The organism is Kosakonia sp. S57 (assembly GCF_016516575.1).
GTDB lineage: Bacteria > Pseudomonadota > Gammaproteobacteria > Enterobacterales > Enterobacteriaceae > Kosakonia > Kosakonia cowanii.
The window spans coordinates 115,344-173,014 of sequence record NZ_JACVUL010000003.1; the positions used below are offsets into that span (position 1 = coordinate 115,344).

At 58.0% G+C, this 57,671-nt stretch carries 49 protein-coding genes and 1 pseudogene (2 of these 50 cut by a window edge); 15 read left to right on the forward strand and 35 right to left on the reverse strand.

What is annotated here, in order from left to right:
* The 5 genes from nirB to IAE48_RS03820 all read right to left on the reverse strand — a co-directional run.
* A protein-coding gene (gene nirB, locus IAE48_RS03800; protein ID WP_200133532.1) for a nitrite reductase large subunit NirB crosses the window boundary here: on the reverse strand, positions 1-2,811 show its 5' portion. The gene continues 1,347 nt to the left of window position 1, outside the view; 2,811 of the gene's 4,158 nt are visible here — the first part of the coding sequence; the start codon lies at positions 2,809-2,811; the stop codon falls past the left edge of the window.
* Positions 2,812-2,822: 11 nt separating this feature from the next.
* Positions 2,823-3,620, reverse strand: a complete 798-nt coding sequence (locus tag IAE48_RS03805; RefSeq protein ID WP_200133533.1) for an ABC transporter ATP-binding protein — start codon at positions 3,618-3,620, stop codon at positions 2,823-2,825.
* Positions 3,621-4,541: a nitrate ABC transporter permease gene (gene ntrB / locus IAE48_RS03810; protein WP_200133534.1), complete on the reverse strand. Its 921-nt coding sequence runs from the start codon at positions 4,539-4,541 to the stop codon at positions 3,621-3,623.
* A 12-nt stretch (positions 4,542-4,553) separates the two neighbouring features.
* Positions 4,554-5,816, reverse strand: a complete 1,263-nt coding sequence (locus IAE48_RS03815; protein WP_042714883.1) for a CmpA/NrtA family ABC transporter substrate-binding protein — start codon at positions 5,814-5,816, stop codon at positions 4,554-4,556.
* Between the two features lie 255 nt (positions 5,817-6,071).
* Positions 6,072-7,289, reverse strand: coding sequence for a nitrate regulatory protein (locus tag IAE48_RS03820; protein WP_200133535.1), 1,218 nt, complete (start codon positions 7,287-7,289; stop codon positions 6,072-6,074).
* Positions 7,290-7,407: 118 nt separating this feature from the next.
* Between IAE48_RS03820 and IAE48_RS03825 the strand changes: the two genes are divergently transcribed.
* Positions 7,408-7,866 (forward strand): DUF943 family protein, encoded by a 459-nt coding sequence (locus tag IAE48_RS03825; protein WP_200133536.1) that lies wholly within the window; start codon positions 7,408-7,410, stop codon positions 7,864-7,866.
* An 86-nt stretch (positions 7,867-7,952) separates the two neighbouring features.
* Complete coding sequence (locus tag IAE48_RS03830; protein ID WP_200133537.1) at positions 7,953-9,281, forward strand: glycoside hydrolase family 10 protein; 1,329 nt, start codon at positions 7,953-7,955, stop codon at positions 9,279-9,281.
* Here IAE48_RS03830 and IAE48_RS03835 read toward each other — a convergent pair whose 3' ends face one another.
* From IAE48_RS03835 to bla, 9 genes and pseudogenes are all read right to left on the reverse strand, one after another.
* Positions 9,282-9,587 (reverse strand): hypothetical protein, encoded by a 306-nt coding sequence (locus IAE48_RS03835; RefSeq protein WP_200133538.1) that lies wholly within the window; start codon positions 9,585-9,587, stop codon positions 9,282-9,284. It abuts the gene before it with no gap.
* Positions 9,588-9,614: 27 nt separating this feature from the next.
* Entirely contained in the window at positions 9,615-10,166 is a 552-nt protein-coding gene (locus tag IAE48_RS03840) for an RNA polymerase sigma factor (protein ID WP_233631409.1), read from the reverse strand.
* A complete protein-coding gene (locus tag IAE48_RS03845) occupies positions 10,156-10,587 on the reverse strand; it encodes a hypothetical protein (RefSeq protein WP_054803600.1) in 432 nt (143 codons plus the stop codon). Before IAE48_RS03845 ends, IAE48_RS03840 begins: the two co-directional genes overlap by 11 nt.
* 141 nt (positions 10,588-10,728) lie before the next feature.
* A complete protein-coding gene (glgX, locus tag IAE48_RS03850) occupies positions 10,729-12,804 on the reverse strand; it encodes a glycogen debranching protein GlgX (protein WP_200133540.1) in 2,076 nt (691 codons plus the stop codon).
* A 63-nt stretch (positions 12,805-12,867) separates the two neighbouring features.
* Positions 12,868-15,333, reverse strand: coding sequence for a malto-oligosyltrehalose synthase (gene treY, locus IAE48_RS03855; RefSeq protein WP_233631417.1), 2,466 nt, complete (start codon positions 15,331-15,333; stop codon positions 12,868-12,870).
* A 41-nt stretch (positions 15,334-15,374) separates the two neighbouring features.
* Positions 15,375-17,162 carry a malto-oligosyltrehalose trehalohydrolase gene (gene treZ / locus IAE48_RS03860; RefSeq protein WP_200133542.1) on the reverse strand — a complete coding sequence of 596 codons (1,788 nt, stop codon included), beginning with the start codon at positions 17,160-17,162 and terminating at the stop codon, positions 15,375-15,377.
* 117 nt (positions 17,163-17,279) lie between these two features.
* Positions 17,280-17,423: pseudogene (locus IAE48_RS03865) on the reverse strand (formate dehydrogenase cytochrome b556 subunit); the annotation flags it as partial.
* A gap of 48 nt (positions 17,424-17,471) precedes the next feature.
* Positions 17,472-17,636: a hypothetical protein gene (locus tag IAE48_RS03870; protein ID WP_200133543.1), complete on the reverse strand. Its 165-nt coding sequence runs from the start codon at positions 17,634-17,636 to the stop codon at positions 17,472-17,474.
* Between the two features lie 56 nt (positions 17,637-17,692).
* Positions 17,693-18,562 (reverse strand): class A beta-lactamase, encoded by an 870-nt coding sequence (gene bla / locus IAE48_RS03875; protein WP_200133544.1) that lies wholly within the window; start codon positions 18,560-18,562, stop codon positions 17,693-17,695.
* Between the two features lie 105 nt (positions 18,563-18,667).
* Between bla and IAE48_RS03880 the strand changes: the two genes are divergently transcribed.
* Complete coding sequence (locus tag IAE48_RS03880) at positions 18,668-19,414, forward strand: metallophosphoesterase (protein WP_200133545.1); 747 nt, start codon at positions 18,668-18,670, stop codon at positions 19,412-19,414.
* A gap of 39 nt (positions 19,415-19,453) precedes the next feature.
* Here the strand turns inward: IAE48_RS03880 and IAE48_RS03885 are convergent, their stop codons facing one another.
* The gene (locus tag IAE48_RS03885) at positions 19,454-20,515 is read right to left on the reverse strand and encodes a YncE family protein (RefSeq protein WP_200133546.1); all 1,062 of its coding nucleotides are present in this window, start codon (positions 20,513-20,515) and stop codon (positions 19,454-19,456) included.
* 265 nt (positions 20,516-20,780) lie between these two features.
* Here IAE48_RS03885 and pqqU point away from each other — a divergent pair, with 265 nt between their 5' ends.
* Positions 20,781-22,895: a TonB-dependent receptor PqqU gene (gene pqqU / locus IAE48_RS03890; protein WP_200133547.1), complete on the forward strand. Its 2,115-nt coding sequence runs from the start codon at positions 20,781-20,783 to the stop codon at positions 22,893-22,895.
* 64 nt (positions 22,896-22,959) lie between these two features.
* Here pqqU and IAE48_RS03895 read toward each other — a convergent pair whose 3' ends face one another.
* The 4 genes from IAE48_RS03895 to IAE48_RS03910 form a co-directional block, all read right to left on the reverse strand.
* Complete coding sequence (locus IAE48_RS03895; RefSeq protein ID WP_200133548.1) at positions 22,960-24,885, reverse strand: methyl-accepting chemotaxis protein; 1,926 nt, start codon at positions 24,883-24,885, stop codon at positions 22,960-22,962.
* Between the two features lie 191 nt (positions 24,886-25,076).
* On the reverse strand, positions 25,077-25,733 hold the full coding sequence (locus IAE48_RS03900; RefSeq protein ID WP_042716634.1) for a GntR family transcriptional regulator: 657 nt from the start codon (positions 25,731-25,733) through the stop codon (positions 25,077-25,079).
* 254 nt (positions 25,734-25,987) lie between these two features.
* Positions 25,988-27,025, reverse strand: coding sequence for an NADP-dependent oxidoreductase (locus tag IAE48_RS03905; protein ID WP_200133549.1), 1,038 nt, complete (start codon positions 27,023-27,025; stop codon positions 25,988-25,990).
* A 67-nt stretch (positions 27,026-27,092) separates the two neighbouring features.
* Complete coding sequence (locus tag IAE48_RS03910) at positions 27,093-27,668, reverse strand: XRE family transcriptional regulator (RefSeq protein WP_023478637.1); 576 nt, start codon at positions 27,666-27,668, stop codon at positions 27,093-27,095.
* A 37-nt stretch (positions 27,669-27,705) separates the two neighbouring features.
* Between IAE48_RS03910 and IAE48_RS03915 the strand changes: the two genes are divergently transcribed.
* Positions 27,706-28,224, forward strand: coding sequence for a GNAT family N-acetyltransferase (locus tag IAE48_RS03915; protein ID WP_200133550.1), 519 nt, complete (start codon positions 27,706-27,708; stop codon positions 28,222-28,224).
* Positions 28,221-28,670 carry a DMT family transporter gene (locus IAE48_RS03920; RefSeq protein WP_200133551.1) on the forward strand — a complete coding sequence of 150 codons (450 nt, stop codon included), beginning with the start codon at positions 28,221-28,223 and terminating at the stop codon, positions 28,668-28,670. The genes IAE48_RS03915 and IAE48_RS03920 overlap by 4 nt, the downstream gene beginning before the upstream one ends.
* Before the next feature lie 45 nt (positions 28,671-28,715).
* Here IAE48_RS03920 and IAE48_RS03925 read toward each other — a convergent pair whose 3' ends face one another.
* The gene (locus IAE48_RS03925; RefSeq protein ID WP_023478778.1) at positions 28,716-28,949 is read right to left on the reverse strand and encodes a YdcY family protein; all 234 of its coding nucleotides are present in this window, start codon (positions 28,947-28,949) and stop codon (positions 28,716-28,718) included.
* A gap of 9 nt (positions 28,950-28,958) precedes the next feature.
* Positions 28,959-30,557: an ABC transporter substrate-binding protein gene (locus tag IAE48_RS03930; protein WP_200133552.1), complete on the reverse strand. Its 1,599-nt coding sequence runs from the start codon at positions 30,555-30,557 to the stop codon at positions 28,959-28,961.
* A 280-nt stretch (positions 30,558-30,837) separates the two neighbouring features.
* Between IAE48_RS03930 and IAE48_RS03935 the strand changes: the two genes are divergently transcribed.
* Genes IAE48_RS03935 through IAE48_RS03945 form a run of 3 tightly spaced genes read left to right on the forward strand, consistent with a single transcriptional unit; the run spans position 30,838 to position 37,412 of the window.
* Positions 30,838-32,256 carry an SrfA family protein gene (locus tag IAE48_RS03935; protein WP_200133553.1) on the forward strand — a complete coding sequence of 473 codons (1,419 nt, stop codon included), beginning with the start codon at positions 30,838-30,840 and terminating at the stop codon, positions 32,254-32,256.
* 3 nt (positions 32,257-32,259) lie between these two features.
* On the forward strand, positions 32,260-35,241 hold the full coding sequence (locus IAE48_RS03940) for a virulence factor SrfB (RefSeq protein WP_076769863.1): 2,982 nt from the start codon (positions 32,260-32,262) through the stop codon (positions 35,239-35,241).
* Positions 35,238-37,412, forward strand: a complete 2,175-nt coding sequence (locus tag IAE48_RS03945) for a virulence factor SrfC family protein (RefSeq protein WP_200133554.1) — start codon at positions 35,238-35,240, stop codon at positions 37,410-37,412. The genes IAE48_RS03940 and IAE48_RS03945 overlap by 4 nt, the downstream gene beginning before the upstream one ends.
* Positions 37,413-37,442: 30 nt before the next feature.
* Here the strand turns inward: IAE48_RS03945 and IAE48_RS03950 are convergent, their stop codons facing one another.
* The 4 genes from IAE48_RS03950 to IAE48_RS03965 form a co-directional block, all read right to left on the reverse strand.
* Entirely contained in the window at positions 37,443-38,204 is a 762-nt protein-coding gene (locus IAE48_RS03950) for an alpha/beta fold hydrolase (protein WP_200133555.1), read from the reverse strand.
* 65 nt (positions 38,205-38,269) lie between these two features.
* The gene (locus tag IAE48_RS03955; protein ID WP_023478687.1) at positions 38,270-38,443 is read right to left on the reverse strand and encodes a GhoT/OrtT family toxin; all 174 of its coding nucleotides are present in this window, start codon (positions 38,441-38,443) and stop codon (positions 38,270-38,272) included.
* 104 nt (positions 38,444-38,547) lie between these two features.
* Positions 38,548-38,721, reverse strand: coding sequence for a GhoT/OrtT family toxin (locus tag IAE48_RS03960; protein WP_071789450.1), 174 nt, complete (start codon positions 38,719-38,721; stop codon positions 38,548-38,550).
* Between the two features lie 198 nt (positions 38,722-38,919).
* Positions 38,920-39,162: a hypothetical protein gene (locus IAE48_RS03965; protein ID WP_233631419.1), complete on the reverse strand. Its 243-nt coding sequence runs from the start codon at positions 39,160-39,162 to the stop codon at positions 38,920-38,922.
* 259 nt (positions 39,163-39,421) lie between these two features.
* On the opposite strand from IAE48_RS03965, the gene IAE48_RS03970 reads away from it, so the two are divergent.
* The gene (locus tag IAE48_RS03970; RefSeq protein ID WP_370568944.1) at positions 39,422-39,877 is read left to right on the forward strand and encodes a hypothetical protein; all 456 of its coding nucleotides are present in this window, start codon (positions 39,422-39,424) and stop codon (positions 39,875-39,877) included.
* A 44-nt stretch (positions 39,878-39,921) separates the two neighbouring features.
* Here the strand turns inward: IAE48_RS03970 and IAE48_RS03975 are convergent, their stop codons facing one another.
* The 4 genes from IAE48_RS03975 to IAE48_RS03990 form a co-directional block, all read right to left on the reverse strand.
* Entirely contained in the window at positions 39,922-40,119 is a 198-nt protein-coding gene (locus IAE48_RS03975; protein WP_054803609.1) for a hypothetical protein, read from the reverse strand.
* 193 nt (positions 40,120-40,312) lie between these two features.
* Positions 40,313-41,584: a phosphatase PAP2 family protein gene (locus IAE48_RS03980; protein WP_200133557.1), complete on the reverse strand. Its 1,272-nt coding sequence runs from the start codon at positions 41,582-41,584 to the stop codon at positions 40,313-40,315.
* 284 nt (positions 41,585-41,868) lie between these two features.
* Positions 41,869-43,293 carry an aminobutyraldehyde dehydrogenase gene (gene patD / locus IAE48_RS03985; RefSeq protein ID WP_200133558.1) on the reverse strand — a complete coding sequence of 475 codons (1,425 nt, stop codon included), beginning with the start codon at positions 43,291-43,293 and terminating at the stop codon, positions 41,869-41,871.
* Positions 43,294-43,456: 163 nt separating this feature from the next.
* Positions 43,457-44,863: a PLP-dependent aminotransferase family protein gene (locus tag IAE48_RS03990; protein WP_042718131.1), complete on the reverse strand. Its 1,407-nt coding sequence runs from the start codon at positions 44,861-44,863 to the stop codon at positions 43,457-43,459.
* A gap of 271 nt (positions 44,864-45,134) precedes the next feature.
* Between IAE48_RS03990 and IAE48_RS03995 the strand changes: the two genes are divergently transcribed.
* The 3 genes from IAE48_RS03995 to IAE48_RS04005 are packed head-to-tail and all read left to right on the forward strand — an operon-like array spanning position 45,135 to position 47,673.
* Positions 45,135-46,535, forward strand: a complete 1,401-nt coding sequence (locus IAE48_RS03995) for a cytochrome ubiquinol oxidase subunit I (RefSeq protein WP_200133559.1) — start codon at positions 45,135-45,137, stop codon at positions 46,533-46,535.
* Entirely contained in the window at positions 46,535-47,545 is a 1,011-nt protein-coding gene (cydB, locus tag IAE48_RS04000) for a cytochrome d ubiquinol oxidase subunit II (RefSeq protein WP_042718231.1), read from the forward strand. The genes IAE48_RS03995 and cydB overlap by 1 nt, the downstream gene beginning before the upstream one ends.
* Positions 47,545-47,673, forward strand: coding sequence for a DUF2474 domain-containing protein (locus tag IAE48_RS04005; protein WP_023478887.1), 129 nt, complete (start codon positions 47,545-47,547; stop codon positions 47,671-47,673). The genes cydB and IAE48_RS04005 overlap by 1 nt, the downstream gene beginning before the upstream one ends.
* A gap of 253 nt (positions 47,674-47,926) precedes the next feature.
* On the opposite strand, the gene IAE48_RS04010 is transcribed toward IAE48_RS04005, so the two are convergent.
* The gene (locus IAE48_RS04010; RefSeq protein ID WP_200133560.1) at positions 47,927-48,607 is read right to left on the reverse strand and encodes a nitroreductase; all 681 of its coding nucleotides are present in this window, start codon (positions 48,605-48,607) and stop codon (positions 47,927-47,929) included.
* A gap of 96 nt (positions 48,608-48,703) precedes the next feature.
* Between IAE48_RS04010 and IAE48_RS04015 the strand changes: the two genes are divergently transcribed.
* Positions 48,704-49,645, forward strand: a complete 942-nt coding sequence (locus IAE48_RS04015; RefSeq protein WP_042718221.1) for a LysR family transcriptional regulator — start codon at positions 48,704-48,706, stop codon at positions 49,643-49,645.
* Positions 49,646-49,678: 33 nt separating this feature from the next.
* Here IAE48_RS04015 and IAE48_RS04020 read toward each other — a convergent pair whose 3' ends face one another.
* The 5 genes from IAE48_RS04020 to IAE48_RS04040 form a co-directional block, all read right to left on the reverse strand.
* Positions 49,679-51,637 (reverse strand): U32 family peptidase, encoded by a 1,959-nt coding sequence (locus tag IAE48_RS04020; RefSeq protein ID WP_200133561.1) that lies wholly within the window; start codon positions 51,635-51,637, stop codon positions 49,679-49,681.
* A 192-nt stretch (positions 51,638-51,829) separates the two neighbouring features.
* Complete coding sequence (locus tag IAE48_RS04025) at positions 51,830-52,402, reverse strand: helix-turn-helix domain-containing protein (protein ID WP_200133562.1); 573 nt, start codon at positions 52,400-52,402, stop codon at positions 51,830-51,832.
* 63 nt (positions 52,403-52,465) lie between these two features.
* Entirely contained in the window at positions 52,466-53,362 is an 897-nt protein-coding gene (araC, locus tag IAE48_RS04030) for an arabinose operon transcriptional regulator AraC (RefSeq protein WP_225975724.1), read from the reverse strand.
* A 64-nt stretch (positions 53,363-53,426) separates the two neighbouring features.
* The gene (locus tag IAE48_RS04035) at positions 53,427-54,806 is read right to left on the reverse strand and encodes an MFS transporter (RefSeq protein WP_200133563.1); all 1,380 of its coding nucleotides are present in this window, start codon (positions 54,804-54,806) and stop codon (positions 53,427-53,429) included.
* Positions 54,803-56,842, reverse strand: a complete 2,040-nt coding sequence (locus IAE48_RS04040) for a beta-galactosidase (protein ID WP_200133564.1) — start codon at positions 56,840-56,842, stop codon at positions 54,803-54,805. Before IAE48_RS04040 ends, IAE48_RS04035 begins: the two co-directional genes overlap by 4 nt.
* Before the next feature lie 216 nt (positions 56,843-57,058).
* Between IAE48_RS04040 and IAE48_RS04045 the strand changes: the two genes are divergently transcribed.
* Positions 57,059-57,671, forward strand: the 5' portion of a protein-coding gene (locus tag IAE48_RS04045) for a benzoate/H(+) symporter BenE family transporter (RefSeq protein ID WP_200133565.1). Its footprint extends 572 nt past the window's final position; the window shows 613 of its 1,185 coding nt (coding positions 1-613); it begins with the start codon at positions 57,059-57,061; its stop codon lies off the right edge, out of view.

Below are 57,671 nucleotides of genomic sequence, written 5' to 3' on the forward strand. Positions count from 1 at the left end.
CAGCGGCTTGCAGATCTCGCACCCGTGCCCGCGCCCATGTTTCGCCAGCAGTTCGTCAAAGGTGCGGATATTACCCACCCGCACCAGGTGGTAGATCTGCTGGCGCGAGTACGGGAAGTGTTCGCAGAGATCCTTTTTCACCTCGACGCCCATCTCTTCAAGCGCAAACTCCATCACCTGTTTGGTGAGCGCTGCGCAGCCGCCGCAGCCGGTCGCCGCTTTGGTGCAGGATTTTATCGCCGCCATATCGCCACTGCCGCTATTCACTGCCGCGCAGATATCCGCTTTGCTGACGTTATGACAGGAGCAGATCTGCGCGCTGTCAGGTAACGCCGCAACGCCGAGCGTTGGCGCTGCCTCCCCGCTGCTGGCAGGCAGGATCAGCGTCTCGGGCCTCGCGGGCAGCGGCATCTCATTGAGCATCATCTGCAATAGCGCGCTGTAAGACTCGCTGTCGCCAATCAGCACCGCGCCGAGCAGCTTTTTGCCATCCTCTGAGACGACAATTTTTTTGTAGATCTCCGCCGGGCCATCAACCCAGCTGTAGCTCTCACTCCCCGGCGTGCGGCCGTGGGCATCGCCAATCGACGCCACTTCAACGCCGAGCAGCTTCAGCTTGGTGCTCATATCCGCGCCGGTAAATGCCGCTTCACCGTCTGCCAGTGTCTCCGCCAGCGTGCGCGCCATCTGATACCCTGGCGCGACGAGGCCGAAAATCTGCCCATTCCACAGCGCGCACTCGCCAATGGCGAAGATGTCAGGATCGGAGGTGCGGCACTGATCATCAATCACAATGCCGCCGCGCGGCCCAATCGCCAGCCCGCAGTCGCGCGCCAGGTTGTCGCGCGGGCGAATGCCTGCCGAGAAGAGCACCAGATCGGTTTCCAGAAAAGTGCCATCGGCAAAGTTCATGCGATAGCGGCTGGTCTCTCCGGCGACGATTTCGCGCGTCTCTTTGCCGGTATGCACCTGCACGCCAAGGGCTTCGATTTTGCGCCGCAGCATCGCTGCCCCGCCTTCATCCAGCTGCACGCCCATCAGCCGCGGCGCAAACTCCACCACATGGGTTTGCAGGCCGAGGTTTTGCAGCGCGTTCGCCGCTTCCAGCCCAAGCAGGCCGCCGCCGACCACCACGCCACGCTTGCCCTCGTCGGCACAGGCTTTGATCGCCGCCAGATCGTCGAGGGTGCGATAGACCAGGCACCCCGGCGCATCATTACCGGGGATCGGTGGAACAAAAGGCGATGAACCGGTAGCCAGCACCAGCCGATCCCAGGCCGTCTGGCGACCCCGTTTATCGACGACAAAACGGTGCTGAAGGTCGATCTGCGTAATCCCCTGATTCAGGCGCAGCTCAATGCCGGTGGTCTCGAAAAAGCCCTCTTCCACCATCGACAGCGATGCGGCGCTGCGCCCGGAAAACCAGGCGGAGAGATGCACGCGGTCATAGGCCGGAACCGACTCCTCGGCAAAGACAATCACCTGGTAACGCAGATGCAGTTCGCGCTCCACCAGTTGTTGCAGAAATTGGTGGCCGACCATGCCGTGTCCGGCAACAACTAAAACAGGTTTTGACATCACATCGCTCCTCGCTACCTCAGTGGATAACGGCTGGTTCAGAATGGGGGGAAGATCCTCTTCAGGGGTAAACAGGCTTGGCTGACCGGGGGTATTAAGCCGGGCGAAGTAACCCGGCCCGTCGCTGATATCGCCCCACAACAGCACGCCGCGCAGCTGGTTATTGCTTATCACCAGGCGGCGGTAATCGCCGGTAAACGGATCGGTTGCGGTGTAAAGCGCATCGCCGTCGCGCGCCCCGGCGCAGTAGAGATCGAGGCCGCTCACTTTCAGGCGCAGCGGCACCGCTTCAAGCGCGAACGGCGCGTCCGCTTCACCAACAAGCCTGGCGACAAGGGTCTCCGCCTGCCGCCAGCAGGGCGCCACCAGCCCGAAGGTGATCTCACCGAACTGGCAGCACTCGCCGATCGCTGAAATCGCCGCATCGTTGGTGCGCAAGTGACCATCCACCAGAATGCCGCGATCGCACGCCAGCCCGGCGGCCTGCGCGAGGGCGATATTCGGCCGCACGCCGGCACAGACCACCACTGCCTGCGCCGGGATCCGCCGTCCATCAAGCAACTCCACCGCGCTGATTCGCCCCTTGGCATCGGCGCAGCAGGCGCGCGTCTCTGCCACCAGCAGCGTGTCGATGCCGCGTGCGTTGAGGCTCTCTTCCAGCAGCGTTGCCGCGTGCGCATCGAGCTGTTGATCCATCAGGTGCGGGCCGCGATGCACAATCACGCTGTGAATACCGCGCTGCGCCAGCGCCGCCGCGGCTTCAATTCCCAGCACCCCGCCGCCCAGCACCACGGCTGTTTCTCCGGCGCTGAGCTGGCTCAGCATCGCCTCAACATCCGCCTGCTGGCGAAAGGCGTAGACGCCGGGCAGATCGATGCCGGGCAGCGGCGGCATAAAGGGGCGTGAACCCGTGGCGATCACCAACTGGTCGTAAGCGAGTGATTCCCCGCCAACGCACACGGTGCGGGCGGCGCGATCGATCGCCGTCACCGGCTGACCCGCAAGCCGCGTCACACCGTGGCGGGCATACCAGGCTTCGTCATGCGTCACAATCTCATCGAAGGTTTTCTCGCCCGCCAGCACCGGCGTCAGCAGAATGCGGTTATAGGCCGCTCTCGCCTCCTCATCGATCAGCACAATGTGAAAGCGGTCAGGCGCGCGTTCGCAGAGCTGTGCCACCAGTCGCGCACCCGCCATGCCGTTGCCAATCACTATCAGACGCGGTTTCTCCATCGGCGTACTCCTCAGGCCACGGCTTTATGTTTTTCATGCAGGAAGTGCAGCACCTGCTGGCGGTAGTGATGAAACTGCGCATCGTTAGCCAGCGCCAGCCGTGAGCGCGGACGCGGCAGCGTCACCTCCAGCACCTCGCCCACTTTCGCCGCCGGGCCGTTGGTCATCATCATTACCCGGTCCGAGAGCAGCACCGCTTCGTCGACGTCATGGGTGATCAGCACAATGGTGGTGTTGAGCTGGGTCTGGATCTCCATCACCGCATCCTGCAAATGGGCGCGCGTCAGGGCATCGAGTGCGCCGAAAGGCTCATCCATCAGCAGCACTTTCGGCTTCATCGCCAGCGCGCGGGCAATACCGACGCGCTGCTTCATGCCGCCGGAGATCTCGCCGGGGCGCTTATGCATCGCATGCCCCATATGCACCAGTTCGAGGTTGTGGGCGATCCACGCTTGCATCTCGCTTTTGTTCATCTCGCCTTTAAACACCTGTTGTACCGCCAGCGCGACATTCTCCGCCGCCGTCAGCCACGGCAGCAGGGAGTGATTTTGAAACACCACCCCGCGCTCGGGGCCGGGGCCGACGATCTCCTGGTTATCGCATAGCAAAACCCCCTGCGTCGGGCGGCTCAGCCCGGCAATCAGGTTCAAGAGCGTTGATTTCCCGCAGCCGGAGTGACCAATCAGGCTCACCGTCTCTCCCTGGGCGATGGTAAAGCTGACATCATCAAGGGCGACAAACGGCCCGCTGGCGGTGGCAAAGGTTTGGGTCACGTTTTCGACCCGGATAATGGCGTGCGTCTTTTTCATTTATGACTCCCGGCGAGTGTCGTAGCTAAAACGGCGGGCAATGGCCATCAGCCCCTGCTCCAGCGCCATCCCCACCACGCCAATCAGCAGAATGGCGATGATGATGTTTTGCACATTGAGGTTGTTCCACTCATTCCAGATCCAGAAACCGATGCCGACGCCGCCGGTCAGCATCTCGGCGGCGACAATCACCAGCCAGGCGATACCGATCGATAAGCGCACACCGGTGAGGATGTGCGGCAGCACGGCGGGAAAGAGGATTTTGCGCATCATGGTGAACTCACTGAGCTTCAAAACGCGCGCGACGTTGAGGTAATCCTGCGGAATACGCATTACCCCTTCGGCGGTGTTGAGGATCATCGGCCAGATGGAGCAGATAAAAATCGTCCATGTCGAGGCCGGTTCGGCGCGCTGAAACAGCAGCAGGCCAATCGGCAGCCAGGCCAGCGGGCTGACCGGGCGCAGCAGCGCGATCAGCGGGCCAAACATGCGGGCGATAAAGCGAAAGCGGCCAATCAGAAAGCCGACGGGAATGCCGACCAGCGCCGCCAGACCAAAGCCGAGCGCCACGCGCTCAAGGGAGGCGAGCACGTTCCAGCCGATGCCCATATCATTCGGCCCGTCGATATAAAACGGCTCGGCGAAGAGCGTTTTCGCCGCTTCCCAGGTTTGCAGCGGTGTCGGAAAGCCTTTGCTGTTGAGCGCCGCCACCTGCCAGATGGCGATCAGCACAACTGCGCCGAGCAGGCCGGGAATTGCGGCGGTAATAAAGCGTTGCAGCATACTGCGCAGGCGGTTTACCGGCGCGCGTTTTGCCACTAAAGGCGCAGCCTGTGGCGCGGCGGTTTTCAGCGGCACAATCGCCGCGCTCTGCGGCGTTGGCTCCAGCGGGATCACTTTCGGTTGGGTGTTCGCAGACATTCTTGGCCTCACTTAGCGGTGGATGGCAAAACTGTTGGCGTAGGCCGCAGGATCGCTGCCGTCCCACACTTTTCCGTCAATCAGGGTGCTGCTGCGCATCGAGCTTGTGGGCACGCTGATACCGCCCACCGCCGTTGCAGCCTGTTTGTAGAGTTCGCTGCGGTTGATCTGGCGCGCGACGGCGAGGTAGTCCGGATCGCTTTTCAGCAGGCCCCAGCGTTTTTGCTGGGTCAGAAACCAGATGCCGTCGGAGAGCCACGGGTAGCTCACCGCGCCATCGTTGAAGAAGCGCATCGCATGGGCGTCCTGCCACGTCTTCCCTAATCCATCTTCATAGTGGCCGAGCATCCGCCCTTCGATGGTCTCAACGGCGGTGTTGATATAGGCGCGGGCGGCGATGGTTTTTGCCGTTTCGCGGCGGTTTTCATCGGAGGCATCGATCCAGCGCGAGGCCTCCAGCACCGCGGCGGTCAGGGCGCGCGCCGCATTGCCGTTTGCCGAGACCCACGCCGAGGTGGTGCCGAGCACCTTTTCCGGGTGATCGGGCCAGATCTGCTGGCTGGTGGCGGCGGTAAAGCCGATGCCGTCAAGAATGGCGCGCTGGTTCCACGGCTCGCCGACACAGTAGCCGCTCATATTGCCAATCTTCATGTTCACCACCATCTGCGGCGGCGGCACCACCACATTGCGCACATCGGCAAAGGGATCGATCCCGGCATTCGCCAGCCAGTAGTAGAGCCACATGGCGTGGGTGCCGCTCGGGAAGGTCTGCGCAAAGGTGTAGGTGCCCTGCGGGCTGGCGGCGATCACCTTTTTCAGCGATGCGCCATCGGTAACGCCCGCTGCTTTCAGTTGGTTCGATAAGGTGATCGCCTGACCGTTGTTGTTGAGGGTCATCAGCACCGCCATCTCGCGCTGCGGGCCAGAGACGCCAAGCTGTAAGCCGTAGACCATGCCGTAAAGCACATGGGCGGCATCGAGTTCGCCGGAGAGCAGCTTGTCGCGCACCGAGGCCCAGCTCGACTCTTTACTCGGGATAATGGTGATGCCGTACTTCTCATCAAACTTCTTCACCGCCGCCATCACCACCGGGGCGCAGTCGGTGAGCGGGATAAAGCCGACGCGCAGGGTCTTCTTCTCCGGTGCGTCCGAGCCTGCCGCCCATACGCTGTTCATCAGGCCCGGGATCAGCAGGCTGCCGCCCAGCGCCGCGCTGCCCGCCAGAAAGCGGCGGCGCGAAAGTTTACTCACGGTGTTGTCATCGTCTTGCGTCATTGCGGCATCCTGTCAGTTGAAAAGGGGCAAAAAAAAAGCGTCCGGTTAGCGCTCAGTCTCCTGAACGCTAACGGACGCCTTTATCCGGGAAGTGATGCTGACCGCCATTAGCCAGCACCTTCGTAGATAAGATAAGCAGAATGTGTGCCAGGTTTCTGATGCCTGTAAAAACAGGCGATTAGCGATTTGGCTCACACAATTTGCACCGCAACGGGCGGTGAAATGCACACCTGCGGTGCAGCTACTCCTTTGGGGTTAGAGGGGCTTTTTGCCCATGACGGCGGCGACGGAGAGCATCGCATCGGCGATCTCCGCCAGCTTCTTGTTCTGCTGCATCGCCATCTCGCGCAGGGTTTTGTGCGCCTGCGGCTCGCTCATCGCGTGGTGCTGCATCAGAAGGCTTTTCGCCCGCTCCACCAGCTTGCGCTCGGCAAGGGTGGCGCGCAGCCCGGCGAGTTCAGCATCCAGCGCCTGCAACTGGCGGGACTGCTGCTCAACCAGCTCCAGCACCGCGCGGCTCAGTTGTGGCGGGATCAGCGCCGTAAAGTGATCCTCAGCCTGCGGCAACTGGGCGATCTCCTGGCGCTGCTGCTCGGCGTCGCGCTGCGCCGCCGCAATACGCTGGCGGCAGCACTGCATAACCCCTTTTTCCAACGCATCTTCAATACGTTTCATGGCATCGATACGCATTGTGGTGACCTCAAACCAGCGCAGTGCGGCCTCCGTTGGCTCGCCCGGCGGCAGCGTGCGGCTACAGGCGAGACGGCGAAAGCGCTCCAGCTCGCGGCTCTCCTCCTGCTGCTGTTGCTGCCACAGCCCGAGGCTTGCGGCATCGGCGAACTCGCTGAAGGTGTGAAAACAGCGCTCCTGGGCATCAATCAGCTCCACCAGTTGCTGACTCGCTGACTCATCAACCGAACCAATGGTAAAGCCTGCCGCCACCAGCGCCCGCTCCTGCCCGGCCAGCTCTTTGCCCTGCATAAAGCTGAACAGCGCCAGCAGCGCGCGCGAGACGCTGGGATCGCCGGAGGTGTCGGCGGTTTCCACAATCAGCGCCAGATGGCAGCGGATCACCTCGTTGTAGCGCTGCATCGCTTCCGGCTGGGCAATGCCGAGCTGCTGCACCTGCTCGCGCAGCGGCGGCAGCGTGCTCAGGCTGTGCAGCACGCTGGCGATGCGGCTAAAAAGCCGCGCGGCGTTGCCCCGCGCCAGCCCCTCCTGATCGAGCGTTGCCAGCTGCTGATGCACCGCCTGCGCGGCGCGCTCCACCTGCTCTGCCCGTTCGCGCAGCCGCCCGCCCCAGGTTTTCCCCTGCGAGCAGAGAAAAATATTGGCCGTGCCGCGCTCGCGTTGCAGCAGATGAATAAGCTGGCTCACCGCGCCGACCAGCTTGCCCATCTGCAATAGCTGTTGCAGGCCGGTGATTTCGCTGCGCCGCGAGGCGAGCACAAAATCGAGAGCTGAAAGCGTCATCGCACACCCTTCTCCAGAAAACCGTAGGCTCACTAAAGCAAGAAGTGTGCCGCCGCGATTGACATCAGGCGCGGGCGGGTGAGAATGCCACTTCACATCACAGGGAGAGGGTCAGGATATGGTGAAGAAAACGTCCGCACTGCTGTTACTTATCGGCGTGGTCTGGCTGGCGTGGCTCTTTCTGCGTACGCCGCAGGCGATCAGAGCTGATGACAGCGCGCTCTACGTGAAAAACCTGCCGTTAAGCGAGAAAGGCAAAGTGAACTGGTGGCGCGAGAACCGCGCGGCGCTGCAAAAGCAGTTTCCCCTGCTGGTGCGCCCCGGTAACGCCGTAGTGATGATCATGAACTTTGACCGCTACGATCGCCTGCCGACAAGCACCCGCGACGGCAGTATTGATGACTACAACTGCTTTACCGATATCAGCGCGCCGGAAAACTGCATCTATAAAGAGATGGTGATGCTGATTTTCATCCATCCCGGCAAGAAAACCGTTTATAGCTTTGGTGAAACCAGTTACGAGGAGAGGCCGGACGGCACCCTGAAATATGTTCACGAGAACTTTACCGTTAGGTAGATATATTCACTCATCGAATTGTTTGACTTAGCCGGTAATCCGACCAGAATGTATTTGCCCCGTATCTCGCTGAAAAACAGAAACCTATGACCACACACCCGCGTTGTGTTACCCGGACAGGCCGCCTGAAAAAGCTGGCCGTGCTGATGGCTGCTTTGCTGCTGGCCAGCTGCGCGTCGAAAGCGCCGAAATCCCTTGTGACGCCGAACCCGCCGGTGAGCAAACAGCCGCTGCCCGATGGCGGGCTGAGCCAGCCGCAAACCATGCGCGGTATCTGGCTGGCGACGGTTTCCCGTCTCGACTGGCCGCCGATCAACTCGGTAACCCTCAGCCCGGCGCTGCGCGCAGAGCAGCAGAAGGCGGCGCTGATCGCAAAGCTCGATAAGCTGCAACGCCTCGGCATTAACACCGTCTTCTTCCAGGTGAAACCGGACGCTACCGCGCTGTGGCCGTCAAAAATTTTGCCGTGGTCGGATACGCTTACCGGGGTGATTGGTCAGGATCCGGGTTACGATCCGCTGCAATTTATTCTGGATGAGGCGCACCAGCGCGGCATGAAGGTGCATGCCTGGTTTAACCCTTATCGCGTCTCGACCAATACCAAACCCTCCACGGTCGCGGAGCTTAACCGCACCCTCTCCCTGCGCCCGGCGTCGATTTTTGTTCTGCACCGGGAGTGGATCCGCACGGCGGGCGACCGTTATGTGCTCGACCCCGGTATTCCGGAGGTGCGCGACTGGATCACCAGTATTGTCGCGGAAGTGGTGGCGCGCTACCCGGTGGATGGCGTGCAGTTTGATGACTACTTCTACAGCGAAACGGCGAGTTCAGCGCTGAACGACAGCCAGACGTTCCGCCAGTATGGGCAAGGTTTTGCCGCCAAAGCTGACTGGCGTCGGCACAACACGCAATTGCTGATTGAGCAGGTGTCGCGCACCATTAAGCAACTGAACCCTAACGTGCAGTTTGGCGTCAGCCCGGCGGGCGTCTGGCGTAACCGCTCGTTCGATCCGGCAGGTTCAGAGACGCGCGGCGCGGCAGCCTATGATGAATCCTTTGCCGATACCCGCCGCTGGGTGCAACAGGGGTTGCTCGACTATATTGCGCCGCAGATCTACTGGCCCTTTACCCGCGATGCCGCGCGCTACGATGTGCTGGCGAAGTGGTGGGCGCAGGTGGTGAAACCGACAAATACTAAGCTCTATATTGGCGTGGCGCTCTATAAAGTGGGTGAGCCATCCAGAATGGAGCCGGAGTGGACGCGCGACGGTGGGGTGCCGGAGCTAAGAAAGCAGATTGAGATGAATGAGACCCTGCCGGGTATTGCGGGGACGATCCTGTTCCGCGAAGGTTACCTGACGCAGCCGCAGACCCGCCAGGCGGTGGACTATTTACAGGGGCGCTGGGGGCGGTAATTACGGGATCCATTTCCAGTAAAAATCGCCAAGAAATCGTATTACGCGCGCGGTTCCGTCCATAGCCCTCTCCAGCCAGTCCGCAAAGCGCGAGCGTAGCCGTGGCTCTTTCAGGGCCACGCCACGCTCCCTTAACGCCTCCCATGCCGCGTGGCGCACGGCGAAGACAAAATCCTCATTCGCCAGCGTGACCAGCGCTTGTGTGCTGCGCGCACTCTGCTCCTGTTGCAGGCGGGCAATCAGATCCAGCCGCTTGCGGTAGTCGCTCTTGTCATGCACGAGGCGAGTTAGCTCCTCATCCGTCACGCCCTTCTCCTTCCTGGTGGCTGTTAGTTACTCCCCGGTCAGCGCGTCATAGAGCGTTTGCATGCGCGCGCGCAGATAGAGCACCGCTTTATGCTTGCGCGACAGCAGGGTCTGCACGCTGACGCCCAGCTCCTGCGCCAGGGCTTTGCAAGTGTAACCCTGTAACTCGGTTTTTTCGAACACCTCACGCTGGGCTTCGGGCAGCTCTGCCAGCGCCTGACCCAGCTCCTCCCATAAAAGCCCCTTCAGATACTCCTCTTCCGGCGTCTGGGCGATGCCAAACAGCGTTTCGGCTACCTCATCTTCAACGAAGTCTGACTCCTCATCACCGTCAGCAAACAGGCCCGATAATGGCACTTCGCGCTTTTTACGCGCCCGGTCGGTCATCTCGTTGCGGGCGGCGCGAAACAGCCAGGCGGCGACATTCTCCACCGGCTGTTCGACCTTCATTAACTGCCAGCTGATCTCCTGGAGGATATCTTCGCTCTCCTCTTTCACCGGCGAGCGGCTGCGGATAAAGCCTTTCAGCTTTGAGCGGCAGGCGTTCAGCGCCGTGACAAGTGCGGACTCAGTCGTCATGACGCGGGTCATCGCGCTCACCCGCGTTCGGACGCTGCTGCTCCGGCTCACCGCGACGTTCGTGCCAGCCGCAGTGGCCGTGGCGGCGAAAACCTTCGCGGCGTTTTTCGACAAACTCTTCACGCTGCTCCGGCGTCATCGCCATCCAGCGCTCATGCATGCGCCGGTGGGCGCGGCCCATGCCGAACATGCCGGGGCGAAAACCGAGGCCGCCAAAGAGAATGCGCGACAACACCAGGATCCCGAGCGCCTGCCAGAAGCCGATGCTTTTCACGCCGAGAATCGCTGGCAGCAGTGCGTTCCACAGCGACATCACCACCAGGCCGAGCACCACAAACAGCGCGGCGCCAATGATCAGCGGCTTCGCGCCGCGATGGCGACCAAAACCGTGCTGGGGTTCATTCATATGAAAATCTCTCATTGTTTTTCTTCCTCATCAGATTAGCGAATAAATGCCTGTGATGAAGTAGACGAATGAGCGCGGGAAATATTGCTAAAAAAGTGAAATAAAAAAACAGGCGCAACGAGTGCGCCTGAAAAAGTGCGGAGTAACAGGAAAGTATTACGGGCGGCGGAACAGCGCGATGCTGCGGCCTTCCAGCTCGAAATCCTTCTCTTTGGTGATAACGATCCCGCGTTTCACCGTATCGGAGGTGGTCAGCTCCAGTACCCAGCCGCCTTCACCAAACTGCGGAATGCGGAACGGTACGTTGCCTTCAAACGGGTTGAACAGCATCAGCACGTCGTGCCAGATGCCCTCTTCCTCTTGCAGATCGGCGCGGCCAATATAGACACCCAGCGTGGTTCCCTCTTCCCACTGCTCCGGCAACTGCTCGCCGCCGCCGGCGTTGTACCACTTGATCTCCATCCCGTCGCGCCAGTTTTCGCGGCGCAGCAGCGGCTGCGCGGCGCGCAGTTCAATCACCTGGCGGGTAAACTCGCGTAGCGCTTCGTTCGCGCCGTTTAAGGTGTCCCAGTGAATCCAGGAGATCTCGCTATCCTGGCAGTAACCGTTGTTATTTCCGGACTGGCTGCGGCCAAACTCGTCGCCCGCCAGCAGCATCGGCGTGCCGTGGGAGAAGAGCAGCGTGGCGAGGAAGTTGCGTTTCTGGCGCTCGCGCACGGCGTTGATGCCTTCATCGTCGGTCGGGCCTTCCGCGCCGTAGTTATAGGAGCGGTTGTCATTGTGACCGTCGTTGTTATCTTCGCCGTTCGCCTCGTTATGTTTTTCGTTATACGACACCAGGTCGTTAAGCGTAAAACCGTCGTGGGCGGTGATGAAGTTGACGCTCGCCCACGGACGACGCCCGCGCAGATCGTAGAGATCGCCGGAGCCGAGCAGACGGGCCGCGAAATCGGTCGAGACGTTATCGCCCTTCCAGTATTCGCGCAGCGTATCGCGGTATTTGTCGTTCCACTCCGCCCAGCCCGGCGGGAAGCCGCCAACCTGATAGCCGCCAGGGCCGATATCCCACGGCTCACCAATCAGTTTCAGCTTCGACAGCACTGGATCCTGGGTGATGGCGTCGAAGAAGCCGCCGCGCTGGTCAAACCCTTCCGGCTCGCGGCCGAGAATGGTGCCGAGGTCGAAGCGGAAACCGTCGATATGCATCGATTCCGACCAGTAGCGCAGGGAGTCCGTCACCATTTGCAGCACGCGCGGATGGGAGGTGTTCACCGTGTTGCCGGTACCGGTATCGTTGATGTAGTAACGATGCTGATCCGGCAGCGTGCGGTAGTAAGAGAAGTTATCGATGCCCTTAAAGGAGAGCGTCGGGCCGAGTTCATTACCTTCGGCGGTGTGGTTATAAACCACGTCGAGGATCACCTCGATACCCGCATCGTGGAAGGCGCGCACCATGTCGCGGAACCCCTGGATGCCGCGCGGGCCGTAGTAACGCGAGGCAGGCGCAAAGAAACCGAGGGTGTTGTAGCCCCAGAAGTTGTGCAGCCCTTTATCGAGCAGGTGCTGATCGTCCGGGAACCAGTGCACCGGCAGCAGCTCTACCGAGGTGATGCCGAGGCTCTTGATATAGTCGACCGTCGCCTTGTGCCCCATCCCTTCAAAGGTGCCGCGCAGATCCTGCGGGATGCCCTGATTAAGCTGGGTGAAACCCTTAACGTGGGTTTCGTAAATGATGGCGCTCGGCCAGGCGATATTCGGCCGGTTTTGATCCTGCCACTCAAACTCGTTGGGATCGATAACCCGGCACTTCGGCGTAAACGGCGCGCTGTCGCGCTCGTCAAAGGTTAAATCTTTATCTTCGTGCAGCAGATCGTAGGCGAAGTGCGCTTCGTTCCACTCAATATCGCCAACCAGCTCCCGCGCATAGGGGTCAACCAGCAGTTTGTTGGGGTTGAAGCGATGACCGTTTTCCGGGTCGTACGGGCCATGCACACGGTAGCCGTAAAGGGCACCGGGTTTCAGGCCGGGCACGTAGCCGTGCCAGATTTCATGGGTATATTCCGGCAGTTCCAGGCGGGCAATCTCCTGTTTGCCGCTCGGATCGTATAAGCAGAGTTCCACGCGATGAGCGTGAGCTGAAAAGAGCGCAAAGTTCACGCCCTCACCGTCGTAATTCGCACCGAGTTGCTGGCCGTGCCCCGCCGTGATGTGATATGGCTTACCGTTAGACATGATCCCTCTTTCTCTTATTTAGAGCGTCACCTGACTTAACCCAACCAGTCGCATAAAGTCGTTTTATGCGCTGACCAGTACTGCAAACGTAAAACCGCCAATCGACCGCAAATTGACGCGATCGTTGAGCAACACATCCTCTCCGCTAAGCATATCCCGGTAATGGCGATGCGCCAGCCGCTCCGGTAACGGGATCACCGCGCCGTTCAGGCTGCCATCCAGCGCGCCAAACAGCAGGCGCGGTGCCAGCACAATCAGCGCGTCGTCCTCATCAACACGCGCGAAAGCGATGACATTATCTGCCTGCTCGCCGTCAGCGTTCAGCGGCAGATACTCACCGTGGCGGAACAGCGCAGGTTTCTCCTGACGCAGGTGCAGCAGGCGCGCGATAAAGGATTGCTTCAGCTGACCGCTCGACCACCCCTCCTGCAAACGCGGGTCGGCGTGCTCCTGGGCATCGAGCAGGCGCTCCAGTTCCGGGTAGTCCGGCTCCAGGCGGTTGTCCGGGTCAACGAGGCTGAAATTGAGCGCTTCGCTGCCCTGGTAGATATCCGGTACACCCGGCGCGGCCAGTTTGATCAGCGTCTGGGTCAGGCTATTCACCAGCCCGGCGCGGATAAATGGCAGTAAAGATGTGGTGAAATCCTGTAAAAATGGCTGATTATCCGGCGAAAGCAGGTGGCGAACGTAGTCCAGCACCGCGCTTTCATAGGCATCGTTGCTGTCGACCCAGTCGGTACGCTGCTTCGCTTCGCGCAGCGCCTTCTCGACAAACTCAACAAAACGCCCCTCCAGCGCTTTCAGCCCTTCGGCATCGTCAGGCTGCAACGTTACCGGCCAGACACCGGCCAGCGCCTGGTAGATCATCCACGCCACCGCCGGACGCGGCGCGGGGCCATCCTCCAGCATGCTCACTTTATCTTTATTCATTTCCCGCCAGCGGGTCACGCACTCGGCCCAGCGCGCGGGCGCTTCCGTCAGGGTGTAGAGCCTGGCGCGGGCATCTTCGCCGCGCTTGGTGTCATGAGTTGAGGTGCCAGAGAGCGCATCGGGCTGTTTCTCAAGCCGTGTCTGCATCTCCTGATGGAAACGGGCAAGGGAAAAGTTACGGCGTAACGGCTCGGCACCCACTTCGTTGAGGGCGAGATCCATGTTCTGACGGAAGAAGAGCGTATCTTCCACCGATTTGGCCATCAGCGGCCCGGTCAGTTGCTGGAAGCGGGTGCGGAAACGGGCAGCCTCTTCACGCGCGCTGTCAGGCAGATCGCCGGTCAGAATACGGGTAATAAAGTCGAGCGCGGTTGGCTCCGGGGCAAAGCTGCTGGCCTTCACTTTCGAAACTACTTTTTGCAGCAGTGCCAGGTCGGCGGGCGGCAGACCCTGCGCTGTGCCGTAGGTGCGATAGACCGGGAAGGCGATCAGCAGCTCGCGCAATGCCTGGCGCAACGCCTCTTCAGCGGGTGCAGAGGCTTCATGCCCGGCGATCTCACCGGCAAGTCGCAGCAGCACGCTGAACTCACCGGCAAAGTTACGATCGACCATCAGCAGCTTCGCCGAGCGCAGCTCCGCTTTCATGTCGACTGGTTTGCCGACCACCTGATCGTAAGCCTCGCGCAGGCCGTCGAGATTCTCATCATCAACCAGCACATCGGAGAGCGCAGCGATAAACTCATACCCGGTGGTGCCGGAAACCGGCCAGTCGTCGGGCAGATGCTCACCCTTACCGAGGATCTTCTCAACGGTGATATGGCACTCATCGCCCGCTTTCTGCCGCAGGCGCATCAGGTAACCGCGCGGGTCGGCAAGGCCGTCGACGTGATCGACGCGCAGGCCATCGACTGCGCCGCTGTGCACCAGTTCGAGGATCAGTTTGTGGGTGTCGTCAAACACCTGATCATCTTCCACGCGCATGCCGACCAGCCCGGTGATTTCAAAAAAGCGGCGATAGGAGAGATCGCTTGCCGCATCGCGCCAGCTCATCAGCCGCCAGGGCTGCTGCGCGTGCAGTTCAGCGATTTTCGCCGCATCGGTCAGGCCAAGAACTTCCTGCTCGCGCCCCTGCCAGCTCGCTTCCACCAGCGGGTAGACGCTCTCGTAATAGACAAATGCCGGTTTACCGGTTTGCGGGTCGGCTTCCACTTTCAGCTCGCCCTTCTCCACCACGGCGTCAAAATCCTCGCCGAGGAACGGCAGCGTCAGGCGGCGCGACCAGTCGATATCAAAATGGCGCGCCCATGGGCTCTTTTCGCCTTTAGCGATCACATCGCGCCACCAGGCGTTCTCCAGCGAGGCGGCCATATGGTTTGGCACGATATCAATGATTAGCCCCAGCCCGGCGGCTTTCAGCGCCTGCGCCAGCTTGTCGAACCCTTCCCGACCGCCAAGGGTCGGGTCGATCTCGTTAGCGTCGGTGACGTCATAGCCGTGCGTGGAGCCGGAAGTGGCGGTAAAAATCGGTGAAGCGTAAAGGTGGCTGATGCCCAGCTTTTTGATATAGGGCACCAGCGCCACGGCGCGCTCAAAGGTCATGCCGTTACGAAACTGCAGGCGGTAGGTTGCGGTTGGCGTGCTCACTCGGCTTCTCCCTGCGATAAACGAACAATAATGGCATTCTGCGCCAGTTCGGCACCCGCCTCAGGCCAGGCAAAAAGCGTTTCGCCTGGCAGTTCCGGTAGCGGCTGGCTGGCCGTACCGATATTCAGCGCCATCGAGAGCGTGCCCTGCGGCAGCGCCCAGCGCACGGCGATAAAACCGGGCGCGGTGGCAATAATCTCCCCCTTCTGGCGGGTTGCGCCGCGTAATAGCGGCACAATGTGCTGCTGGCGCAGGGCGAGCAGTTCACGGCTGAACGCCAGCCAGCGCTGCCCTTCCACGCTGTGCGGACGCGTCCAGTCGAGCTGGGAGCGGGTAAAGGTTTCCGGATCGTTCGGATCGGGCACATCTTCCCCTTCATGCCCGGCGTGGCCTTCAAATTCGCGTGTGCGCCCTTCGCGCACCGCTTTTGCCAGATCGCCGTGGAAATCGGTAAAGAAGAGGAACGGGTTGGTTTCGCCATACTCTTCGCCCATAAACAGCAGCGGAATATGCGGCGACAGCAGCAGCGTTGCGAGCATCACGCGGGTGCGATCGGCTCCGGCTAATGAGATCAGGCGATCGCCCTGCGCGCGGTTGCCCACCTGGTCATGGTTCTGGATAAAGTCGACAAACGCCACCGGCGGCTGCTGGGTGCTGTCAACGCCGCGCGGTTCGCCCGCGTGCTGCGACACTTCGCCCTGGTAGGCAAAGCCTTCTGCCAGCACACGCGCCACCCATTTTTCCGGGCTGTCGGCAAAATCTTCGTAATAAGCATGGGTCTCGCCGGTGGCGAAGACGTGTGCCGCGTTGTGGAAATCGTCGTTCCACTCGCCGGTAAAGAGCGTGGCGGTACCGGATTCATCGCGCGGATGCAGCGAGACGATATTGCGGCTGTCTTCGGTGGTGAGATGGATGGGGCGGTCGGTGATCTCCTGGCGAATGCGTTTGGCGATCTCGACCAGGATATGCGGCTCGTTGGTGTCCTCAATCTGGTCGATGGCGTCGAAACGCAGGCCATCGAGGTTGTACTCATGCAGCCAGTAGAGCGGCGCTTCGCTAATATAGGCGCGCGCGGCGTCAACGTCATACGCGATGCCCGCGCCCCACGGCGTCTGGCGCTCTTTGTGGAAGAAATCGGGCGACAGCAGCGGCAGGTAGTTGCCCTCCGGCCCAAAGTGGTTAAGCACGATATCGAGCACCACCGACAGGCCGTAGCCGTGGGCAGCGTCAACAAAAGCTTTGAAATCGTCCGGCGTGCCGTAGGCGGAGTGCGGCGCATAGAGCAGCACGCCGTCATAGCCCCAGCCGCGGGTGCCGCCAAATTGCGAGACCGGCATCACCTCAACCATGGTGACGCCAAGCTCGGCGAGATAGGGTAATTTTTCGATCGCCGCCTGAAAAGTGCCCTGCGGCGTAAAGGTGCCAATGTGTAATTCGTAAACCACCGCCTCTTCCCACGGGCGGCCCTGCCAGTCAGCGTGTTGCCACTGATAGCTTTCCGGATCGACAACCAGCGACGGGCCGTTAACCTCTGCCAGCTGGCCGCGCGAGGCGGGATCGGGGATCGCCATACCGTCGGCGAGGACAAATTGATACTGCGCGCCTGCATTCACGCGGGAGACGGTGGTTTCAAACCACCCCTCTTCGCTGCGCGTCATCGGCTTCTCTTGCCCGTCAAGACGTAGCGTTACGCTCTGCTGACCGGTGGCCCATAAACGGAAGCGAACCGCGCCGTCGGCCAGTCGCTCTGCACCCCATGTTTTTGAAAACGTTTTGGTCGCCATGCAATTACCTCTCCACGATGCCACGATGAACAATCATAGACGATAATTGGCAACCCGATGGGCGCAGGTCGGAGGTGTACGTCGCCCGGTACAGCGCTGTATACCAGGCGATGGCGGTTATTGTCTCTGCTTGTCCTCCTGCGCTTCGACCTCACGATACCAGCGCGGATGGTGCTTTTTAGCCCAGCGGCGGCTCACTCTCCCCTCAATCATCCCGGTGATCGAGCCTTTCACCCAGAAGGCCATGTAGATATGCATGAGGAAAAAGGCGAGCATCATCGTCCAGTGGCGGAACAGCTTGGTTATCGACTAGGTGGTGGCGACATAGGGCAATGTTTCCGCGTTGCCCATGTTGTTTCGGTCACTGGCAAAGATCCTTGCCGCCGGGCAGGAAGCAACTTGCGGGTGCAGCGGGTTGGTGCCAATCGGCAATTTGATGGGGTCGTCATGTTCCGGGAACGGGCCGTCGTTCATCTTGTCGAGGCAGAGATAAAATTCAACTTAAGCCGGTTTTATCCCTGCCCGTTTATTTAGCGCGTTGCCTCAAATATGCTTTTGCCAATGCGTGCAATGGCATCGTTACTTTGCGCCAGCGTCGCTTCTGTTTGCGTGATATAGACAGACACGATTATTGGCTGCCCTTTTTTCGGCCACACCACGCTGATAATTGAGCGCGAACCGTAGGCGCCTGCGCCGGTCTTATCACCGATTTTCCAGCCGGACGGCAGCGACGCGCGCAGCAGCGCATCGGCAACTTTGTCATCCTTCATCCAATGCACCAGCTGCGCACGGCTTTCGGGTTTGAGCGCGTCGCCGAGCGTCAGTTTCTCCAGCGTGTGGCTAACGGCGAGCGGCGTGGTGGTGTCCTGCAGATCGCCGGGCACGGCGCTGTTAAGCTCCGGCTCTTTACGATCCATTCGCGTGACGTTGTCACCTAAACCGGCAAGCAAGGCGGTGACCTTCTGCGGGCCGCCCAGTTTCTGCGCCACCAGATTAGCGGCGGTATTATCGCTGTATTCAATCGCGGCGCTGCACACCTGCTGCCAGCTCATGCTTTTTGGCGCGACAAATTTGCTGGTTACCGGTGAATAGTCCACCAGTGTCTCTTTACTGAACTGCGTGGTGTCACTAAGGGCGAACTCGCCCCGATCCACCTTACTGAGCAGCGCGCCGCAGAGCAGCGCTTTATGGGTACTGTTGAGCGGAAAACGTTCATCTCCGCGGTAGCTGACGCTCTTACCCGAGGCGGTGTCGATCACCGCGATACCGATGCGCGCGTGCAGCTTCTCCTCCTGCAAACGGGCAATGGCGGTGAGGGTTGCCGCATCGATGGTGGCGGCATTGGCGGCTGACGCGCCGAGCAGGAGCAGCGCGAGAAATGATTTAGCAGGCAGATGCATAGCGATAATCCTTGTTAAGCGGTGAATATTATATCTGCCGGATTATGCCTGATGGCGCAGCGCTGCCATACTGCTGAGTGAAAACTCATTTCATCCGGGGACACGATGCGCATTGCTCAACTTAGCGATATTCACGCCGCAGCGGATAATGACAACCTCGCCCGCCTACGTGCCGCCATTGCGTGGCTTCTCGCCTTCCCGCCCGATATCGTGGTGGTAAGCGGCGATCTGGCAGATGATGGCTGGGCTGAGGGGTATCGCGATATCGCCGCACAGCTTAGCCGTTTGCCCTGCCGCACCCTGCTGCTGGCGGGTAACGCCGATGATAAAACGGTGATGTGCGCGATGATGCCGCAGCTGGCGGCATACTCCGCTGAAGAACCGCTGCATTTCAATGAAACGGTTGAAGGGATTTCGCTGATTGGCGTCGATGTGACGGTTGCCGGGAAGAGCGGCGGCGATATTACCCCCCATCTGCCGTGGCTGGAGCAGGCTTTGCGCGAGGTGGCGCACCCGGCAATGCTCTTTTTGCATCAGCACCTCTTCCCGAGCGGTATTGCGCCGCTGGATACGGCAATGTGCGAAGGTGGTGAGGCGCTGACGGCGCTGATTAACCGCCTGCCGCACCCGCCGCTGGCGATCTGCTGCGGGCATGTGCACCGCGCGATGGCATCGACCTTCGCCGGTGTGGCCGCCTACTGTTGCGGCTCAATCTGCCCGGCAAATCCGCTGCTGCTGGATGAGAAAAACGTGCCGCCGATTACCGATCCCGTCTCCCTGATGCTTCACGACATCGGCCCGCAGGGTCGGGTCAGCAATTTTATCGGCGTAGAAACGGTTGAGGATCGGTGAAAAAAAAGCTCCCCGCAGGGAGCTTGTTGCCTGTGGTTGTTACAGCGCAATACGGATGATATCGTCCGGCTGGGTGGCCTCTTTTTCGCGGCTCGACGCCTGTTTTACGCTGACGTAGAGCGTTTTGCCATCCGGCGACAGCGCGAGGCTGTTCGGGTGCGTCGGCGTGTCGAAACTCTTCACGACCTTGTAGCTCTTCGCGTCGATAACGCTCACTTTGCCCGCCTCGCGGTGCGTGACATAGACTTCGTTGCGCGCCGGGTTAAACAGCACCGCCAGCGATTCCGGGGCGGCGACGCGTTGCATCACCTTGCCGGAGCGGGTATCAACAACCAGCACTTCCGCCGCTTTCGAGTCGGTGATAAAGGCGCGGTGACCGGCGGTATCAAGGCTCAGGTTAAGGTAGAAGTGCTCTTTCCCGTCATCCTGCAACTTCTTGCGGTCAATAATCTTGTTAGTGGCGGTATCAATGGTCAGCAGTTCGCCATCACCGTTGGTGCTGTAAAGACGTTTCGCGGCGGCATCAAGCGCGAGCCCGGTGCTGTATGTGCCGGTGTTCGCAATTGTGCTTTTCAGCGTCATCGCTGCGCCGTCGACCACCCAGATGGCGCTCTCTTTACCCACGCCGGTCACGTAAAGCGTATTGGTGGTGTCATCTACCACCAGTTCTCGTGGGCTAAGCGGACGCACGGTGTCGGAACGTTTACGCCCATCAAGCACTACGCGGCCTTTGATATCACCGGTTTTTGCATCGACGGCAGTGACAGAGCCATTCACGGTATTGCCGAACCAGAGCGTCTGCGTCTGCTGGTTGATCGCCGCGCCAAAGGGTTTCACATCGCTGTGAATGGCCTGGGTGATATCCAGATTGGCGGGATCGAGGCGGTAGATCACACCGCCTTTATCGGTTTTGCGGCTCTGCGAGGTGGCAACCCATAAGGCGTTCTCCTGCTGGCTGACGGCCATCTCATACGCGCCCTTACCGACCGCTTTGCGCAGCATCTCTTCGGCTGCGTGGGCGCTGAATGAGCCTGCCAGCAGCAACGAACCGAGGAACAGCGCGCGGTGCAGGCGCGACGGAGAAAAATGAGCTAAAGACATAACGACTCCCTTTGTTGAAATTATGATTACCTATTCACAAGCATCCAGTGCACGAAACTGCGGTTTCGCTTATTGTTGTAGGTGAGAATAGTAATCATTTATGTTCGTAAAGTGGAGTCTTAATCGTTGATCACGGCAAATTTCCTGCCGCCATATAGACTCATTCTTAACCTAACGTGCGTTCAACATTTTCAAATAATTTACATATCCATTAACATGTTGCCGCATTTTTCTTTTTTTGCTCCTCTTTCAACTCGGTTCCGTCATGAAAATCATTTCAGTTACAAAGGTCACGCTGCCCGTTTTGCTGCTGCCTGTTGCACTCTCTACCTCCGCCTGGGCGGCCTCTGGTGAACAAACCATTATCGTCAGCGCTGCGCCGCAGGCGGTCTCGGAGCTTGATAGCCCCGCTGCGGTCAGCGTGGTTCAGGGCGATGATATTCGCCAGGCCGCGCCGCGCGTGAACCTCTCTGAATCAATGGGCAGCGTGCCGGGGTTGCAGGTGCAGAACCGACAGAACTACGCCCAGGATCTGCAACTCTCCATTCGCGGGTTTGGCTCGCGTTCCACCTATGGCGTGCGCGGCATTCGCCTCTATGTCGATGGTATTCCTGCCACCATGCCGGATGGCCAGGGGCAGACCTCGAATATCGATCTCAATAGCGTCGAGCATATTGATGTGCTGCGCGGCCCCTTCTCTGCCCTCTACGGTAATGCCTCCGGCGGCGTGATGAACGTGACGACGCAGACCGGGCGCGAACCCGCCACCGTGGAAGCGAGCAGCTATTACGGCAGCTTTGGCAGCTGGCGCTATGGTATGAAAGCCACCGGCGCCATGGGCGACGGCACCCACGCGGGCGATGTGGATTACACCGCCTCGACCACCCGTTTTGTTACCCACGGCTATCGCGACCGCAGCGGTGCGCGCAAAAATCTGGCTAACGCCAAGCTGGGCGTGCGCATCGATGACGCCAGCAAGCTGAACCTCATCTTTAACAGCGTTGATATTAAAGCGGACGATGCGGGCGGGCTGAGCCGCGAAGAGTGGCGGGCCAATCCGCGCCAGTCGCCGCGCGCTGATGCGTTTCACACGCGCAAAACCATCAAGCAGACCCAGGCGGGCCTGCGTTATGAGCGTCAACTGAGCGAGCGCGACGACCTGAGCGTGATGATGTATGCCGGTGAGCGTGAAACCACACAGTATCAGTCGATTCCCCGCGCGCCGCAGCTCAAACCGACCCACGCTGGCGGGGTGATCAATCTGAGCCGCCACTATCAGGGCATCGATACGCGCTGGACGCACAAAGGCGAACTGGGCGTGCCGATGACCTTCACCGCCGGTCTGAACTACGAAAACATGAGTGAAGAGCGTAAAGGCTATGAAAACTTCATCATGAATGGCACCACACCGGAGTATGGGCAGAAAGGCAACCTGCGCCGTAACGAGCGCAACCTGATGTGGAACGTCGACCCCTATCTGCAAACCGCCTGGCAGCTTACTGAAAAACTGTCGCTGGATGCGGGCGTGCGCTACAGCTCGGTCTGGTTTGACTCCAACGATCACTATGTGACCGCGCAGAATGGCGATGACAGCGGTGATGCGAGCTACCACAAGTGGCTCCCGGCCGCCTCGCTGAAATACGCTGTCACCCCGGCGTGGAATATCTACACCGCTGCCGGACGCGGTTTCGAAACGCCGACCATCAACGAACTCTCCTACCGCTCCGGCGATCAGAGCGGGCTGAACTTCGCGCTGAAACCAGCCACCAACGACACGCTGGAGATCGGCAGCAAAACCCGCATCGGTAACGGTCTGCTGACCGCGGCGCTGTTCCGCACCGATACTGATAATGAAATTGTTGCCGACAGCAGCAGCGGCGGACGCACCAGCTATAAAAACGCCGGGAAAACGCGGCGCCAGGGTGTCGAACTCTCTGTCGATCAGCAGTTCGCCGGGAACTGGCGCGCGAAAGCGGCCTGGACCTGGCTGGACGCAACCTACCGCAGCGAAGTGTGTGGTGACGCGTCCTGCGAAGGCAACCGCATTCCGGGCATCGCGCGCAATATGGGCTTTGCTTCACTGGGCTGGATGCCGGAGGAAGGCTGGTATGCTGGCGCGGACGTGCGTTATATGAGCAACATCATGGCTAATGATGAGAACAGCGCCAAAGCCCCCTCCTACACCGTCGCCGGGCTGAATACCGGGTATAAGTTCAACTACGGCAACTGGATGATGGATCTCTTTGGCCGCGTCGATAACCTCTTCGACCGTAACTATGTCGGGTCGGTGATCGTCAACGAATCCAATAACCGTTACTACGAACCGGCTCCGGGGCGTAACTACGGCGTTGGCTTATCGGTGGCCTACCAGTTTAACTAAGCCACACCGCAGGCAATAAAAAGCCCGGCCATCATGCGCCGGGCTTTTTTATCGCTTCAGGCCATTAAAATGTGGTCCAGCCCTCTTCAGCGAGCGCCGCTGTACGCGGTTTCGGCGGCACAAGCGTGCTTTTACCGCCCTTAATCTTCGCCGGTTTTGCCTCATCGCTGGCGAGGCGGAAGGCGGCAACCAGCTCTTCCAGCAGGCGCGCCTGCTCCTCCAGCGAACCCGCGGCGGAAGAGGACTCGCTCACCAGTGAGGCGTTCTGCTGGGTGGTGCTGTCAAGTTCGCCAACCGCGCGGGCAATCTGCTCAATGCCGCGGCTCTGCTCTTCGGAAGCGGAGGAGATCTCGCCCATAATATTGTTGACGCGCGTGACGGACTGCACCACCTGATCCATCGTCTCGCCCGCTTTGACCACCAGTTTGCTGCCAATATTAATGCGCGAAACCGATTCGTTGATCAGCTGTTCAATATCTTTCGCCGCCTGCGAACTGCGCTGGGACAAGCTGCGGACTTCACCGGCAACCACCGCAAAACCGCGCCCCTGCTCGCCCGCCCTTGCCGCTTCCACCGCCGCGTTCAGCGCCAGAATATTGGTCTGAAAGGCAATGCTGTTAATCACCGCGGTAATGTCGGCAATTTTGTTAGAACTGGTGTTGATATCGCCCATGGTATCCACCACCTGGCGCATTACCGTGCCGCCTTCGCTGGCCGTTTTCGACGCCTGCGCGGCCAGGCTGCTGGCGTTGCGCGCATTATCGGCGTTGTTTTTCACCGTGGCCGTTAACTGCTCCATGCTGGCGGCGGTTTGCACTACGGCGGCGGCCTGCTGTTCAGTGCGGGAGGAGAGATCGGTGTTGCCATCGGCAATCTCGGTTGCCGCGCGGGAGAGCTGCGTAACGCTGTTGCGTACTTCATGGATCATATCGCGCAGCCGGTCATTCATCCGCCCCATCGCGCCGGTTAACTGCCCCAGCTCGTCGCGGCTTTGCGCGCGGATTTGTGAGCTCAGATCGCCGCTGGCAATGCGTTCCGCCAGCGCCAGGTTGCGGTGCACTGGCCGGGTGATCTGACGAATCACCCACCAGGAGACCAGCATGCCGAGCAGAATGGCAATCGCGCCGGTAATGGCGGCAATTGAACTGGAGGTGTAGGCCAGCTCTTCGTTATGCGCTTTCACCAGCGCGATAATGTCGCGCAGTGAGGCGCTGCTGGCGTCGCCGCCCACTTTGACTTTATCTTCCGCCGCTTTCAGCGCCTGCCAGGCGGTAAAGTAATTCAGCGCCTGGGTGCGATAGCTGACGGTGTTGTCCCAGATGGCCTGTAACGGGGCTTGCAGTTCGCCCGTCAACTGGCTGTTCAGCGCCTGCACGCTACTTGCTGTGGCGGCGAACTGCTGCTCAAGGCGATCGCGCGTGGCTGCATCCGGGCTGTAGCGCACAACCAGCGCCGCATCGCGCACGCCGCTGATGGCAAAGAGCTGCTCATAGATTTGTGCCATCACCGCCGGGTCGGCCACCGGGGTACGTACCAGCGTGGTATAGCGAGCGGAGAGATCTTCCGTGCTCAGTTTATCGAGGCTTTCACGCAGCGCGCGCAGATCGCCGGTCGCTTTTTGCATCTCGCCAATGCTGGCCTGAAAAATTGCTAAATTGCGGGCGACATCATCAATGATTTTACGTTCGTTGCTTGACCAGCTGAGCGCGTCGGCGCTGGCGGTCAGTTCGGAGGCGTGACGGACATAGTTCGCCATCACCTGGCCTGATTTATCATCGCCATAAAAGTATTTAAGGCGGTTAATTTTTGCCTGGAATACTTCAATATTGATGTTGTACATCAAATTTGTTTTTACATAGACGTCGCGAATTTCTTTAAAACGCAGCACGCTGAGAATGGTGGCAAACGCGACCAGAAAAAGAACCACACCGAATCCGACCGACAGCTTTCGACTAATTTTTATATTGCTTACCCGTTGGCTAATTGACATTTTTTCCCCTTGTCTAACGTCCATAGTGAGTGCCCGACTGCGCACGCGACAAGTTATCGGCAGGAAAATAAGCAGATTCAGGTTGCGGGGAGGTTATAGATTAAAAGTGTGATATTGATGCGCCCCATTCGCAAATTATTACCGGGGTGCATCAATATTTTTCATGAATTATCGAGTCAGTGAATTATCACTTAGCGTTCAAACTGTCTGTGCACGATAGTTGAGCCTTCGTCAATTGCTCGCCAGACGGCGCGCTCACTGGCAAAAGCATCACCCTCTTCTAATGCACAGAGCAGGTCGTGATAATGCTGTACGCGCATCAGGTGTTCAGATGATGGATATAAGTAGTTATAGCAAGGGCCAATACGCACCCATAGCTGCTCAATTAAAGCGCTGAGCGTCGGCATGCCAGCGTGGGCATAAACGCTAAAACGAAACACGCGGTTGGCCTGTAACGCCTGCTCGGTGTTGCCGCTTTTCATCGCTTCATCAACATTAATTGCCAGCGTGCGCAGCTCACGCAGCTTATCGCTGGTCATGTTCTGGCTGGCGGCTCGCGCGGCCATGCCTTCGAGGTTTTTACGAATCTGATTTATTTCGTTATAGCGTTCCGCACTGACCTCCGGCACGAGAAAAGCCTGCGCCGGTGTGGCGTGCAGCGCGCCTGCGGAAACCAATCGCAGTAACGCTTCACGAACCGGTGTAATGCTCGTACCCAGCTGATCGGCGATTTCCTTCGTGATAAGCCGGGCGCCGGGTCTCAGGGCTCCGACAATAAGCGCACTCTTTAAACTTGCCTCGACCTGCATGGTGAGACTCGTTCGCTGCGCTTTCTCCAAATCAAGCATGTTTGCATCCTGTATAAATTCTTTATTTTCTCAGCCTGGTAGCGTGTCCATATGGTTATGCCTAAAGATATATTTTATAAGTGCATGCCTGGTATTGGATGATTGCGTAAAGTTAGAACAAAAAGTTATTTATTATGCACGACCACCAGGAACTGCCTCCACAAGGTCAACAATTCCTTATGCATGTATAATTAAAGCTGTTTTTCACAGAAATGCCCAATTTAAAATGGCGGTTTTTACCGCCATTTTTTTATTTAGTTTTCTGAGGCTATTTTTACCACAACTTTACCGAAGTTTTTCCCTTCCAGTAAGCCGATAAACGCCTCTGGCGCCTGCTCAAGACCCTCCGTTACCTGCTCGCGGTAATGAATGCGATCCTGTTTCAGCCAGCTTGCCATCTCCTGCTGGAATTCATGCAGCCGGTGACCATAATCCTGCATGATAATAAACCCCTGCAACCGAATACGCTTCTTCAGAATCGTCGCCATTAATAATGGAACGCGATCCGGGCCTTCCGGAAGGTCGGTGGCGTTATAACCACTCACCAGACCACAGAGCGGAATGCGCGCCGAGGTATTTAATAACGGCAGCACGGCATCGAATACTTTGCCGCCGACGTTCTCATAGTAAATATCGATGCCCTGCGGGCAGGCCTTCGCCAGACGGTCGCTAAAATCGTCGGCATGGTGATCGATACACTCATCAAAACCGAGCACCTCCACGGCATGGCGACACTTCTCGCTGCCGCCCGCAACACCTACCACGCGACAGCCTTTAATTTTGCCAATCTGACCAACCGTTGCGCCAACCGGCCCGGTTGCTGCGGCGACGACCAGCGTTTCGCCCTCTTTCGGTTGGCCGATATCCAGCAAGCCCATATAGGCGGTAAAGCCCGGCATGCCAAGAATACCCAGCGCCCAGGAGGGGTGCGGAATGTTGCTATCGAGTTTCACCAGATCATCGCCGCTGGCGATGTCGTAATCCTGCCAGCCGCTGCCGGCGAGAACCCAGTCGCCCTCGGCGAAGTCCGGGTGTTGCGATTTGACGACGCGGCTGACGGTACCGCCGCACATCACTTCACCGATTTTTACCGGCGGCGAGTAGGATGGCGCGTCGCTCATGCGTCCGCGCATATAGGGATCGAGAGAGAGATAGACCGTGCGCAGCAGCACCTGGCCTTCGCCCGGTGAGGCGACCTCATCCTCCTCCAGCCGGAAATTCTCTGTGGTTGGCGCGCCATGCGGACGCGAAGCCAGTACCCAGCGGCGGTTGCGGTGTGAATGTTGGTTCATTTTGCTCTCCTGTGCAGTATGGACTGACTAATGATAGTAGACGGTTAACGCCGCCCGCGCGTTGGCATTACGTGGCGGCATGATTGAGGCGCACCACCAGATAGCGGCACGGCGCAAGGGTTTCGTTGATAAATCGGCAGTCGTTCGGCGGGCCCAATTCCAGACAATCCCCAGGCTGCATCTCATGGCGCGTTTCGCCTTCGAGAAACACCAGGCTGCCTTCCTGTAACCAGATAAGCTGGCGTGCCAGCGCATAAGAGGAGGCAGGCATCGGGATATCGCTGCCGGGCGGCAGCTCAATCTGCACCAGATCGATCGGCAGGTCGCTGCGCGGCGAGACATGGCGGCGCAGATAGTGGGTTTGCGGATCGCGCCACACCGGCTGGCTGGCGAAGCGCAGCAGTTTGCCCTCCTGCATCTCGGCGCGGGCAATCAACGTCGACATACTGATGGCAAACGCGCCGCAGATGCGCGCCAGCAGCGTTGCCGTTGGGCTGCTCTCTGCCCGCTCGATTTTGTGGATCATCGCCCGCGACACGCCCGCGCGTTCCGCGAGCTCCGTCAGCGACCAGCCGCGCGACTCGCGCTCGAGGCGAATTCGTGCACTGATCCGTTGATTTATATTGTCTGAGATAGTATTCATAACGTCATACTATAGTGTACAGATCAGGGGTTCAACCATGTCGATTCGTTATGCCGTGAAAGAGGATTGCGCGGCGATTGCCGCTATTTATAACCACGCCGTGATCAATACGGCGGCGATCTGGAATGATCAAACGGTAGATGCCGATAACCGCATTGCGTGGTTTGAGGCGCGCGCCCTGCTCGGCTATCCGGTGATTGTGAGCGAAGAAAATGGCGTTGTCACGGGCTACGCCTCCTTCGGCGACTGGCGCGCGTTCGACGGCTTTCGCCACACGGTTGAACACTCGGTCTATGTCCATCCGGAACACCAGGGCAAAGGCCTTGGCCTGGCGCTGATGGCGCGGCTGATTGAGGAAGCGAAGCGCATCGGTAAACATGTGATGGTTGCCGGCATCGAAGCGCAAAATCAGGGGTCGATTCATCTGCACCAGAAGCTCGGCTTTACCATTACCGGGCAGATGCCGCAGGTCGGCACCAAGTTTGGCCGCTGGCTGGATCTCACCTTTATGCAGCTTCAGCTCGATAACCGCAGCGATCCGGACGCGGCGGTATGAACCAGTCGCTGACCCTCGCTTTTCTGGTTGCCGCCGGTATTGGGCTGGTTATCCAGAACACGCTGATGGTGCGCATTACCCAGTCCTCCTCCACCATTCTGATCGCCATGCTGCTCAACTCGCTGGTCGGCATTGTGCTGTTTGTCTCTATTCTTTTGATCAAACAGGGCGTCGGCGGTTTTCAGGAGCTGGTTGGCAGCGTCAAATGGTGGACGCTGATCCCCGGCCTGCTCGGCTCCTTTTTTGTTTTCGCCAGCATCAGCGGCTATCAAAACGTCGGCGCGGCGACCACTATCGCCGTGCTGATCGCCAGCCAGCTTATTGGCGGACTGGTGATGGATGTGGTGAAGAGCGAAGGCGTGGCGCTGCGGGCATTGATTGGCCCGGTGTGCGGCGCGGTGTTACTGGTGATCGGCGCCTGGCTGGTCGCCCGGCGGCAGTTTTGAAGAATAAAAAAAACGGGCCATTTGGCCCGTTTTGTCAGTGCACTGTCAGAGAATCTCGCCACCTTTGGTGAGCTGCTCGCGCCGCGCTTCCGCATCCTCTTTATGCTGGCGTCCATGATGGGCGATGGCGTTACGCAGGCGCTGCTGCTGCTCGTAACGCGCTTCGCGGCTCAGTTCGCCATCATCGCTCAGGATAACCAGCAGCTCGTTCATGCCGATAATTGCCCCGTCAGCAATGGCGGCGTCGACGCGGGCGGTAACCTCATCAAGATGTGACATACGCTCTCCTTAATTGAGCTTCGCTTTGGAAAAATCACTGCCCATCAGGCTGACGCTGTAGCCGGTGACGTTGCTGCGCGTCGCGTAGAAGGTTTTGCCGTTTGCCAGCGGGATCCACGGTGCCTGCTTATAGAAAATCTCCTGCGCCTGGCCGTAAAGTTTCGCACGCTCGGCCGGATCGCTCACCAGCTTCGCTTTTTTCACCAGATCGTCATAAGGCTTGTCACACCAGCGCGCGGCGTTGGAGCCGGTCTTCACGCTGTCGCAGCCGAGCAGCGTATCGGCGAAGTTGTCCGGATCGCCATTATCGGACATCCAGCCAAACAGCGCGGTGTCGTGCTCGCCTTTACGCATGCCGGAAAGATACTCACCCCACTCGTAGGAGACAATCTTCGCTTTCACGCCCACTTTTGCCCAGTCGCTCTGGATCATCTCGGCGATACGGCGCGAGTTCGGGTTGTAGGGGCGCTGCACCGGCATTGACCAGAGCGTCGCTTCAAAGCCCTTCTCCAGCCCCGCCTGTTTCAGCAGCGCTTTCGCTTTCTCCGGATCGTAGCTGTACTCCGGCAGGTCTTTGTTGTAGCCGAGCATATTTGGCGGCAGCGGCGATTTCGCCACGCTGGCAGAGCCCAGGAACACCGCATTCACAATCGCTTTTTTATCGGTGGCGTAGTTCAGGGCCTGGCGCACCAGCACGTTATCAAACGGTTTTTTCTCGGTATTAAACGCCAGATAGCCGACGTTCAGCGCTTCAACAGTATGCAGAGTTAAATCTTTATTCTTTTTGATCTGCTCAAACTGCACCGGTGCCGGGGCGGGAATAATCTGGCACTCATTGGTTTGCAGTTTTGCCAGACGCGTCTGCACATCCGGAGTGATGGAGAAGATCAGGTGCTTAGTCGGCACCGGGCCATCCCAGTAGTTCGGGTTAGCGATATAGCGAATCAGCGCATCGGTTTTGTACTGCTGCAACGCGTAGGGGCCGGTTCCGATTGGCCAGTTATCAACATTTTCCGGCGTGCCTTTTTTCAGCATCGCGTCGGCATACTCGGCCGAAAGAATCGAGGCAAAATCCATGCCCCAGTCGGCAAGGAAGGCGGCGTTCGGTTCATTGAGCACGAACTGAACGTGGTAATCATCGACCTTCTTCACCTCTTTAATCAGCTTATCCAGCCCGACATCGGTGAAGTATTCGTAGTTGCCTTTTGAGACGTTGTGGTACGGATGTTTAGCATCCATCTGGCGCATGACGGAGAAGATCACGTCATCGGCGTTAAAGTCGCGCGTCGGTTTGAAATATTTGTTGCTGTTGAATTTAACGCCCTGGCGCAGCGTAAAGGTCCAGGTTTTGCCATCGTCGGAGACTTTCCACTCTGTCGCCAGCGACGGCACCGGAATATTTTTCACCGGATCGAAGGTGACAAGGCGGTTATAGAGCACCTGCGAGCTGGCGACAAACGACGGGCCGGAGCTGGCAATCTGCGGGTTGAAAGACTCCGGGGAGGCTTCGGAGCAGTAGATCAGTGTGTCGTTGGAAGCCGCAAACGCGGCGCTTGCCGGTAAGAGTGTGCTCAACGCCAGCGCGAGCAGTGTTTTCCCTGTGGTCATGTGCAGGAGCCTTCTTTTTTTATATGGAGTGGTAATCTCAGCACAGGCCGGGCGAACTGGCAAATAACCAATCTCTATCAAGTTATGCTAAAGCGGTTGTTTTTGCTGAAATATCCACCATGCTTAATAAGAAAATTTACTGTAGGGCGTATTTTGACCGTCATAAGGTCTCGATGCGCTCAATGCGTCGAGAATTCAATGGTTTTGCGCTTTCCTCTGCCTTTTACTGGCGACGGGAACGCGTATAGTAGACGCGTGAAGAAGTCTATGGGATGAAAACGTGGCAAAAACACTCTTGCGCAGCGGCGATCTGGATGATTTCCAGGCCGTTGGCGGCGGCGGTCAGGCCGTATTCGATTCGGCACTACAAATTCGGGAAGCGCTGCGTCTGCGTAAACAGCAGGCGTTAGTGGATTGCCTGGCAATACCGCAGGTTAATGATGAAGGCGATCGTGTCGACTGGTACTCGCCCATCGACGGTCAATCCCGCTCGTGGAAAGCGGCTGAGCCGGAGGCGCGCGCCCGCGCCCTGCGTTTCCTCGAAAGCACGCTTGATAGCGCGGCCGCCCTGAGCCGTAAATGTATGCAGTCGCCCAAAACCGCCCAGCAACTCTTCGGTTCGCTGCTGGAAAAAGCGCTGCAATTCCCCGGCGAAAACCATGTTTTCCTCGTTGATGGCAAACCGGTCATCACCTTCTGGGGCTTCGTCAATCTTAATGAAAGCGCGCGCGAAAACGTGCTTGAGTGCCTCTACGAGCCTGAGCCGGAAGTGCCGGAGATTGTGATCGAACCGGAACCGGAGCCCGAGCCGCAACCTGAGCCAGAGCCGGAAAAAGAAGCGCAGAGTGAACCTGCAGCGGAAGCGAGCTTCAGCCAGGCCGATGCTCCGCTCTTAACTACCCCGCCGCCGCCGGTTAAACCGCAGCCAGTGAATGTCGCGCCGATCTATCAGGCGGTGCAGGATGCCGATCAGGAGCCTGCTCCGGCAAAAGAACCTGCTGCCGCGCCCGCACCGAAAACGAAAAAACGTCGCCGCACCGCGCTGTGGCTGCTGCCGATAGCGGCCGCTGTCGCCGCCGCCGTTGCCGTGCCGGTTGTGCTCAAACAACAGCAGCAGAAGGCAGAAACCGCTTCCGCGCCGGTTGCCGAGCAGGCAAAACCGGTCGCCATTGCACCGAAGCCGATTGAGGCAGAACCGATCCCGGCGCTTTCCGCCAACCTGCCGCTGCACCAGGCCGCGGTATTACCGGCTGAAGAGAAAGCCCCGGCAGAGAAACCGGCGGAAAACGAGCCGGTGGTGATTATGCCAATCCCGAAAGGGGCAATGGTGATGGATGCCCAGCAGGTCAAAATGGGCTCGACCAAATTCCTCAACGGCAGCTGGCGACTGGCGATGGATATTAAAGATCCGGTCACCGGCAAAGCGCCGAACGTGCGTTATCAGATTCAGAATAATAAAGGCAGCGCCCGCATTGTGATGGGCAAGAACGTCACCTGTCGCGCCGATCTCTTCTCCGGCCTGCATCAGACGGGCGAGTTGCTGATCAAGAGCCGCGGTAATGCGCGTTGCAGCGACGGGACGCGCTACCCGATGCCGGATATTTCCTGTAAAGCAGGCACCAACGACGTGGCGGAGTGCAGCGCGCGTTTTGACGCAAAAACCACCGTTCCGGTGACGTTCAGAAACACAGGTGATTGATTTATGTTGGTTAATCTTTGCGACTACAAACAGAGCGTCACGCTGATCGCCAATAGCGGCGTGCAGTTTCTCGATTTCGGCCTGACGCCACAGGACTCGGCGAACAGCGGCCGTTTTGTGCGTAAAACCGCGAACGGGCCGCTGCTGCGCCTCGATTTCGACGTGGTGAATGAGCGTTACACCCTGCCCAACCGCGACGGCGGTCAGCCGGAAGTGGTCAAACCCGAGAGCACTCACCCGCTGCAATACTCCCTGTCGATCCTCGACGGCGTCTGGTTGCCGATCCCGTTTCTGCGCTTCAACCCGCCGCGCACCTTCGTTGAAGGCCCGGATAACTGGGCGCGCGTGCAGATCCGCAAACTTCCCGAGCCGGACAGCGCCGGAAACACGCACCGCGTGGCGCTGGCTCTCGACAGCCAGATCAACGGCAACTCGCCCGCCGCCCTTGCGCCGCAGGAGAATGACATTCTCAACGGCACCCGCTTTTCGCTCGCTTGGCGCGATGATGAAGTGGCCGATTTTCTCGATCAGACGTGGGTTGATGGCTGGCTGCGCGAAGCGTTTTTGCACTTTATTACCCAGCATGAAAGCCGCAGCGAGCGCGAAATCCACCAGGCCCTGCGCGGTTTTGAGTACCAGGCGCACTGGCTGAACGTGATGTCGCTGCTCGGCATGCAGATTCAGGTGCCGGAAGTGAAAATCGTCACCCATACGCTCAGCACACCGGCTATTCCGGTCGATCTCATCCTCGATGTGGGCAATACGCACACCTGCGGCGTGATTATTGAAGATCATGGCGACGCAAACGATGGCCTGCGACAGACCGCTGAACTGCAAGTCCGCTCGCTCAGCGAGCCACAATTTCTTAACGAGCCGCTGTTTACCAGCCGGCTTGAGTTTTCTGAAGCGCGCTTCGGCAAGCAGCACTTTTCTGTCGAAAGCGGACGTGAAGATGCCTTTATCTGGCCGTCGATCGTCCGCGTCGGCGATGAAGCACGCAAGCTGGCAATGCAGCGTATCGGTACCGAAGGCAACAGCGGCATCTCCAGCCCGCGTCGCTATCTGTGGGATGAAACCCCGGTGTTGCAGGACTGGCGTTTCAGCCAGATGAACAGCAAAACCCAGCGTGAACCGCTGGCGACCGCCTTCCCGCTGATGAATCTGATGAATGACGAAGGCCAGCCGCTCTATAGCCTGCCGCTTGATGAGCGTCTGCCGGTCTTCTCGCCGCAGTACAGCCGCAGCACGCTGATGACCCATATGTTGTGCGAGCTGCTCTCGCAGGCGCTCGGGCAGATCAATAGCGTCGCGACCCGCCTGCGCCTTGGCTTCCCGGCTTCGCCGCGCCAGCTGCGCACCATTATTCTCACCCTGCCGTCGGCGATGCCGAAGCAGGAGCGCGAGATCTTCCGCCGCCGCATGTTTGAAGCGATTGCCCTGGTGTGGAAAGCGATGGGCTGGCATCCGCAGGATGAGGATTTTGCCCAGCGTAAGCAGCAGGAAAAGAGCGTGGTGCCGGTGCCCTATATCCAGATGGAGTGGGACGAAGCGAGCTGCGGCCAGCTGGTATGGCTCTATAACGAAGCGATCTCCCGCTTTGCCGGACAGACCGAAACCTTTTTTGCCTCTCTCGCCCGCCCGGATCGCACCGAAGCGCCGGGCGCAGTGCCGGGACGCTCGCTGCGCGTGGCCTCCGTCGATATCGGCGGCGGCACCACCGATATGGCGATCACCCACTATCAGCTGGACGACGGCACCGGCAGCAATGTCAAAATCACCCCGCAACTGCTCTTCCGTGAAGGGTTTAAAGTGGCGGGCGATGACATTCTGTTAGATGTGATCCAGCGCTGCGTGCTGCCTGCGCTGCAAACACATATGCAGAAAGCGGGCATTACCGACGCGGCGGCGATCATGGCGACGCTGTTTGGCGACTCAGGACGTATCGACACCCAGGCGGTGCTGCGCCAGCAAACCACCCTGCAACTCTTTATGCCGGTTGGCCATGCGATTCTGGCGGCCTGGGAAGAGAGCGACATTAACGATCCGCTGGCTGGCCTTTATGCGACCTTTGGCGAATTGCTGAAGCAGACGCCGACGCGCAACGTGATGAACTACCTGAAGCAGGCAATTGATCATGCCCTGCCTGCCGGTTCGGCGGAGTTTGATGTGCTGTCAGTACCGCTGCAAATCACCTTCCGCGATTTGCAAGAGGCGATGCTGGCCGGGCAGTTTACGCTCACCGCCCCGCTGCACGCGGTGTGCGAAGCGATCAGCCACTACAGCTGCGACGTGCTGCTGATTACCGGTCGTCCGGGCTGTCTGCCGGGCGTGCAGGCGCTGATTCGCCATCTGCAACCGGTGCCGGTCAACCGCATGGTGTGGCTGGATAAGTACCGCGTGCATGAGTGGTACCCCTTCAGCCAGCAGGGCAAAATCGGTAACCCGAAATCGACTGCCGCCGTTGGCGCGATGCTGTGCAGCCTGGCGCTCGATCTGCGCCTGCCGCGCTTTAACTTTAAAGCGGCGGATATTGGCGCCTACTCGACGGTGCGCTACCTCGGCGTGCTCGATAACGTGGTGAACACCCTGCGCGATGAGAACATCTGGTATCACGATATTGATCTCGATAAACCCGGCGCCAAGCTGGATGCGCGGCTGCACTTCCCGCTGCGTGGCAATGTGACGCTCGGTTTCCGCCAATTGGCGAACGCCCGCTGGCCGGCCACGCCGCTCTATACGCTGAGTATTAACTCGCAGGAGCTGGCGAAAACCATCGCCGGTGACGGGGTGTTGAATGTGCGGCTACAGTTTAGCGGCGGCAATAAACACCACGGCCCGGAGGCGTTTACCCTGAGTGAAGCCTGGTTGCAGGATGGCACCCCGGTTCCTGCCGATGCGTTAACGTTTAAATTGAATACGCTGGCCGACCGCCGACACAGCGGAAGCCATTACTGGATCGACAGCGGGAGTGTGTACCTGAAATGAGTGCGAGCGTAAAAACCACCCAAGCCTTAACTGCATGGATCACCAACAACCGTCAGCACTCACCGCTGCTCGATGATGACGCCGATGCCCTGCTGGCGCGCGTTACCGCTGCCGCGGCTGATGAACAGGCGCTGGCGGAGGTGGCTGACGCTCCCTGCACCGTCGGGCTGTATGGTCGCTCGCAGGCGGCAAAAGCGCATCTGCTCGCCGCCCTGTGCGGCAGCGGCAATGGCCGTATGCATGTGCGTCCCGGCGAAAAGACGCTGGATTACTTCAGTCACATTAACCCCGGTCACGCCCTCACCAGCATGGCGCTGCGTTTTAGCCAGCGCCTGCCGTTTATGGATGAGGGTTTCCCGCTCTGCCTGCGCATTCTCAGCGAAGCGGAGCTCGTCCAGCTGTTTATCGCCCATGCGCATCAGCAGCCGGACCTGCGTGCGGTTGATAAAGCGGTAATTGAAGATCGGGTCGCGAAATGGCGCGCGCTGCGCCAGCCTAACGCTGTGCCGGGGATCACCGCCGAAGAGATTGGCGCTATCGCCCGCTTCTGGCGCTCGGTGGTACCCGCCGCGCAGCAGCAGATGGATGATGCGCTCTGGTATCAGTTCTCCACCCTGCTGCCCTCCCTTGATCTGAGCGCGCGCGCCAGCGCCTGGTCGCTTTTGTGGGGCGAACAGCAAGAGTTGACCCAGCAGTGGTTTGCCCTTGCGCATACCCTGCACCAGACCGGTAACGCCACCGAGATCGCCGCACCGCTGAGCATTCTGGTAGATACCTTCGCGCTGCCGACCGACGGCTTTTTAACCCCGGCGGTTGAGCAGGAAGAGGCGATCCAGGATGAAGTCGTAGTCCACCCGTGGGCCAATGAGCAGTTACAAAACGCCGTCAGCATTCCGCTGGCAACGCTGGCGCTGATCACCCGCGAGCTGGTGCTGCCGGTGGAAAACAGCCTGTTACCTGGCGTCGATATTCTGGATATCCCCGCTCCCGGCCCGCGTGAAGGCCAGCCGCTGTGGCGCAGCAAATGCCGCTGGCTGCTGGAGAACTACCGCCAGCGCCTGCAACCGGATGTGTTGATGATCTGCAACGCCACGCTCGATCGCGCGGAGACCGCGACAATCGCACGCGCGCTGCTGAACTGGGTGAAAGAGACGCAGTCGGGCCAGGAGTCGGCGCTGCCGGGGCTGGTCTGGGCGATCACGCCGCAGGATGCGCGCTTTACGCTGGCGCAAAATCTGGATGAAACCGTCCAGCAACTGATTGGCAAACCGGGCCAGTACTGGGGCACATTGCAGGCGCTGGATGCCAGCAGTTTGCAGCGTCTGCTCGAGTGGCTGGCGCAAGCCACCGCGCCCGCCCTGCGCCAGCAGCGGCTGAAAGCGCTGAGCGACCGCCAGCAGCGCGCCCTGCGCGATCTGTTGCAGGCATGGGTCGTCAGCCCGGAACAGGATGCGGATGAGCAGCGTAAGCGGGCGGAGTCCGTGGTGCGCGAACTGCAGGTTCAGGCTTCACGCCACGGTGAACTGCTGGAAGGATTGATGCCGGATATGCAGCAGTTCGATACGCTCTGGAAGGTACAGCAGCCGCGTGAAGAGAAAGTGAGCGGCCTGTTTAACGAGTCGATCGATCTGTTTGCTGAATCGGCTGAGAGCGCCGAGCCGCAGGCAATGGCGAAAGATGTCGGTCAGCAGGCGCACGCGCTGTGGGTCAACCACGTGCGCCAGTGGAGCCGCGATGATGACAATGCCGTGCGCCTGGGCGTCAGCCCGGCGACGCTGCGCCAGATGGCCGAGATTGTGATTATCAGCAGCTACCGCCTGCGTCTGCCGGAAACCCTGCAGAAGATTATGCAGCGCGATACCGCCTGCGCAGCGCAGCTTCATGCCGCCATTGGCAACTTTGTCGCCTGGCTCGGCTATGCCGATCTCCCGCCGGAGAGCCGCCCGGCCAGCCGCGTGCAGAAAGGCAGCACCATTTTTGCTACCGCGCCGATTGAAGTGGGCGGCGAGCGGTTAACGCGTCTCGGCGATCAGCCGGTACACGCCGCAACCCGCTACGTCTACGACTGGCTGGTCGCGCTCTACAACCGGGCGATTGAAAACATCGGCTACCGCCACCCGCTCGATGTTACCCCCGAGGCGCGAGCGGCGCTAAAAGCGCTGCTGCCTTAACCCACAACCCGGCAAACTCCGCCGGGTTTTTTATTCGTGCTGCGCGATAAACGACCCTATCGCCTGCGCCAGCGCCGCTGGCTGCTCCCATGACATGGAATGCCCGGCGTCGGCGATAATCCGCAGATCGATCCCCTGCTGGCGGACTTCATCGGCGTCTTTATCCGGCAGCGAATGCGCGCCGAAAATCAGCGTCTTCGGGCGCGGCAGGTCGGCAAACAGGCTCATCCAGCCGGGCGTGATGCCCTCAACCAGGCTTTTCGCTTCCCGCCACATCGCCCAGGGCGCCGTGCTCTGCAAACTGCCCGCCCACGGCGAGGTCTCCCGCGCCAGCATCGCCGCATAGCCGCAGGTGACAAAATCCCCTTCGTCCATGCTTGCCACCTCGCGGCTGAACTGCCCACCGCCGGGGTAAAAATTAGGCTCGGAAACGGCAAGACCATTAAGACGTGCGTTAACTTGTGAGGCAACCTCAATGGCAATGCTGCCGCCCATGCTGTGACCGTAGAGCCAGAAGGCCTCCAGTCCAAGATGATCGAGCACTTCCACTACCACGTTTGCCTGATCGGTGGTGCGATAGGCGTAGCTGGCGGGTCGTTCACTGTAGCCGCTGCCGGGCAGATCGATAAGTATGGCGCGTCGTCCGGCGAGTGCAGGGTCGGTAATAATGCGTGGATATTCAAAGGATGATGCGCAGCCCAGGCCGTGAATAAAGACCACCGGGTCGCCTTCGCCCGGTAAGGCGTGCCAGCGAACGCGGCACTGCGCGTGGTGTGAATTGAGTTCGTCCATCTGCTTCCCCTCGTGCGTGATACTGGTATTTTATACAGCATTTCAGCGCAAGATTGCGAGCGAATTCAAAAGAGTGAAATAAGGAGCGCCACCGGGAAGCTGATCGGCCATGTTGCACCGACTAATAGCGCGCTCAATAAGCGCATGGTGCGCTTCTCTTTGGTGAGAAACCAGGTGACAAGCGCGCAAATCGTCGCCATTACCCCGTAAAAAATCAGCAGTTTTGTGTAGAGGTCCATCCGCTTTCTCCTGTCCATAGGCCAACGTGCAGTGCCTATGCTGCTCTCTTTCTTGCCCGCATGCTGTCGGGGCGGTCACGCTTTGCTTTAGCAGCAGGCAGAGATCAGAAAATGGAGAACAGCAGCGCGACCGGAAAGCTCATCGGCCAGGTGGAACCGACCAGAAAAGCACTCAGCAGGCGGATGCGTTTACGATCGTGCGACAGAAACCAGGTGATAAAGGCGCAGATCAACGCCATGACACAATAGAACACCAACATTTTTTGGTATAACGACATAACAAGCATTAACCCAGAAGTAACAAAACGTGCGCAATATGCTCTTTTAATTGACCTTTATCAAGTTTAAATAGTTTCTCAAAACAGGCCATATGCCGCATTTTTGATCTAACGGGCTGAATCTATTCATAAACGTCCGCCGGGAGTAATCCTTGATGGGGAGGATAAACGCAGCGCCAGCGGACGTCTCTTTTCTGATTATTGTTGGCGCTCGCGCCACGCTTTAATCATCTCCTTTGTCACTTCATTGGCGTAACAGATGGGCGCATAACCTCCTGCTTTGCTCCAGGCACTGCGCCGCCCGCACGAACTGCCGTTCCGCACGCGGTTAAACGGACAGGCGCAAGTGCCCGGATACTCGGCGATAGACTCTTCAATAATTGCCTGTTTGACCTGCGCATCACTCAGCGCCGGCCCTTTTGCCATTCCCTGCGGTGCCATCACCACGCTGGCAGCCACAATAACACCTGCTAACCATATCGCTATTTTCATTTTTTTATCCCGTGAAGGTATGAATCACAAAACTATTCTTATTATTCCGGCTCAATATTGATTAAAAACCACTCAGCTTATTCAGATGCATTTCTGCATGAGATTTAACTTAAGTCTGATTATTAATATCGAAAGGCAGTAATTAAGTGCTGCTATATTTGGCGAGCCAGAATCTTCTCTGTTATTGTTTTTAACAGGCAAAGAAAAGGTGAAACAAGGTAAGTTTATGCAGAAATATGACGATCTGTGGCAAGCCATTGAAGTTCGGGTACGTGAAAATAATGACATCACGCTTAACGATTGGACCACGGATAGCGTGCGGGGCCATGCCGCGAGGCAGCGCATTGCGCAAATATTTATCCTCGAAGTCCTGCTGGCGCGCCATCGTGACAAGTATGCCAGTAACTTTGTTCCCCTTGCCGGTGAGGAGGCGCTCTACCATCTCATCTTCAAACGCACCGGCTGGAAGCCGTTTGAAGTGAAACAGCTCTCCTTTATCGATACGCTGTTTGTGCTGGCCGAGCTGTTCCGCGACGAAAACTTACCGACAGAAGTCCGCGCCATACTGCGCTCGCAGGGCATTAAAGATGAGGCGCTACCTACCTACGATTTTTCAGAGAAGGATTGGGCACCGCGCGAAAACGAGGTGTTTCTGCGCCGTTAAGCTATGCGATAAAAAAGGGGCTCAGTTGAGCCCCTTTTTTTTTATTACTGTGCCGCTACACTACACTCCATTGTTAGCGCGAGCGGCGCACGGGCAAAATAAAACTCCTCTCCTTCACACCAGTAGCTTTCAATCGGCATTGCGCCATATGAGAGTGTTGAAGAGATAGTTGTGTCGCCGTCATCCACCGTCAAAAACTCGGCAGCCCGCCCGGGAATCAGTACGACTACGATTTTACTCATTATGATTTAATTCCCCTGCCTGATTATTCAAAAAGCCAGCTATTATTACTGCTTTTTGTGACGGGGTAATGACATTATTTGTAAGTAATTTACTGCCGTCCCTGGTGACGATAAATATTAATTTTTGATTATCAGGCGCGTTTAGCTTCTGACAACAATACGGTGCCGGCCGTGCCAGAACCGTTGCGAAAACTTACTTCGCTTTATGCGCCATCGCATAGGCTTCTGGTAGGTTCAGACGTTGCCAGAAGTTCTGATCGGCGGTTTCGCCAGACAGCGGATAACCACCCGGCAGAGCCGTTTTCACCATCAGGTCACGACGTGCGGACGCCGACAGATTCGGTAACGCCGCCTCCAGCAGCACTTCCGCCCCTTCCGGTACTTTCACCGGTTGCACGTTGCCTTTTTGCTGCGGAAGATCGTAGGTCATGGTGAAGCGGTAAAACTCTTTCATCGCCGGGTCACGATACGGATCGTCTTTGCCAGCCGTTCTCGCGCACTCTGCCAGGGAGGTGCCGCACTCTTTTTCCAGTGCCGTACGCAGTTGATCGCGCGCTTCGTTAAACAACTTACGATAAGCCGGGTCATTGAGGTAATGCGCCACGTTACGCTGGGCCACCATTCTTGAGCCCATCACATCCAGCGGATAGTGCACGCCCAGCACGATGCGTGAATAGCCATAGCGCGCACCGCGCTCTACCAGCGAGTCAAAGCGTTCCGGGATCATCTCCGCCATCAGCAGAGAATCGGTGTAACCGGTATTGGTATGACCGCTCGGGAAGGAGCCGCCGTCGGCCGAGTATGGTTTGTTATCCTTCACTACCACATCATCCGGGACCTGGTGAATGGTATTGCCCTGAATCAGAAATGGACGTTTGTAGTCAAAGTGCTTCTTCGCCGCGCCGGTGCTGACTTCGCTGCTTTTGATCAGCGCTGCGGCTTTGCTTAATTCGCCTTTATCATAGGCGGCGATAAACGCTTTACCCAGACGAGGACCGAGCGCGTCAGAGAGAAAATAGAGGTAGCTGATACCTTCAGCATCCGCCAGCGCCTGATGGCGCAGCCCTTGGGTAGCATCGAGGTTAATCGTCTCAACAGTTTTCAGGTTCTGATCCAGCACCGGTGCAGGAAGCTTGCTGAACGCGGAGAGCAGTTCAATGCCCGCTTTTTGGTTGTCTTTCACTTTGAAGTCATAGCCGCTGGCTTTCAGCCAGGCGGTATCGGCCTGTTTTGCGCTTTGCGCCGCTTTCTCCAGTTGTCCACGCTCCACTTTTGCACTGTCGCCTTTCAGCGCGTCACGCAGCGCGGACAGAGACTGGCTTTCCAGGCTATCAAATGCCTGGCTTACCGACGCCGGCGTAGTGGTATTCGCAATGTCGCGTGCAGCAGTCAAAGGGACATCTTTCGCCATCGCCTGATGAGCTAGCAGCAGGGAAGCGGTTAACAGCGTCATACGGGCTTTCATTTTTTATCCTTTTATTCAAACAATAACCTTGCCTGCGCATGACGCTAGTCCTGTAAATTGACGCTTTTGTGACACGGAGACACTTTGAAACGTTTTATGAGAACCTGATACAAGCGCAGCGGCCAGGCATTTTCATGCCCGATTTTTTGTCTAACCCGGCCGCTTCGTCCCTGGGCACACCTTTCCCTGTCCCAACAGTAACTTTGAATTCACTGCCCCATCCGTGCTCCAAAAGAAAGTGGCTGCAACACAATAATCTTGCATTACAGCCACTTAAACCTTTCTCAGTGTTTTATCATCACATGCCGAACTACCGTGTAATCCTCCAGGCCGTAAATCGACATATCTTTGCCGTAGCCGGAGTGTTTTTGTCCACCGTGCGGCATTTCACTGACCAGCATAAAGTGGGTGTTGACCCAGGTGCAGCCATACTGCAGCCGCGCGCTGATGCGGTGCGCGCGTCCGACATCTTTGGTCCATACCGATGAGGCGAGGCCATAGTTCGAATCGTTGGCCCAGCCGAGCACCTGCGCTTCGTCATCAAACTCTGTAACGCTGACCACCGGGCCAAACACTTCGCGCTGCACGATGGCATCTTCTTGCTTTGCGCCTGCCAGCAAGGTTGGCTGATAGTAATAACCTGCGCCCGGCTGTTTATTGCCGCCGGTCACCACCTTGATATGCCCGAGCGCCTTCGCCTCGTCGACGGCGCGCGCTACGCGATCAAGGTGCGCCTGGGAGCTAAGCGGACCGAGTTCGGTAGACTCATCGTTTGGCTCGCCCATCTTGAGGCTGGCGACGGCGGCGCCGAGCTTCTCAACCAGCGCATCATAAATGCCCTTTTGCGCATAGATGCGGCAAGCAGCGGTGCAATCCTGCCCGCCATTGTAGAAACCAAAGGTGCGCACTCCTTCGACCACCGCATCGAGATCGGCATCATCAAACACAATCACTGGCGCTTTGCCGCCGAGCTCCATATGGGTGCGCTTAATCGAGGAAGCGGTATGGGAGATGATGTGCTCACCGGTAGCAATCGAGCCGGTCAGCGAGACCATGCGCACCTTGTGATGGCCGGTTAAGCGATCGCCGACGCTCTGCCCGCGGCCAAACAGCACGTTCAATACGCCTGCCGGGAAGATGCCTTGCGCTAGCTCCGCCAGCTTCAGCAGGGTCAGCGGTGTAATTTCGGAGGGTTTGATCACCACGCAGTTTCCCGCCGCCAGCGCCGGGGCGAGTTTCCACGCCGCCATCATCAGCGGGTAGTTCCACGGTGCAATAGAGGCCACCACGCCTAATGGATCGCGGCGAATCATTGAGGTGTGGCCCTCCAGATATTCGCCCGCCGCCAGCCCGTTCAGGCAACGCGCGGCACCGGCGAAGAAGCGGAAAACATCCACCACCGCCGGAAGTTCATCATTTAATACGCAGTGCAGCGGCTTGCCGCAGTTGAGCGACTCGAGGCGCGCGAACATCTCGGCGTTATCCTCAATCACCTGCGCCAGTTGCAGCAGCGCATCGGCGCGCGCTTTTGGCGTGGTCTGCCCCCACTCGACAAAGGCCCGGTCTGCTGCCTCGACGGCTGCGTCGACCTGTGCGTGTGACGCTTCAGCGATCGACAGCAGTACTTCGCCGGTGGCGGGATTGTAGACCGCCTGCTCTTCACCTTCGCCGTTAACCAGTTCGCCATTAATAAACAGTTGATGTTGCATCGCGTTCCCTCTGCCCGGTCAATAAGTCTGTTTACGGATTAGCCGCAAGGCCCCCACGCTATTAAAAATAGACGGCGCGCAGAAAGAACGGGTGGGCAGCCAGTGCTGAACTGTGTTGCTATTCACATTTCCTATGAATAGCGCTCAGCGCAGCGGCAAAAGGTTATTGCATCATCTGGCGGATCAGCTCGCCGAGGCGCATCGCCGCCCGCTCCTCTTTCTCGCCCCACGCCCAGGCGCAGTTAAAGCGAAAGAAGGAGATCCAGTTATCGGAGGTGGAAAACATCTTGCCCGGCGCGATGCTGATGTGGTGCGCCAGCGCCTGCTGGCTGAGCACGCCCGCATCCAGGCCGTTCGGCAACTCGAGCCATAAAAAATAGCCGCTCTCGTTGCGGTAGATTTTCACCTCCGGCGGCAGATGGCGCAGCAGCGCCTGCCAGGCGAGATGCTTGCGCTCCGCCAGCTGGCGGCGTAAGCGGCGCAGGTGCGCGTCGTAGTGATGAGTGGAGAGATAATCAACCAGCGCCAGCTGTAGCGGCGAACTGGTGGATAAGGTGCTCATTAATTGCAGCTGCTGAATGCGCCGCGCGTGACGCCCGGCCGCTACCCAGCCGACGCGAAAGCCGGCGACAAGGCATTTTGAAAAAGATGAACAGTGCAGAGTCATATCCTGCTTATCCCAGGCTTTGGCGGGCAGCGGCTGTTCGCGACCATAATAGAGCTCGCTGTAGACATCATCTTCAATCAGCGTGACGTTGTGCGCGGTCAGCAACTCGACCAGCCGCGCCTTCTTCTCCGGGCTGAGGGTGAAGCCGAGCGGGTTCTGGCTGTTGGTCATCAGCCAGCAGGCTTTCACCGGGTATTCGGTCAGCGCCTGCTCAAGCGCGTCGAGATCGATGCCCGCCTTCACATCCGTCGGTACCGAGAGCGCTTTCAGTTTCAGCCGCTCCAGGGCCTGTAGCGCGCCATAAAAACAGGGGCTTTCAATGATCACCCAGTCGCCCGGCTCGGTGACGGCCTGCAGGCTGAGGTTTAGCGCCTCGAGGGCACCGGCGGTAATCACAATCTCATCCGGTGAGATATTCATTCCCTGGCGGGCGTAACGCCGGGCGATAGCATGGCGTAACTGGCTGTTGCCCGGCGGCAGGTTCTCAATCACGCTCATCGCCCCTGCGCTTTTGCTTACCTTCGCCAGCGAGCGGTTAAGCTGCGGCATCGGAAAGAGTTTCGGATCGGGAAACGCGGAGCCAAACGGCAGCACCGAGGCATCACAGCTCGCCTGCAAGACATCAAATATATAGGTGTTGATATCCACCGCTTCGTCGCGCATTACCTGCGGCGCAGGCGCGCGCGTCATGCCTGGCGTCGGCGCGACAAAATAGCCCGACTGCGGGCGCGCAATCACCCGCCCCTGGCTCTCGAGCAGCTGATAGGCATGCCCGACGGTCATAAAACTCAGCCCGCTGCTCGCCACCTGTTCACGCAGCGACGGCAGCTTTTCACCCGGCCGCCAGACGCCAAGTTCAATTTGTTCAACGATTTGCTGCGCCAGGCGCTGATATTTTTTCATGGTTGTTCACGTGACCGAAGAGTACGTCATGATGGCACGCTAATGGCGATCTCGCTATATCAGTTTAGAAAAAGTGCGCAATGCGTCGAACTGTTATAGACAGTTACAACCATGACTTTCTGGTGAATATTTCCCGTTTCGCCTGGACTATCCTGCAACCTGCCGTACCCTTGTAAAGGACTGTTATATGTAAATTGCTGTCAACTGTCTCTGCAAGTCGGCGGGCGTAGTCATTAACATTGACGCCACACCATTGATTCTGAGGATGTGCATGTTTGGTTTAGATGCGTTTTACCTGGCGAGGATACAGTTCGCCTTCACCGTTTCGTTCCATATTATCTTTCCGGCGATAACCATTGGCCTTGCCAGTTATCTCGCGGTGCTGGAAGGTCTGTGGCTGAAAACCCGGAACCCGGACTGGAAAACCCTTTACCACTTCTGGTCGAAGATCTTTGCCGTTAACTTCGGCATGGGGGTAGTTTCTGGTCTGGTGATGGCCTATCAGTTCGGCACCAACTGGAGCGGATTTTCGCAATTTGCGGGCAGCATTACCGGCCCGCTGCTCACCTATGAGGTGTTAACCGCCTTCTTCCTTGAAGCAGGCTTCCTGGGCGTCATGCTGTTTGGCTGGAATAAAGTTGGCCCAGGGCTGCACTTTTTCTCCACCTGTATGGTGGCGCTCGGCACGCTGATGTCGACCTTCTGGATCCTCGCGTCCAATAGCTGGATGCATACCCCGCAGGGCTTTGCCATTGAGAATGGCCAGGTGATCCCGGTGGACTGGTTTAAGGTGGTCTTTAACCCCTCCTTCCCTTATCGCCTGTTCCATATGTCGATTGCCGCCTTCCTCAGCAGCGCGCTGTTTGTCGGTGCTTCTGCGGCCTGGCACCTGCTGCGCGGCAATAATACGCCAGCGATCCGCAAAATGTTCTCCATGGCGATGTGGATGGCGCTGGTTGTGGCACCGATTCAGGCGATGGTCGGCGATATGCACGGCCTGAATACGCTTGAGCATCAGCCAGCGAAGATTGCCGCTATTGAAGGCCACTGGGAGAACCCGCCGGGTGAAGCGACGCCGCTGCTGCTGTTTGGCCTGCCGGATATGGAGCAGGAGCGCACTCGCTACGCGGTGGAGATCCCGGCGCTCGGCAGCCTGATCCTGACTCACAGCCTCGATAAGCAGGTCCCGGCGCTGAAGGAGTTTCCCAAAGATGAGCGTCCCTACTCGCCGATCGTCTTCTGGTCCTTCCGCATTATGGTGGCGCTGGGCATGCTGATGATTGGTCTTGGCGTGATGGCGCTGTGGCTGCGTTATCGCAAGCGGCTGTATGCGTCGCGGCCGTTCCTGCACTTTGCCCTCTGGATGGGGCCTGCGGGGCTGATCGCCATTCTTGCCGGGTGGGTGACCACCGAAGTGGGTCGCCAGCCGTGGGTGGTTTATGGCCTGCTGCGCACCGCCGATGCGGTTTCCGGTCACGGTGACTTGCAGATGAGCCTCAGCCTGCTGGCCTTCTTTATCGTCTACTGCTCGGTGTTTGGCGTCGGCTATCTCTATATGGTGCGTTTGATCACCAAAGGGCCGCAGCCGCACGATGAAAACGCCACGCAGGGCACTCCGGCACGTCCGCTTTCAGCGGCAGGTGAACATCTTCCGGCTGATGAGGATAAATAATGGGTATCGATCTTCCGTTAATTTGGTTTGTCATTATCGTGTTTGCGACCCTGATGTATATCGTGATGGATGGTTTTGACCTGGGTATCGGCATCCTCTTCCCGGTGACGCGCGACGGCCACGATCGCGATGTGATGGTCAACAGCGTCGCGCCGGTGTGGGATGGGAACGAAACCTGGTTAGTGCTGGGCGGCGCGGGGCTGTTTGGCGCTTTTCCGCTGGCTTATGCGGTAATTACCGACGCGCTGACCATTCCGCTGACGCTGATGCTGATTGGCCTGATCTTCCGCGGCGTGGCCTTTGAGTTCCGCTTTAAAGCGACTGAAGCGCACCGTCCCTTCTGGGATAAAGCCTTCTTGTCCGGCTCGCTGCTGGCGACCTTCTCGCAGGGCGTGGTGGTTGGCGCGTTTATCAATGGCTTTAAAGTGACCGGCCGCACTTTCAGCGGCGGCGCGCTTGACTGGCTGACGCCGTTTAACCTCTTCTGCGGCCTTGGCCTGGTGATCGCGTATGCGTTGCTGGGTGCAAGCTGGCTGGTGATGAAGAGCGGCGAACCGCTACAGGGCAAGATGCGCGCGGCGGCGAAAAAACTGCTGCTGGCGTTACTGGTGGTGATGGGCGTTATCAGCCTGTGGACGCCGCTCTCTCACGGTGCGATTGCCGATCGCTGGTTCAGCATGCCGAACCTGCTCTTCTTCTCGCCGGTGCCGCTGCTGGTGATTGCGCTCAGCATCTGGCTCTGGCGCTGCCTCGGCAATGAAGAGGTACACAGACGTCCGTTCCTGCTGACGCTCGGGTTAATTTTCCTCGGCTTTAGCGGCCTTGGGATCAGTATCTGGCCCAACATTATCCCGCCGGATATCAGCTTCTGGCAGGCGGCGGCACCGCCGCAGAGCCAGGGCTTTATGCTGGTTGGCGCGCTGTTGATCATCCCCATCATTCTGGTTTACACCTTCTGGAGCTACTACGTGTTCCGCGGCAAAATCCAGCATGGCGAGGGGTATCATTGATGAAACAACCGCTATGGAAACGGCTGATGTGGCTGGTCGTCATCTGGGGCGGAAGCGTACTGGCGCTGGCTGCCGTCAGCATGGTGTTCCGGCTGTTGATGTCAGCCGCCGGGTTTAAGTCCCATTAAGATCAAAGGCCGGAAACAGGTTAATGTTTCCGGCCTTTTTTATCGCTTTTTTTGCCGGATGGCGGCTCCGCCTTATCCGGCCTACGCGGCCCGAGCGGTGTTGTAGGCCGGATAAGCGCAAGCGCCATCCGGCAGATTGTTTCCGGCCTTTTTAGTGTTTTTTTGCCGGATGGCGGCTCCGCCTTATCCGGCCTACGCAGACCGAGCGGTGTTGTAGGCCGGATAAGCGCAAGCGCCATCCGGCAAATAACCGCTACTTGTGCATCACCACACTGCTTTCCACCGGAATGCGCGGCATGCGCAGCGTCGCGGCGATATTGCTGGTGTCGGCGTAACCAAACGAGATACCAAACAACAGGCGGTACTCATCTGATACCCCCAACGCTTCACGCACCAGATCGGCATGAAAACCGAGCAGCGTCTGCGGAATACCGGCAAAGCCGCGGGCGGCTAAAGAGAGCAAAAAGGTCTGCCCGTACATGCCCATATCCGACGCCACGCGAACGTTATCGCCAACGGTCGGCATAAACAGAAACGCCGCGTGCGGCGCATCGAAAAAGCGATAGTTGCGCAGGTAGTATTCACGGCGCTTCTCTTTATCATCCCGCGCAATGCCCAGCGCTTCGTAATAGAGCTTCGCCTGCTGCTGGCTGCGGTCAAAATAGTCGCCGTGGAAATCCTCATAGGCGAAGGTGAAATCCGGCGTCTGTTTACCGGCAATATCATTCTCAATCATTAGCTGCGCAAGGCGATCTTTGGTTTCACCGGAAACCACATGCACATGCCAGGGCTGGGTGTTGCAGTTGGAGGGCGCGTATTGCGCATCCTGCAGAACGGCGTGGATCTGCTCATCCGTCAACGGCGTGGGCAAAAAGGCGCGTACCGAGGTGCGCTGGCGGACGGTTTCATCGAAAGCTAAAACAGGCGTACTCATAAATAGTCTCCGTGCTGAGTGTCGGCGTATCTTAACGATGAACTTCGTGCGTAAAAACACTACAATGCGCCATGGACCTTTGCGGATTACGCACAGATGAAAAACCTCAGCCAGATTAGCGCCCGATCGATGCACCTCTTTCTTGCCATCGTGCGCGAAGGCAATCTCTCGGAAGTGGCCCGCAACGAGGGGCTTGCCGCTTCGTCCTTATCGCGCGTGGTGCAGCAACTTGAGCAGGCGCTGGAAACCCAGTTGCTCTATCGCAACACCCGCGCGGTGATCGCCACCGACGCCGGGCATATTTATGCCCAGACCTTCCGCACGATGTTGCAGCAACTGAGCGATGCGCAGACGCAGGTCGGCGAGCGGCGCGGCGAACCGGGCGGGCGTATCCGCATCAATGCCCCCATCTCCTTTGGCCTGAACCATATCGGGCCACGCATCAGCGAACTGAGCGAGCGCTACGCCGCCTTGCAGATTGAACTCAATCTTAACGATGACTATATCGACCCCTTTGCCGACGGCACCGATCTGCTGGTGCGTATCGCCTCGCTGAAAAACTCGGAGCTGCACGGGCGGCTGATTGCAAAACAGACCTGCCACCTGGTGGCGACGCCGAACTATCTCCGCCGGTACGGCGCGCCCGCCTCGCCCGAAGATCTGCTGACGCACCGCCTGCTGGCTTATCGCGGGAAAACCGGGTTGCAGCGCTGGCGTTTTCAGCGCGGCGAGCAGGATTACGCCTTCTCGCCGCAGGCGAAAATTCTCTCGGATAATGCAGAGCTGCTGTTGCAGGCGGCGCGCAACGACGCGGGGATGCTGCTTTTTCCGGACTGGCAGGTGGGCGAGTTGCTTAATCGCGGCGAGCTGGTTGCCCTGCTGCCGGAGTACACTGCCTCCTATTCGCCGGGCGAGCAGTCGCTGTGGATGCTCTATCCGGGCGGGAAATACCCGTCGCTGAATACACGCACGGTGATCGACTTTCTGCTGGCGAGTTTCGGATCGCCGCCCTACTGGCGCTACACCGCAACGCCATAAACAAAACAGGGTGGCATTGCGCCACCCTGCGGGTTATCTGTTTTTCGGTAAGGTTTTCAGCAAATCATCGGGGCTGATTGAGGCCACCACGCTGCCCGGCAGCGGCATCTTGAGAATGTGATTTTTCATTTTGCCGATCACGTGCATTTCACACGGGCGGCAATCGAAGCGCAGGGTTAACACCTCATCGCCGTGTACCAGCTGCATAGGCGTCGCGCGCCAGCTTTTGATATTGCCCTTCGCCTGTTTCGGGCAGAGGTTAAAGGCAAAGCGCAGGCAGTGTTTGGTGATCATCACCGGTACTTCGCCCTTCTCTTCGTGGGCTTCATACGCCGCATCAATCAGCTGCACGCCATAGCGGTGATAGAATTCACGCGCTTTATGGTTGTAGACGTTGGCGAGGAACGAGAGATGGGTTTCCGGGTAGACCGGCGCGGGCGTCGCCACCGCTTTACGGCTGCCGCGCTGATAGCTCGCCAGACGCGCCTCTTCCAGCATCTCGACAGTTTCACGGCGCAGCTGGTTGAGCAGGCTGTTCGGCACAAACAGCGCCCCCGGCAGGTTGATGTCGATCTTCTGCGCGTAGTAACGGGTTTGCCCCAGCTTTGCCAGGCCATCTTTCAGGTTATCGAGCGCTTTTTCCGCGTTATTCGCTTCGTCAAACTGGCCATCCAGCGTATGAGTCACGCTGACGCCATCTTCGCTGGTCAGCGTCAGCACCAGCTGCTCCTGCCAGCCGCCCAGCTCAATATCAACGCCGATGCGCCGCTCGCTGGAGGTTTTCAGCAGCGCCTGCTGCCAGTTGTGATCGAGGTTGCGGTTGAGCGCGTGGTGCGGACGCAGTGTTTTCAGCGCATCCGGCATCTCGTTCGGGAAGACGCGGTAACGGTTTTCGGCGGTTTTTTCTGCCACGTTAACGCGGAAACCAACCACTTCACGCTTCACCAGCACGTTCAGCCCGTCGCCGTTGGCCAGCGGTTCGGTCACTTCCACGTCGAGATGATCTTTGCCCACTTTCAGCACTTCACCCACCGGCAGGCCGACAAACTTCGGTGAGTCAAACGCGCCGATATCGATTTTGCGCGCGTTAACAAAGTAGTCGGTGCTGCCGCGATGGAAGGTTTTATCCGTCGAAGGAATAAAGAAGTGCTCGGTGCGCCCGGCGGAGGCGCGCGCCAGCTCCGGGCGATCGTCGATAATCGCATCGAGCATCTGGCGATAGTGAGCGGTGATATTTTTCACGTAGCTCATATCTTTGTAACGCCCCTCAATTTTAAAGGAGCGCACGCCCGCGTCGATCAGCGCCGCCAGGTTAGCGGTCTGATCGTTATCTTTCATCGACAGCAGATGCTTTTCATAGGCCACGACGCGGCCCTGATCGTCTTTCAGGGTGTAAGGCAGACGGCAGGCCTGTGAACAGTCGCCACGGTTGGCGCTGCGCCCGGTTTGTGCATGGGAGATGTTGCACTGCCCGGAGTAAGCCACGCAGAGCGCACCGTGAATAAAGAACTCAATGGTCGCGTCCGTCGCCTGGTGAATGGCGCGGATCTGCTCAAGGTTCAGCTCGCGCGCCAGCACAATCTGGCTGAAGCCGACGTCAGAGAGGAATTTGGCTTTTTCAACGCTGCGGATATCGCACTGGGTGCTGGCATGCAGCTCAATCGGCGGGATATCCATCTCCAGTACGCCCATATCCTGCACAATCAGCGCATCAACACCGGCCTGGTAGAGATCGCCGATCAGTTTCTGCGCCGGTTCCAGTTCATCATCATGAAGAATGGTGTTGAGGGTGATAAACACCTTCGCACCATAGCGATGGGCGAACGGCACCAGTTCGGCAATATCGCGCAGGCTGTTGCCAGCGTTATGGCGGGCGCCGAAGCCGGGGCCGCCAATATAGACCGCGTCCGCGCCGTGAAGGATCGCTTCACGGGCGATGGCGGTGTCGCGAGCCGGGCTGAGCAGTTCAAGATGATGAGGGTGCAGGCGCATACAATCGTCGTTATCCATTATGTGCAAAATGGCGGCTATTGTAGTCAGAACCGGGGCGTTACACCACCTGTCGTGCCGGGAATTTGCGCCAGGCGACAATGCTATGCCGAAATCGCTATTTCCCCCGGCGGCGCTGGCGCGATAGTGTGGTGACAGGAACAGAAATCGTCACGTTGTGGATGTTATGGGGTATTAATCGTCGTCGTTTTTTGCCGCGGGTTCGCTCGCGGCTTTTTCTTTTGGATAGTGGATTAACGAGTGAAAATGTACGGTTTGCGCGCTGCTGTTGCGATAAGCATGCGCCTGGTCGGCCGCGAAACGCACCCCGCTCCCCGCCTCCAGCGTCTGCCACTCGCCGTTAAGCTGCATATCCAGCACCCCATTGATGACCACCACATGTTCAATCACCCCTTTTTCATGAGGCGTGGATTCACTCAGCGCGCCGGGCGCAAGCGTAATGGAGAAGAGATCAAAATGGAGCTGTTCATCCCACGGGAAAAGCGGCGTGATTACCATCGCCTGCCGATCGGGATCGTAAGCGTGCGGCGTGTCGCTCTGCGGCGGCGCAATAAAGGTTGAGAACGGCACATTTAAGCCGGTGGCGATTTTCCACAGCGTCGCCACCGTCGGGCTCGACTCGTTGCGTTCGATCTGCCCGAGCATCGCTTTTGATACGCCGGTCTCTTCTGAGAGTTTTGAAAGGCTCCAGCCCCGCGCCTGACGCAGCATTTTCAGGGTTTTTGCCAGATAATCCGCGATATTCATACCGTCTCCGGGAAATTAAAACGCAGCGAGTATAGCGCAGCGTTTCTATTTTAGAGAGCGAAACTAAAGCGAATGTAACTGCTCATACCGTTTGCGGTATTCCCGCGGCCCGACATGGTATTGCTGATGAAAAAGACGCGAAAAATAGAGCGCGTCGTCATAGCCCACGACCTGGGCGATTTGCGAAATAGTCAGCTGCGTATGCTGTAATAACATCGCTGCCCGGCTCATGCGCTGCTTTTCCCGCCAGCCCCAAATTGTCATGCCGATTTCCTGACGAAAAAGATGCGCCAGCCGCGAGGATGAAAGATAGGCTTTCGCCGCCAGTTCGCTAATCGTCAGTTTAGCCGCCAGATTCTCATCAAGATATTGGCAAATAGCGTTGATGCGCGGGTCGACCGAGGCGCGATTACTCGCCGGCTGCTGTTTGAAACAGTAAAGCAGCGCTTTCTCCAGGCTATTCATGGCGAGGATCTTATCCACGCGGTCTGGCGACGAATTAAGCCGAATCACCTCTTTCACCGCTGTTTTTAGCTGCTCGACGAAAACCGAATCGGCGCTTTGCGTCAGGCCAATCTGATGCCAGTTACGATCCCATTTCAGCCAGTCAATCCAGTAAGGTCGTGGAATAAAATAGATCCACAAATGATCCCAGTAAGTAGTTTGCGCTTCACGGCCATAGTGATGCGGGCAACCGGGAGGGAAAAGCAAAATATCGTTCTCCCGGCAGATAAACGTCTCGTTATTACGGTGAATTACCCCTGCGCCACGCAGGGTAATATTTAAAATATAGCCTTTCATCCCCTGCTGGCGATTAATAAAAAAGTCCAGCTTATTGCCTTTGACGATAGGCGTATAACCCGCCACCAGATAGGCGTTAAAGGTAAAGCTACGCATTAAAGGCGAGTAGATCAGCAATTCATCATCGACGTCATTCATGGGAAGTGTTTGCGGCCACATTATTGAACGTCCTTACGCTAGCACAGGCAAAGAGGAAAAGCCGCAGCCGCCTGCGGCGAGTCATTTATTTGGCGAATACACCACGCGAGAGATCGGCCGCCACGCGGTCATAAAAACCATCCAGTTTATAAAACCAGATCAGCACCATATTCACCATGGCGAGGATAAACGGGAAGAAAATAAACAAGAACTCAATCATATCAAGCACATGTTTTGACTGTTGGACGTTGCCGCCGCTGACGAAACCAGCCGCGCCAAGGATCCAGCCCACGCTCGCGCTGCCCAGCCCCATGCCGAGCGTCTGGCCTAACGTTCCGGCGCTGAATAAGATCCCCTCGATGCGCAGCCCGGTTTTCCACTCGCCGTAATCAATGGTGTCAGCAAGGAAGGCGAACATCGTGGCACCAATGCCGCAAAAACCGATGCTGCGCACCACGGTGGCAAGAATGACAAACAGCGAGCTGGTTTTATCAATTAACGGCAGTAAATAGGCAATGCTGCAAATGGTCAGCCCGAGCAGCGCTAAATTGCGTTTACCCAGCCGCTTGATGAGATAAGGAATAACCAATAGCGTGATCAGCCCCGGCAGGTATTGCGCCACGCTAATCCACGACATCATTGAGACATCCTGCAAAATATAGCGCGAGTAGTAGACGCTGGTGGTCGAGAGCGCCGTTAAGCTGGTAAAGGTGATCAGCAGGTAAAAGAAGATCATCAGCCAGTAGCGGTTTTTCAGCATCGAGGCGGCGACGACCCCCGTACGGATATTGTTGCGATTCTCCTTATTGACCGGTTTGATGCGCTCCCGTGTCCAGGCGGCGGTTAATAACAGGCACAACGCAGTAAAGAAACCAAAAATGGCGAACACAATTACCCATGAGGTGTGGCTATTTCCAAAGGCAGCGACCAGCGGCAGCGTAAATGCGCCTACCGTCAGCGAACCGCAGGTTGATAAGCCTTTGCGGAAGACGCTCAAAATACCGCGCTGATAGGTATCGCGGGTTATCAACGCCAGCAGCGAGCCATAGGCAATATTGTTGGCGGTGAAAAAGATGTTCGCCAGCAAATAGGTGACGCAAACATAGATAATCTTGCCGCTATCACTGATGCCGGGCACCGTCGCCATTAAAAATGCTGACAACCCAAATGGTACGGCGGTCCATAACACCCACGGGCGCGCTTTACCCAGCCGGGTATCGGTTTTATCGATGCGGATCCCGACAAAGACACAAATAACGCCATCGATAACGCGGGCGAAAAACATCAGCGACCCGACCAGCACCGCTGAAATACCGACCACGTCGGTATAAAAATAGGCGAGGAACGTCACCATTAGCGTATAGGTTAAATTCGTGCCGTAATCACCCAGGCCAAAGGCGAAACGTTCGCGAAAACCGGGCGTGCTGGTCTCGCTTTGCTGCTCTTCAATCGTTAATGCACTCATTTTGTACTCTCCACGAGAATAATTTGCACATCCCAATCCTTGAGCGTTATTACCTCATTCTGCCTGAGGGTTTTACCGCTAAACAGCAGTTGCCCGCCGGGCTCAGTAAACGTGACGGTTTGCGGCTCACTACTGTAGTTGAAGTAGTAGAGGAGGATATTTTCATCTTTATCAACGCCGCGCTTAATAATCACCGGGAAAGTTTCTGTCGGCATAGCGTCGTGTTGATAGAGGGTATTACGCAGGACATGGCGATACACTTTTTCCAGTGCTGCGGGGGTGATATGGCAGCCAATATAGCTGGCGGTTCCCTGCCCGTAGCGGTTGTGCGTGATTGCCGCATACTGTTGCCAGTAAGGATGGTCGTAACGCGCCAGCACCTCGGTGTTTTCATCAGGGGTGATTAACTCCATCCAGTCGCTGATTTGCACCTCGTCGGCAGAAAGATCGAGGCTATCTGAATGCAATAAGGTGCGGTCCGGATCAACAAAGAGTTGATAGTGGGCGCCGATCGCTTCGCTGATAATTCCCGGCTGTGCGCAGGTGCGCACTTTCATATGCTCGTCGGCAAAAGCGGATTTAAAGGAGAAAATGGCATGGCCGCCCTGCGCAATATAACGATTAATCTGCTGTAAGCGCTCGTCGCTGACGCTGTAGAGCAGCGGGAAGATCAGCATTTCATAACGGAACAGGCGCGGATCGTCGACGGCGATAATATCCACTTCGATATTCATCTTATAGAGCGTGTCGTAATAGTCGCGGAACAGGTCGTTATATTGGTGCAGCGCATCGCGGCTAAACTGATGGCCGTGGTATGGGTGCCAGTCGATAGCGGTTAAACATTCATTACTGATCACCAGCGCCACCCGGCTGCGGCGTGAGAAACGCGTTACGGTTGCCGCGTGCTGATTAAATTCGGCGCCAATCGCGCAGGCCTCGTGATAGACCGGATTAGGTTGCAGATCGTGGCTGAGCAACCCTTTCCAGTACGTTTCGTATGAGTTGTGAATCGAGTGCCAGTGCCAGTACCCCAGCAGCCTTGCGCCGCTGGCAACATGGCTCCAGGCCTGCTGGCGCAACTGCCCCGGGAAAGGCGTCCACTCTTTAAAGGCCTGCGCCTGGGTTTCCAGCACAAAATAGGGCTGATCTTTTGTCACCCTCGCAAGATCGCCGGTAAAAGAAATTTCCGCGCCGGTGAGTTGAAACTGGCTCGGGTGGTAGACATCCACGCCGGTAATATCCAGCACGCTGGCGGTTTTAAAATGGTCGACCTCGGCGCGAATACCATACGACCAGTTGCGCCAGTCAAAATCAAAGTTATGGGTAATAAACTGCGTATCGTTTTTATAGCCTTTCACAATCTCTGCCTGCCAGCCGAGAAAACGCGTCACCAGCGAACGCTGAAATTGTTTAAAGGCGCAGCCGAGGCTGGCATTAATCGTCCCTTCAATCGGCGGGAAATCTTCCCAGGCATCAATGCGGTTACTCCAGTAATCCAGCCCAAAAGCGTGATTCAACTCCTGCGTACTGTTGTTGAACTCTTTTTTAAGGTATTTCACGAACTCGATTTGCGCCCCGGCTGAGCAGGTGTCGTAATATTTCGTTTCGTTGTCGATTTGAAAGCCAATGACTGCCGGATGGTTCGCCGTTGCCGTTAATAAGGCGCGAATAATGCGCTCGGCGTACCATAAAAAAGCTGGATGGGTAATATCCATCTTTTGCCGGTGACCGTAGACATTTTTCCCGCTACTGGTGGTGGCCATCACATCCGGATATTTTTTTGCCAGCCATGCCGGTAAGGCATAGGTCGGCGTGCCGATAATCACGGCAATACCGTTTTTATGCATTTCATCCAGCACCGTAAGCACCGAACTGAAATCAAACTCCCCTTCCTGCGGCTCAAACGTGCTCCAGGTGCTCTCGGCGATGCGCACATAATTAATACCCGCCTCTTTCATCAATTTAATATCTTCGTGCAGGCGTTCCATCGGCAAATATTCGCGGTAATAGGCGGCACCAAACAGTAATTTATCCATCAGCTTCTCCTCATTGTTACCGGAAACATAACGCAGAAAATTCCGGGGCGGATGAAATTAGCTGCTAGCAACATTGAGAAATCTGCTATCGCCATCAGGAGCGGAGATGGCTCACATTTTTACCTCTGGCGCATGGACAAAATCCTGCCCGCCATCTTGTGCGCTATAGCGCACGGTGTTACCTTGTGCGGATGTTATAACGCACAAGGCACCCACATGCGCCCGGCCACACTTTCACTCTCCTCCTCTCTTCCCTTTAACACGGTACTGGCGGGATTTGTCGCCGTGCTGGTCGGTTATGCCAGCTCGGCAGCCATTATCTGGCAGGCGGCCTCCGCTGCCGGGGCAACGCCTGAGCAGATCGCTGGCTGGATGACCGCCCTCGGCGTGGCAATGGGCGTCAGCACGCTGGTGCTGAGCGTCTGGTATCGCATGCCGGTGTTAACCGCATGGTCGACGCCGGGCGCAGCGCTGCTGGCAACCAGTTTGCAGGGCGTTTCACTTAATGAGGCGGTTGGCATCTTTATCTTCGCCAATGGGCTGATTGTGTTGTGCGGCGTGACTGGCCTGTTTGCCCGCCTGATGAAAGTTATTCCGCCGACGCTTGCCGCTGCGATGCTGGCGGGCATCCTGCTGCGTTTTGGTTTGCAGGCGTTTTCGCACCTTCAGGGAGATATTGTGCTTGGCGGCTCGATGCTGCTGGCGTGGCTTATCGCCAAAGCCATTGCGCCGCGCTACGCAATTGTCGCCACGCTGCTGATTGGCGCACTGGTTGCCTGGCTAAGCGGGGACGTGACGCCGCAGGCCATCAGCCTTGCTCCCGTTGCGC

Excerpts from the sequence above, each read along its gene's own strand:
- IAE48_RS03805 (WP_200133533.1), bottom strand. The coding sequence starts at position 3,620 with ATGAAAAAGACGCACGCCATTATCCGGGTCGAAAACGTGACCCAAACC.
- ntrB (WP_200133534.1), bottom strand. The coding sequence starts at position 4,541 with ATGTCTGCGAACACCCAACCGAAAGTGATCCCGCTGGAGCCAACGCCG.
- IAE48_RS03815 (WP_042714883.1), bottom strand. The coding sequence starts at position 5,816 with ATGACGCAAGACGATGACAACACCGTGAGTAAACTTTCGCGCCGCCGC.
- IAE48_RS03820 (WP_200133535.1), bottom strand. The coding sequence starts at position 7,289 with ATGACGCTTTCAGCTCTCGATTTTGTGCTCGCCTCGCGGCGCAGCGAA.
- IAE48_RS03825 (WP_200133536.1), top strand. The coding sequence starts at position 7,408 with ATGGTGAAGAAAACGTCCGCACTGCTGTTACTTATCGGCGTGGTCTGG.
- IAE48_RS03830 (WP_200133537.1), top strand. The coding sequence starts at position 7,953 with ATGACCACACACCCGCGTTGTGTTACCCGGACAGGCCGCCTGAAAAAG.
- IAE48_RS03840 (WP_233631409.1), bottom strand. The coding sequence starts at position 10,166 with ATGACGACTGAGTCCGCACTTGTCACGGCGCTGAACGCCTGCCGCTCA.
- IAE48_RS03845 (WP_054803600.1), bottom strand. The coding sequence starts at position 10,587 with ATGAGAGATTTTCATATGAATGAACCCCAGCACGGTTTTGGTCGCCAT.
- glgX (WP_200133540.1), bottom strand. The coding sequence starts at position 12,804 with ATGTCTAACGGTAAGCCATATCACATCACGGCGGGGCACGGCCAGCAA.
- treY (WP_233631417.1), bottom strand. The coding sequence starts at position 15,333 with ATGACCTTTGAGCGCGCCGTGGCGCTGGTGCCCTATATCAAAAAGCTG.
- treZ (WP_200133542.1), bottom strand. The coding sequence starts at position 17,162 with ATGGCGACCAAAACGTTTTCAAAAACATGGGGTGCAGAGCGACTGGCC.
- IAE48_RS03870 (WP_200133543.1), bottom strand. The coding sequence starts at position 17,636 with ATGAACGACGGCCCGTTCCCGGAACATGACGACCCCATCAAATTGCCG.
- bla (WP_200133544.1), bottom strand. The coding sequence starts at position 18,562 with ATGCATCTGCCTGCTAAATCATTTCTCGCGCTGCTCCTGCTCGGCGCG.
- IAE48_RS03880 (WP_200133545.1), top strand. The coding sequence starts at position 18,668 with ATGCGCATTGCTCAACTTAGCGATATTCACGCCGCAGCGGATAATGAC.
- IAE48_RS03885 (WP_200133546.1), bottom strand. The coding sequence starts at position 20,515 with ATGTCTTTAGCTCATTTTTCTCCGTCGCGCCTGCACCGCGCGCTGTTC.
- pqqU (WP_200133547.1), top strand. The coding sequence starts at position 20,781 with ATGAAAATCATTTCAGTTACAAAGGTCACGCTGCCCGTTTTGCTGCTG.
- IAE48_RS03895 (WP_200133548.1), bottom strand. The coding sequence starts at position 24,885 with ATGTCAATTAGCCAACGGGTAAGCAATATAAAAATTAGTCGAAAGCTG.
- IAE48_RS03900 (WP_042716634.1), bottom strand. The coding sequence starts at position 25,733 with ATGCTTGATTTGGAGAAAGCGCAGCGAACGAGTCTCACCATGCAGGTC.
- IAE48_RS03905 (WP_200133549.1), bottom strand. The coding sequence starts at position 27,025 with ATGAACCAACATTCACACCGCAACCGCCGCTGGGTACTGGCTTCGCGT.
- IAE48_RS03910 (WP_023478637.1), bottom strand. The coding sequence starts at position 27,668 with ATGAATACTATCTCAGACAATATAAATCAACGGATCAGTGCACGAATT.
- IAE48_RS03915 (WP_200133550.1), top strand. The coding sequence starts at position 27,706 with ATGTCGATTCGTTATGCCGTGAAAGAGGATTGCGCGGCGATTGCCGCT.
- IAE48_RS03920 (WP_200133551.1), top strand. The coding sequence starts at position 28,221 with ATGAACCAGTCGCTGACCCTCGCTTTTCTGGTTGCCGCCGGTATTGGG.
- IAE48_RS03925 (WP_023478778.1), bottom strand. The coding sequence starts at position 28,949 with ATGTCACATCTTGATGAGGTTACCGCCCGCGTCGACGCCGCCATTGCT.
- IAE48_RS03930 (WP_200133552.1), bottom strand. The coding sequence starts at position 30,557 with ATGACCACAGGGAAAACACTGCTCGCGCTGGCGTTGAGCACACTCTTA.
- IAE48_RS03940 (WP_076769863.1), top strand. The coding sequence starts at position 32,260 with ATGTTGGTTAATCTTTGCGACTACAAACAGAGCGTCACGCTGATCGCC.
- IAE48_RS03945 (WP_200133554.1), top strand. The coding sequence starts at position 35,238 with ATGAGTGCGAGCGTAAAAACCACCCAAGCCTTAACTGCATGGATCACC.
- IAE48_RS03950 (WP_200133555.1), bottom strand. The coding sequence starts at position 38,204 with ATGGACGAACTCAATTCACACCACGCGCAGTGCCGCGTTCGCTGGCAC.
- IAE48_RS03955 (WP_023478687.1), bottom strand. The coding sequence starts at position 38,443 with ATGGACCTCTACACAAAACTGCTGATTTTTTACGGGGTAATGGCGACG.
- IAE48_RS03960 (WP_071789450.1), bottom strand. The coding sequence starts at position 38,721 with ATGTCGTTATACCAAAAAATGTTGGTGTTCTATTGTGTCATGGCGTTG.
- IAE48_RS03965 (WP_233631419.1), bottom strand. The coding sequence starts at position 39,162 with ATGGCACCGCAGGGAATGGCAAAAGGGCCGGCGCTGAGTGATGCGCAG.
- IAE48_RS03975 (WP_054803609.1), bottom strand. The coding sequence starts at position 40,119 with ATGAGTAAAATCGTAGTCGTACTGATTCCCGGGCGGGCTGCCGAGTTT.
- IAE48_RS03980 (WP_200133557.1), bottom strand. The coding sequence starts at position 41,584 with ATGAAAGCCCGTATGACGCTGTTAACCGCTTCCCTGCTGCTAGCTCAT.
- patD (WP_200133558.1), bottom strand. The coding sequence starts at position 43,293 with ATGCAACATCAACTGTTTATTAATGGCGAACTGGTTAACGGCGAAGGT.
- IAE48_RS03990 (WP_042718131.1), bottom strand. The coding sequence starts at position 44,863 with ATGAAAAAATATCAGCGCCTGGCGCAGCAAATCGTTGAACAAATTGAA.
- IAE48_RS03995 (WP_200133559.1), top strand. The coding sequence starts at position 45,135 with ATGTTTGGTTTAGATGCGTTTTACCTGGCGAGGATACAGTTCGCCTTC.
- cydB (WP_042718231.1), top strand. The coding sequence starts at position 46,535 with ATGGGTATCGATCTTCCGTTAATTTGGTTTGTCATTATCGTGTTTGCG.
- IAE48_RS04005 (WP_023478887.1), top strand. The coding sequence starts at position 47,545 with ATGAAACAACCGCTATGGAAACGGCTGATGTGGCTGGTCGTCATCTGG.
- IAE48_RS04010 (WP_200133560.1), bottom strand. The coding sequence starts at position 48,607 with ATGAGTACGCCTGTTTTAGCTTTCGATGAAACCGTCCGCCAGCGCACC.
- IAE48_RS04015 (WP_042718221.1), top strand. The coding sequence starts at position 48,704 with ATGAAAAACCTCAGCCAGATTAGCGCCCGATCGATGCACCTCTTTCTT.
- IAE48_RS04020 (WP_200133561.1), bottom strand. The coding sequence starts at position 51,637 with ATGCGCCTGCACCCTCATCATCTTGAACTGCTCAGCCCGGCTCGCGAC.
- IAE48_RS04025 (WP_200133562.1), bottom strand. The coding sequence starts at position 52,402 with ATGAATATCGCGGATTATCTGGCAAAAACCCTGAAAATGCTGCGTCAG.
- araC (WP_225975724.1), bottom strand. The coding sequence starts at position 53,362 with ATGTGGCCGCAAACACTTCCCATGAATGACGTCGATGATGAATTGCTG.
- IAE48_RS04035 (WP_200133563.1), bottom strand. The coding sequence starts at position 54,806 with ATGAGTGCATTAACGATTGAAGAGCAGCAAAGCGAGACCAGCACGCCC.
- IAE48_RS04040 (WP_200133564.1), bottom strand. The coding sequence starts at position 56,842 with ATGGATAAATTACTGTTTGGTGCCGCCTATTACCGCGAATATTTGCCG.